The sequence below is a fragment of the Cellulomonas endometrii genome (assembly GCF_949769265.1).
GTDB classification, from domain to species: domain Bacteria; phylum Actinomycetota; class Actinomycetes; order Actinomycetales; family Cellulomonadaceae; genus Cellulomonas; species Cellulomonas endometrii.
The window spans coordinates 1-56,600 of record NZ_CATKPC010000023.1 but is presented as its reverse complement, the minus strand read 5'-3'; the positions used below and the strand labels follow the sequence as shown (position 1 = coordinate 56,600).

The following is a 56,600-nucleotide window of genomic DNA, read 5'->3' as shown; positions in this document are numbered from 1 at the left end:
TGGGCGGTCGCGGAGCGCGAGCGCGTCGCCGCGCTCGGCCACGCGGTCGTCGACATCCGCCTCACCGGGGCGGACGCCCGGACGGTGGCCGCGGCCCTCGACGGCGTCGACGTGCTCTACGTCGCGGCAGGGGAGCCCGCCCCCCCTGCCGCACCCCCGCGCGCTCGACGCGCACCGCGGCGACCTGATCCGAGAGCGAGCCCTGCCATGCGTCCCGTCACCGATGCCCAGATCCGCGCGTCCTTCGTCAACTGCTCCCGCCGCGAGGCGGCCCAGGCCACCCTCCCCGCCGGCCTCGCCGCGACGGACTGGGACCGCCTCGACTACCTGGGGTGGGCCGACCCCAAGAACCCCCGCCGCTCGTACGTCGTCACCTGGCTGGACGACCGCCTCGTCGGCATCGTGCTCCGCGCGGCGGACGGCGGCACCAAGCGCAACGCCGTGTGCGCGTGGTGCGAGGACGTCGTCGCGACCAACGAGGTCGCCCTCTTCGTCGCGAAGCGGGCCGGCGCCGCCGGCCGGAACGGCGACACCGCGGGCACGCTGATCTGCACGGACTTCGCGTGCTCCGCGAACGCCCGCCGCCGCCCGACCATCGCCGAGGCGGGGAACGACGCCGCCGGCGTGGTCGCCCGGCGCATCGCGGGGCTGCAGGAGCGCAGCACCCAGTTCGTCGCCCTGGTCGCGCGCCCCTCCTGACCCGGGTCCCCGCCCTGGTCCCGGCCGGGGTTCAGAGCACCCCGGCGAGCGCCTCCAGGGCTGCGAGCCGGTCCGGTCCGGCCGGGGCGAGCGCCACCGCGTCCGCCCCGGCCGCGCCGATCGCCGCGATCCGCGCCCGCGCCTGCTCGGGCGTGCCGACCACGGCCAGCTCGTCGATCCAGGCCTCGGGCAGCTCGGCGGCGAACGCGTCGGGGTCGGGGTGGCGCTCGCTCAGCGCGCGGAGCTCCGCGCCGAACGACAGCGGGTCGACGTGCGGGGCCCACGACGGCTGGCCCATCCAGCCGAGCAGGGGCCGGACGGCGGCGCGTGCCGCGGCGGGGTCGGCGGCGACGGCGGCGACCTCGTAGCCGACCACGCGGTGGCCCGGCGCGTCGCCGATGTGCCCGCGCGCCGCGCGGACGTACTCGGGCCCGACGGGCTCGGCGAGCACCGTGCCGTCCGCGCACCGGCCGGCGACGGCCAGCGACTTCGGCCCCCGCACCCCGGCCAGCACGGGCGGCACCACCGCCGGCGGGCTCTCCAGCCGGACGCGGTCCAGCTGCACGTACCGGCCGTCGACGGTGACCTCCTCGCCGCGCAGCAGCGCCCGCAGCGCCGTCACGTACTCCTCGAACGCGGTGAGCGGGCTCGCCGGCCACGCACCGACCTGCCGCATCCAGTCCGGCATCCCGTGCCCGATACCCAGGTGCAGCCGGCCGGGGAACAGCTCGGCGACGGTCGCGGCCTCCATCGCGGCGAACGCGACGTTCCGGGCGCCGACGGGCAGGATCCCCACCCCGACGCGGATCCGCTCCGTCACCGCGAGCGCCGCGGCGGCCTGCGCCATCCCGCCGCGGAACCCGAGGTCCTCCACGACCCAGAGCTCCGCGAAGCCGAGCTCGTCCGCGCGCCGCGCGTAGGGCAGCACCTGGTCCACGGGCAGGTCACGGGGCAGGATCACGCCGATGTCGGGCAGGCCGGGGGTCGCGTCGTCGAGGCTCACGCGACGACTCTAGGGCGCGCGCGTGGCCCCGCGTGGCCCGTTGTGCTGTGCTGTCCGCAGAGCCCCCGCGCCGTCGCGGGGACGCACCGGGGGGGTCGGCATGGCCACGCTCGTGTACTCCGCGATCACGTCCCTCGACAGCTTCGTCGCCGACCGGTCGGGCCGGTTCGACTGGAGCGTCCCGGACGAGGAGGTGCACCAGGCGGTCAACGACCTGCACCGCGGCGTCGGCACGTACCTCTACGGGCGGCGCCTGTACGACGTCATGGTCGCGTGGGAGACGATGCCGACGGCCGACCAGTCGCCGGCCGTGCAGGACTTCGCCCAGCTCTGGCGCGCGGCGCACAAGGTCGTGTACTCGACGACGCTCGCGGAGCCGCGCAGCACCCGCACCCAGGTCGAGCCGACGTTCGACCCGGAGGCGGTGCGGCGGCTGCTCGCGAGCTCCCCGCACGACGTGCTGGTCGGCGGGGCGCACCTGTCGGCGCACGCGTTCCGCGCCGGGCTGGTCGGCGAGGTGCACCTGTTCGTGTCCCCGGTGCTGGTCGGGGGCGGGACCCGGGCGCTGCCGCGCGGCGTGCGGCTCGACCTGGAGCTGCTCGGCGTCCGGCGGTTCGGGAACGGGGTCGCGCACCTGCACCACCGCGTGCGGCCGGGCGCGCCGGAGCCCGTCAGCGCGGAACCCGTCAGCGCAGGACCGGGAACGACAGGTGGGTGACGTGCCGGCCCCGCACGACCGACGTCGGGTCGCCGAGCACCGCGGGCCAGCCCGCGTCGCCGGTGAAGTAGCGGCGGCCCGACCCGAGCACCACCGGCACCAGGTCGACGTTCACGGCGTCGAGCAGGCCCGCGTGCAGCGCCTGCGTCGCGATGGTCCCCGCCGCCACGCCCACCACGGCGTCCCCCGCGATCTCCTGCGCCGCGGCGACCGCCTCGCCGATCCCCTCGTGCATCACGACGAGGTCCGGTGAGCCGAGCGCCGCGGACGCCGCGACGGGCCGGTGCGTCAGGACCACGAACGGCACCCCGAGCGGGTGCGCGCCGCCCCAGCCGTCCGTGAGGTCGAACAGCTCTCGGCCGACGACCAGCGCCCCGAGGGACGCCCGCCAGGCCAGCCAGTACTCCGCGCTCGCCGGGGTCAGACGGAACGGGGGAAGGTCGCCGTGGTTCTCGACCACCACGTCGCCGTTCTCGTACCAGGCGAACAGCTCGTCGATGCCGTGGTCCTGCCGGGCGATGAAGCCGTCCAGCGACATCGTCGCCGACGCGATGACCTGTCCCATGGCCCGACGCTAGCCCCGCGGCGGGGCGGGGAGAAGGGGCCAGGACAAGGGGCCCGCTCAGACCTTCGCGTGCCGGGCCCGGCCGAACGCGTACACCCCGTACGCCGCGAACCCGAGCGCCACGAGGGTCAGGAGCACCGCGCCGAACGGCAGGTCCGCGAGCGCGTGCAGGGCCCCGTCGAGCCCCTGCGCCTTCTCCGGGTCGCTCTGCACCGCGGCGACCACCAGCAGCACCCCGACGACCGCGAGCGCCGCGCCCTTGCCGATGTAGCCGACCCGGCCGGCGGTGCGGACCCACGGCGCGGGGCTGCTCTCGAGGTCCCCCAGGAACTTCTCCGTCCAGCCCTTCACCACGTGGTAGCCGCCGACCACGACGACACCCACGCCGACGAGCCCGACCAGCACCCGGCCGGCCCCCGAGGACATGAGCCCGGCGGTCTGGCCCCCGGACCCGCCGGAGCCGCCGCCCGAGCCGCTGGTCAGCACCGACACGGTCGTCCAGGCCAGCACCGCGTACACCACCGCCTTGCCGGCGGCCTTCGCGCGGTCGGAGGCCTCGCCCCACGCGACGGCCTCCGTGACCTGCCAGAGCGTCAGCAGCACGAACCCCACGACCAGCACCCACAGCAGCGCCTTGCCGAGCCCGTTCCCGGCGAGCTGCGCGAGCGCGCCCTGCTGGTCGGCCTGCTCCCCGCCCGACGTCCACGCGAGCTGGACGGTCACCCAGGCGAGCAGCAGGTGCAGGACACCGCTCGCCGCGTAGCCGAGCCGGGCCCCCTTCTCGAGGAGCGGGTGGTCCCCGGCGCGGGACGCGGCGTTCTGCATGTGTCCGGTCATGGGGCGAGCGTGGCACCGGACCGGCTCACGCGCGCGGGATGGCGCCCGGGTGGAGCCCCAGGTCAGATCAGCGCGCGGCGGTCGACCTGCTCGGCCGCGGCGTCCGCGTCGCGCGCCCCGGCCCACGGCACCGCGCGCCCGGCGGCCAGCGACCGCGGCACGTCGAGCACCCGCTGGTTCCGGCTGCCGCGGAACGCCAGTGTCAGGTCCCGCTCGGCGAGCTCGAACCGGCCGTCGACCAGCACGTCGAGCTCGGCGAGCAGCTCCCGCTTGTCCTCCTGCCCGGCGTCGGCCTCGGCCAGCAGCTCCTCGAACGTGTAGCCCGTCCAGCACCACACGTCCTTGCCGCGGCCGTGCTCCGCGCGCAGCCGGCGCACCACCCGCAGGCACACGCCTGTGGTGAGGAACGGCTCGCCGCCCAGCAGCGACAGGCCCTGGACGGCCTCGTGCGCGAGGTCCGCGGCGATCCGGTCGCCGAGGTCGTCGTCGAACGGCCGGCCGTACCGGAACGACCACGCCGCCTCGTTGAAGCAGCCGGCGCAGGCGAACGGGCAGCCGCTGACGTACAGGCTGCACCGGACGCCCTCGCCGTCGACCATGACGAACGGCTTGTAGTCGGCGACGTGGTCCTGGCTCAGGGCGGCGGCGCGCCACTGGCCCGGCCGCGGGTCCCGCGCCACGGCGTCAGCCGGCGGCGGGCGCGTCGCCTGCGGGCGCCTCACCGCCGGGCATCGCGCCGGTGCTGCCCGCGAGGTGCTTCACGCGGGACGAGATCTCGACGTGCCGCCCGTGCACCATCGGCCGCTGCTGCGGGTTGCCCAGGTAGCCGCACGTGCGCTTCACGACGTCGCAGGTGCGCGGGTCGGTGTTGCCGCAGCCCGGGCACGCGAACCCGCGCTCCGTCGGCGTGAAGTCACCGGAGAACCCGCACTCCAGGCAGCGGTCGATCGGGGTGTTGGTCCCCAGGTAGCCGACCCGGTCGTAGGCGTAGTCCCACACCGCCTCCAGCGCCTTGGGGTTCTGCTGCAGCACGGGGTACTCGCAGTAGTGGATGAACCCGCCGGACGTCAGGGGCGCGTAGTCCTGCTCGAAGTCGAGCTTCTCGAACGGGGTCGGCGCCTTGCGCACGTCGTAGTGGAAGCTGTTCGTGTAGTAGTCCTTGTCGGTGATGTCGGGCACCGAGCCGAACTTCTTCTTGTCGAGCCGGCAGAACCGGTCCGTGAGCGACTCGCTCGGCGTGGAGTAGACGCTGAACTGGTACCCGTGCCGGGCGGTCCACTCGCGGGCCCGCGTGGACAGGGTGCGCAGGACGCGGAGCGTGAACTCCTTGGCCTCCGGGTCCGACTCCCACGCGCCGCCGTAGAACGCAGCCGCGGCCTCGTACAGGCCGATGTACCCGAGCGACACCGTGGCGCGGCCGTCCCGGAACAGGGCGTCGACGTCGTCCCCGGGGGCGAGCCGGCGGCCGAACGCCCCGTGCACGTAGAGGATCGGGGCGTTGGCCGGCACGGCCTCCTTGCACCGCTCGACGCGGTACAGCATCGCGTCGTGCACGGTCTCGAGCCGCTCGTCCAGCAGCGCCCAGAACGCGTCGAGGTCCCCGCGGGTCTCCAGCGCGATGCGGGGCACGTTGAGCGTGACGACGCCCAGGTTCATCCGGCCCTCGACCACGTCCCGGCCGTCCTCGTCCGCCCACCCCTGCAGGAACGAGCGGCACCCCATCGGCACCTTGAACGAGCCCGTGATCTCGACGATCTTGTCGTAGCTCAGGACGTCCGGGTACATGCGCTTCGTCGCGCACTCGACGGCCAGCTGCTTGATGTCGTAGTTCGGGTCGTCCGCCGCGAGGTTCAGCCCGCGCTTCAGCGTGAAGATGAGCTTCGGGAAGATCGCGGTCCGCCGCTCCTTGCCGAGCCCGCCGATGCGGATCTGCAGGATCGCGCGCTGGATCTCCCGCTCGAACCAGCCCTCCCCCAGCCCGAAGCCCACCGACGTGAACGGCGTCTGCCCGTTGGACGTGAACAGGGTGTTGATCTCGTACTCGAGCGACTGCATCGCGTCGTAGATGTCCTTGCGGGTCTTCTCCTCCGCGTACGCGCGCCGGCGGTCGGCCTCGCTGATCCAGCGCTCGGCGTCCGCGAGGTGCTTCGCGAAGTTCCGCTCGGCGTACGGGGCGAGCAGCTCGTCGATCCGGTTGACCGAGCAGCCGCCGTACTGGCTGGACGACACGTTCGCGATGATCTGCGAGATCTGCGCGGTCGCGGTCTGGATCGACCGCGGCGGGTCCACCTGCGCGTTGCCGATCCGGAAGCCCTCGCTCAGCATCGTCCGGAAGTCGATGAGGCAGCAGTTCGTCATCGGCGCGTAGGGGTGGTAGTCGAGGTCGTGGTAGTGGATGTCGCCCTTGGCGTGCGCGTTCGCGACGTGGGCGGGCAGCATCCGCAGCCCGATCGACTTGCTCACCGCGCCGGCCGTCAGGTCGCGCTGGGTGTTGAAGACGTCGCTGTCCTTGTTGGCGTTCTCGTTGACGACCGCCTGCTCCTTGCCGATGAGCTGGCCGATCGAGTGGTTGATGTCGAGGGCCTTGCTCCGGGTCAGGTCCCGCTGCACGCGGTAGTCGATGTACGCGCGGGCCACCTCGTACTCGTGGGACTCCAGCAGCGTGTGCTCGACGACGTTCTGGATCTCGTAGATCTTCACCTCGCCGGTGAACCGCGCGGCGAGCTCGCCCGTGATGCGGGCCTCGAGGTCGGTCAGCGACAGCTCGTGCAGCGGGGTGACCTCGCCGTGCACCTCGACGAACGCCTTCGCGAGGGCCGCGCGGATGCGGGAGGAGTCGAACGGGAGCGTCCGGCCGTCGCGCTTGCGCACCAGCAGGCCCGTGGGGCTCTCCCGCAGCTCCGGGGCCGTGTCCGCCTGCTCCGTGCCGTCCAGCTCGATCGTCGTCACTGCCACCGCTCCCCGTTGATCCGTGCACTACATGTAGTGCGAACTACACCGGTGCAACACTAGATCTGGTGCTCGGCGCGACCTGGGCCGAAAGGCCTACCAGGGGCAGGCCCGAGGTGTTCACCCACCGTTCCGTTCGCAGTACGGCGGTCTCGTAATTCCCGGCCACCTGACCGGGTTGAAGTACCGGTGTTCTCGGAAACGTCCCCCCGAACCCCGGAAAGGTCACCCCGATGCGCCGCTACTCGCTCCCCGCGACGGGCATGCTCGGCATCACCGCGCTCGCGCTCGCCGCGTGCTCGTCCCCCTCCGCCTCCGCCTCCGCCGACGAGGCACCCGCCTCCGACGCGCCCATCACGATCGCGACGCTCCCCGTCTCCGACGACCCCACCCAGGTCAACCCCGTCGAGGCCCTGGTCGAGCTGCTCGAGCAGGAGACCGGTCGCGAGGTCGAGGTCACCGACGTGCCCGACTACCTCAGCGTCGTCGAGGCCATCCGCGCGGACCACGTCGACATCGGCATCATGAGCGGGTTCCCGTCGGCCCTGGCCGTCAACACCGGTGAGGTCGACGCGCTCCTCGCCTGGGAGGGCAGCGACGACCCGGTGTCCACGTGCGTGGTCCTCGACGACTCGCCCGTGCAGACCGTCGCGGACCTGCAGGGGAAGACGGTGGCGTTCGCCGACCAGGCGTCGAGCTCCGGCTACTTCATGCCGGTCTACATGCTCCACGAGGCCGGTCTCGAGCAGGGCGAGGACTACGAGGCGATCTTCGCCGGCGGCCACGAGGGCGGCTTCGCCGCCCTGCAGCAGGGCCAGGTCGACGCGGCCTGCACCGCGGTCGTCCTCACGCAGATGGGCGCCCCGATGTTCCCGTTCGCCGACGGCGAGTGGCGCGCGGTCGGCGAGAGCCCCGCCATGGACATCATGGGCACGGTCCTGGCCCGGCAGTCGCTCGACGACGAGACGCGCACTCTGCTGGAGGAGGCGCTGCCGCGGGTGTTCTCCGAGGAGAACGCGGAGGCCCTGGGCGCGTACAGCTCGTTCACCGGCCTGGACGTCGTCATCGCCCCGGAGCCCAGTGCCTTCGCGTCGTTCGCCGAGATCGCCGCGGTCGCCGGCGTCGAGCTCGAGGACCTGGAGTGACCATCGCGACGGCCGGCACGGCGGTGCCCGTCACGGAGGTCCAGCCGGTGCTGCCCCTCGTCACGGTGCGGGACCTGCGGGTCGCCTACGACGAGCACGTCGTGCTGGACGGGGTCGACCTGGAGCTGTTCCCCGGGGAGATGGTCGCGCTGCTCGGCTCGTCCGGCTCCGGCAAGTCGACCCTGATGAAGAGCCTCACCGGGTTCGCGCCGGTCACCCGCGGGTCGGTGCGCGTCGCCGGCCACGACGTCACGAACCTGCCGCGCGGGGGCCTGCGCACGCTGCGCTCCGACGTCGGCCAGGTCTTCCAGCAGTTCCACCTGATCCCGCGCCTCAGCGTGCTCACCAACGTCCTGACCGGTGCCCTGCACGGCGCGGGGCCGGTCAACCTGGTCGGCGGCTTCTCCAGCGCCGACCGCGTGCGGGCGATGGAGCTGCTCGACCGCGTCGGCATCGCGCACAAGGCGAAACAGCCCGCCCGGTCCCTGTCGGGAGGTCAGCAGCAGCGCGTCGCGATCGCCCGGGCGCTGATGCAGCAGCCGACGATCATCCTCGCGGACGAGCCGGTGGCGTCCCTGGACCCGAAGCTGGCCGGCTCGGTGCTGCGGCTGCTGCGGCAGATCGCGACCGAGGACGGCATCCCCGTGCTGGTCAGCCTGCACGTGCTGCACCTGGCGCTGGAGCACGGCGACCGGGTCGTCGGCCTGCGGGACGGCCGGGTGCTCGTCTCCGCGCCGGCCGCGCAGCTGGACGCCGACGCCCTCGCCGGGCTGTACGACGAGGAGGAGGACGACCGTGACCACGACCTCTGAGGCCCCGGCCCGCCGGACGACACCACCCCCGCTGCCCCCGGCGGAGCGCGCCCGGCTGGAGCGGGCGTTCTCCGTCCCGCGGACGCGCTTCCTCGTCGGCATCCCGGTCGCCGCGATCGTGCTGATCTGGTCGATGGGCGGTGCGGAGTTCAACGTCGTCCAGCTCGGCGAGGGCGGCGTCAACATGGCGGAGTTCCTCTCCCGCCTGTTCCCGCCGAGCTTCGCGAAGCTCGGGGTCATCGTCGAGCTGCTGGTCGAGACCCTGCAGATGGCGGTCGTCGGCACCGTGCTCGGCGCCGTCCTGTCCCTGCTCGTGGCCTTCGCGGCGGCGTCGAACATCGCCCCGCGGTGGCTGTACTACCCGGCCCGCTGGGTCATGAACATCATCCGCTCGGTGCCCGACCTCGTGTTCGCGCTGATGTTCGTCTCCGCCGTGGGGCTCGGGCCGTTCGCCGGCATCCTCGCGATGACCCTCGGGTCCCTCGGCTCGATCGGCAAGATCTTCGCCGAGGCCATGGAGTCGGTGGACCGGGGGCCGATCGTCGCGATGGATGCCGTCGGGGCGTCCCAGCGGCAGGTCATCCAGTACGGCGTGCTCCCGCAGGCGGCCCCGCTGCTCGTCTCGTACACGCTGCTGCTCTTCGAGGGCAACGTGCGCGGGGCGACCATCCTCGGCCTCGTCGGGGCCGGCGGCATCGGCCTGGAGCTGACCACCGCCATGCGCATGTACGACTACGGGCACCTCAGCGCCATCATCATCTGCATCATCGTGCTGGTCACGGTGATCGACCAGGGCAGCGCCCTGATCCGAAGGAGGATCACGTGACCACCACCAGCATCGACCTGGCCCTCAGCGCCCCGGTGAACCTGCGGGACCTGGGCGGCATCCCGGTCGCGGGCGGCGTCGTGCGCCGGGGCTTCGCGATCCGGGCCGACGACCTGTCGACCATCACCCCGCAGGACGCGGCCGACCTGGTCCGCGACGGCCTGACCGCCGTCATCGACCTGCGGTCCCCCGCGGAGGTCGGGGTCACCGGCCGCGGGCCGCTCGCTGACCACCCCGTCGCCTACCACCACCTGCCGCTGATCGCGCACGTCGGGGACTCCGTCGGGGGCGACCCGCTCGTGCTCACCCACGAGGGCATGGGGGAGATGTACGTGCGGATGGTCCACGACGCCGCGCCGCAGCTCGTGACCGCTCTCAACGTCATCGCCCACACCCCGGGCGCCACGGCCTTCCACTGCGCCGCCGGCCGCGACCGCACCGGCGTGCTCGCCGCGTCGCTGCTGCTGGCGCTCGGGGCCGCCGACGACGACGTCGTCACCGACTACGCCCGCACCGGGCCGAACATGGCCGCCGTCATGGAGCGCTCCCGCCCCCTGATGGCCGCGATGTTCGCCGCGTTGGACCTGCCGGCGGGCATCGCGAGCTCGTCCGCACTGCTCGACGGGTCCATGGACGTCTCGATGCGGATCCTGCTGACCCGGCTCCGCGACCGGCACGGCGACCCGCTGGCCCCGCTCCGTGCCGCGGGCCTCGGTGACCAGACGATCGCCCGGCTGAGGGCGCGGGCGCTCGCCGCATGACGACGGACACCCAGGCCGGGAGCGTGCCGCGGCGCGCTCCCGGCCGGCCCCGCGACGAGGACCTCGACAGTCAGATCATCGAGGCGACGCTCGGCCTCATCGACGCGGAGCAGGAGGTGACGGTCGCCCGGATCGTCGCCCGCAGCGGCGTCAGCCGGGCCGCGCTGTACCGCCGCTGGCCCTCCCTCACCGCCCTGATCGCCGCCGCGCTCGACGTCGGACGCACCGTCCCGCCGGACCTGCCGACCGAGGGCGACCTGAAGGCGGCGGTCATGGCCGCGACCCTCGGTGACCCGACGTCGGCCGCCGGCTCCGTCGCCGTCGGGTACCCCGAGGCGCGGTTCCGCCAGCGGATCCGGCTGGTCATGTCCGACCGCGCGCTGCAGAAGGCGTACTGGACGTCGCACGTCTCGCGGCGGCGCGTGCCGCTGGAGGCCGCCCTCCGGTCCGGGATCGACCGGGGCGTCCTGCGCCCCGACCTCGACGTCGCCGCCTGCTTCGACGCGATCGCCGGGGCCGTCTACTACCAGATCGTCGTCCGCGGCGACCGGTTCGACGACCCTGCCGCGCAGGCCCGGCTGCGGGCGGCGTTCGAGGTCGTGTGGCGGGGGATGCTGGCCTGACACCGTCGGCTACGGTGCCCGCGGGTCTGACCGCCGTGCGGGACGGGGTATTACGTCGGTGGTGACGGTGTTCGCGGAGGGGCAGGTGGGGTGAGCCGCCTCGCGCGCCGTCACGGCTGGAGCTGCGCCTGCAGCGCGTTGTAGTCCGCCACGAGCGCGTCGACCCGGGCGCGCTCCGCGGCGTTGGCCGCCTCGGCCGCCTCGACGGCAGCGAGCCGGGCCGGCAGGTCCCGGTCGTCCCGCGCGAGCAGGTCGGCTGCGGCGTCGAGCGTCTCGGCCGCGGGTGCCATGGGCAGGTCGGTGCCGTCCCACCACGTCCACGACAGCAGCAGTCCTGATCGCTGCTGCTCCGGGAGGGCCGCGACCTCAGCGACCTTCTCCTCGTACGCCTGCCGGTAGGACGCCACGGCGCGTGCGTCCGCCTCGTACTGGGCTCGGTCGTGCGCGGTCGTCGTCTCGGTGGCGAGGACGGCCTGGTACCCCGCGTCGATCGCCGCGGTCAGCTGGGCCATCGACGCGCCGAACGCCTCGTGCACCGCGACCAAGGCCGCGCGGTCCGTCACGAAGCGCGCGTAGACCGCCTCCAGCGGCTCACCGAGGCCGCCATCGCGCCACACCTGCGTCCCGACGTAGGCGAACAGCTCTGTCGGCCGGTTCTCCCGGTGCTCACCGACGGAGCCGGTGATCTGCTCGTGGATCGCGTCGTCCGCGGGCACTCCGGTGATGGCGGTCTCGAGCAGACCAGCGAGCTCCTCCTGCTCCCGCGCGCTCAGGGTCGTCCACGCCGCGTGCAGCGCCTCGTGCGCCGTGGTCTCGACGACGAAGCCGCGCAGGCGCGGGTCGGGCGGCGCGTAGACGACGATCGAGCCGTCCGGCCGATAGCACCCCACCCTGCCGTCGGCCTCGACCGCGGCGTGACCGTCCTCGCACTGCCCCGCGAACGCGGCCGCGTCGAGGAACGCCGGCCGGGCGGCGAACAGCAGCCGGCGGCCCTCCTCGGACAGGTGGGCCTCGTCGGCGATCGCCAGGAGCTCCGCGGACGGCGGCGGCACCGAGGCCGCGGGTGCCGCACCGATGCCGGTGTCGACCACCGCGCGGAGCCGGTCCGCGCCACCGGTCGCCCACCACGCGAGCACGACGGCCGCCAGCACGAGGAGCGCGAGCACCGGTCTGGGCCTGCGCCGACGTCGCCGTCCCGCGCGTCCGCCCTCGACCGGGGTGGCCGGGGGTCGCCAGACCGTGTCGACGCCCGCCGCCCCGGTGGCCTCGTCGACGACCCACTGCGGCACCCTGCCCGTGGGTGAGCGCGGCAGGTCATCGGGAGACGGCATGCCCAGATCATCGGCGGGACCCCCGCCGAACTTCAGCCGAGCGGCCGCCCGGGCCCGGTGCTACTGGTCGAGGTCGTCCGGGTTCGGCCCGGGGTTCGTCGGCGTCACCGTCGGAGTGGCGGTCGCCGCGCCGTGGGTGCGGGTGTCGTCCGGGTCGCGGTCGTCGTCGAGGTCGTCCGGGTTGGGCCCCGGGCTCGTCGGGTGTCCGGACGAGGCGGGCAGTGGCGCGCCGGACGACTGCTCGTCGGGCGTGGGGCCGGTGCTGGGGACCGAGGTGCTCATGAGGGTCACTCCCTTGTGACGGCGACCATGCCCGGGTTCGGGTACGAGCAAGGGTCTCCTGCTGATCATCGCTCGCCTACGGCCGCGCCGCTCGACGGGAACGCGAGAACTGCGCACCGACCCGCGCGGTCAGGCGCGCGGAAGCACACCCAGCAACGCCGACGTGAACGCCAACCGGAGCCCCTCGCGCAGATCCACGTGCAGCGCCGCGAGCTCGGGCTCGTCCGCGTAGGCGGCGACGAGGCTGGCCGGCGGCGGGACGTAGGACGACAGGGCGCCCGCCGAGACGAGGCTCATCAGGCAGAACACCTGCGCGCCCTCACCGAGCTCGGGCACGTGGTGGCGCACGAGCTCCGTCATCGTGGCGAGCCTGGTCAGGGACGAGCGCTTGTGCCGCTTGACCACGTCGACCGAGACGTTGTGCTCCAGGACGCCACCCTGCGCCCCGAACAGGTCGCACAGCACGACCCGGCCCGCCAACGAGCGGCTGAGCGTCTCGGCGAGCTGGCCAGCTCGGACCTCCGGCGCCGCGCTGGCCTCGACACCCGCTGCCAGCTCGCTCTCCAGCTCGTCGAGCCAGCTCCCCAGGAAGTCGTCCAGCAGCTCGAGCAGGACCGCCTCGCGCGACTCGAAGTACCGCAGGACGTTCGACTTGGCCAGGCCCACCCGCCGGCTGAGCTCGTTCAGGGTCACCTCGGCCACGGGCATCTCGTCGAGCATCGCCGCCGCCGTGTCGAGGATCGCCCGACGGCGGATCTCCTTCTGCTCCTCGCTGCGCGCTCGTTGGAAGGTCACCCACCCACGATATCGGACCGCCGGTTCCTTGACAGCAGACCGTCGGTCCCTTACGTTCACAATATCAAACCGGCGGTCTTTTAGGAGCGAATCGTGAGCCACGACTGGACCCAGCAACACATCCCCGACCAGCAGGGCCGGGTGGCCGTCGTAACCGGCGCCAACACCGGGCTCGGCTTCGAGACGGCCCGGATGCTGGCCGAGCGAGGAGCGACGGTGGTCCTCGCGGTCCGTGACGTCGAGAAGGGCAAGCAGGCGGCCGCACGCATCACCGGTGACGTCAGCGTCCAGGCGCTCGACCTGACGTCCCTGGAGTCGATCCGGTCCGCCGCAGCAGATCTCCGCGCGGCCCACCCGCGCATCGACCTCCTGATCAACAACGCCGGCGTGATGTACACCCCCCGGCGCACCACCGCCGACGGCTTCGAGCTGCAGCTCGGCACCAACCACCTCGGCCACTTCGCCTTGACCGGTCTGCTGCTCGACCGGCTGCTGCCGGTCCCCGGCTCCCGCGTCGTCACGGTGAGCAGCACCGGGCACCGCATCCGAGCCGGCATCCACTTCGACGACCTGAACTGGGAGCGCTCGTACGACCGCGTCGCCGCCTACGGCCAGGCCAAGCTGGCCAACCTGATGTTCACGTACGAGCTGCAGCGTCGGCTCGCCCGGCACAGCACGACGATCGCGGTAGCCGCCCATCCCGGTGTGTCCAACACCGAGCTCACGCGCAACACCCCCGCCGCACTCCGGCTGCCGGTGACCTGGCTCGCGCCGCTGCTCACCCAGACGGCCGCGATGGGCGCCCTGCCCACCCTGCGCGCTGCCACCGATCCGGCTGTCCTCGGCGGGCAGTACTACGGCCCCGGCAACCGCGGCGAGGTGCGGGGGTACCCGAGGGTGGTCACCTCCAGTCCCGCCTCGTACGACCAGGCCGCCCAGCAGCGCCTGTGGGCCGTGTCCGAAGAGCTCACCGGTGTCACGTTCCCCCAGGCGTAGTTCTCCGCGAGCCGCGGTCGCGCTCGTCGATGCGCCGCGCGAGAGCGAGAAGGGCGAGCTCGACGACGATGAGCGCGACGATCTCGGCTCGGGCGACGTGCGACCAGAACTCCGCGGGTGTGATGACACCGGGCTGGCCCTGGTTGAGCCCGAACCGGTCGTACCAGGGGTTCTGCGCGGCGACGACGATCATGGGCACCAGCGCCGTGGCCGCCCGGAGCGCCTGCGGCAGCGGGCTGCGCTGGAACGGGCCACGCACCCCGACGAGGGCGGCGGTGAGGACGCACGGCAGCATCAGCAGGACTGCCGGCCACGTCACCCCGACCGCGACGGCGCCCAGCCATGCTGCGCACAGCAGCAGCGGCCACCACAGGTAGCGGCGTGCCGGACTGGGTGCCGTCGAGGCGCGTCGGGGTGAGGTCACGGCAGCGCGGTCAGGGCCCACGTGGCGCTGGGCTGGGTGTGCGCGTGGTCGCCGGCGGAGGCGACGACCAGGACGGCGCGCATGACGGCGAGCAGCGTGAAGGTCAGCACCGGCCGACGAACGTCTGCCGCGGTCATCGCCCACTCCCGGTCGCCAGGTCCGCGCCAGCTCGCCTCCTGGCAGCACCAGAACTCCAGCGTGCTGGCGGACTCGGATCAACCCCGAGGACGAAGAAACCCCCGGTCGGATGATCTCCGACCGGGGGTTCTCGTCTGTGTGCGCGAGGGGGGATTTGAACCCCCACGCCCTTTCGGACACTGGCACCTGAAGCCAGCGCGTCTGCCGTTCCGCCACTCGCGCGCCGCAGAAGATTAGCACGACTCGGAGGTCGGTCCTGACCACCGCCTGACCACCCCGGTCGCGCCGGACCACCCGACCAGACCCGCCCGACCCTCCCGGACCCCCGCCACCACACCCCGCGCGCGACTGCTTCACCAGGTCCGCGCCGCCTCGCCGTCCCCAGGTCGGGGCGGCGGACCTACCGCGTGGCTACCATCTACGCAGGATGTCGGGTGCAGCGAACGTGCCCGACGGTTTGCGCGTGCGGTGAGGAGGTGGTGGGCGTGGGCATCCTGGACCGTTTCGAGCACGGTGTGGAGCGCGTGGTGAACACCGCGTTCGCCAAGGCCTTCCGCAGCGAGGTGAAGCCCGTCGAGCTGGCGAGCGCGCTGCGCCGTGAGGTCGACGACCGTGCGGCCGTCGTGGGCCGCGACCGGACGGTGGTCCCGAACGAGTTCACGCTGGAGCTGTCCCCGGGCGACTACGACCAGGTCGAGGCGTGGGGCGCGGAGGCGCTGGCGGACGAGCTGGCGGCGAACGTCACGGAGCACGCGACGGGTCAGCGGTACGCGTTCGTCGGCCCGGTGACGGTGGCGTTCCACGAGTACGAGGACCTGGAGACCGGCCGGTTCCGGGTGAAGTCGGCGACGGTGCGCGGTGCGGCCGCCCCCGCGACGACGTCGGCCCCGAGCCCGCGGCACCCGCTGATCGACATCGACGGTCAGCGCTACCTGCTGACGGGCCCGGTCACGGTCATCGGCCGCGGGTCCGAGGCGGACATCGTGGTCGACGACCCGGGCGTCTCCCGCCGCCACCTGGAGATCCGGGTGTCGCCGCAGGGCGTCGTCGCGTCGGACCTGGGCTCGACGAACGGCCTGTTCGTGGAGGGCCACCAGGTGCCGGCGGCGACACTCCTGGACGGGAACACGCTCACGATCGGCCGGACCCGCATCATGTTCTGGACGGGCGAGGGCGACGGACAGGAACCGGGCGAGTGAGCGACGCGACGAACGGCACGCATGAGTGAGCTGACGGTCACCCTGCTGCGGCTGGGGTACCTCGTGCTCCTGTGGGCCTTCGTGCTGTCCGCGATCGGTGTGCTGCGCCGGGACCTGTACGGGACCCGCATCGTGAACCGCCGCCGGACGGCGACCCCGGCACCCGCGCCCGCCGGAGGGGTCCCGACGCCCGCGCAGGAGAAGGGCCGTGGCCGTCGCGCCGGTCCGACCCGGCTGGTCGTGACCGAGGGCCCGCTGCGCGGCACGACGCTGCCGCTGGGGGCGTCGGCCGTCCTGATCGGCCGCGCGCCGTCGTGCACGCTGGTCCTGGACGACGACTACTCCTCCTCGCGGCACGCCCGCGTGTTCCAGGAGGGCGGCCAGTGGCTGGTCGAGGACATGGGCTCCACGAACGGCACCTTCCTGGACGACCAGAAGGTGACCGGCCCGGTGGCGGTGCGCCCCGGCGCGCAGATCCGCATCGGCCAGAGCGTCCTCGAGCTGCAGGGGTAGCGGGGGGATCGTGAGCATCGCGCTGCGCTACGCCGCACGGTCCGACGTCGGGCTGGTGAGGTCGAACAACCAGGACTCCGCCTACGCCGGACCGCATCTGCTCGTCGTCGCGGACGGCATGGGCGGCCACGCCGGCGGCGACGTCGCGTCGTCCGTGGCGATCGCGGCGCTGGCCCCGCTCGACGGCGAGTCGCACGGGCCGGACGACGCGCTCGACGAGCTGGAGCGCGCGCTGGAGGAGGCGCGCGAGGAGATCATCACGCGCTCCGAGACCAACCCCGAGCTCGCGGGCATGGGGACGACGGTCACGGCGATCCTGCGGGCGGGCAACAAGCTCGCGATGGTGCACCTCGGCGACTCCCGCGGCTACCTGCTGCGCGACGGCGTGCTCACGCAGGTCACCACGGACCACACCTTCGTCCAGCACCTGGTCAACACCGGCAAGATCACGCCGGAGGAGGCCGAGCACCACCCGCAGCGCTCGGTCGTCATGCGGGTGCTCGGCGACTTCGACGTGGACATCGCCCCGGACCTGTCGGTGCGCGAGGCGCGGCCCGGCGACCGGTGGCTGCTGTGCTCCGACGGCCTGTCGGGCTTCGTGAGCGGCGAGACGATCGCCCGCACGCTGCACGAGCTCCCGGACGTCGACACGTGCGCGGAGCGGCTGGTGCAGCTCGCCCTGCGCGCCGGCGGCGGCGACAACGTGACGGTCGTGGTCGCGGACGTCCTGGAGCTCGACCAGGTGCGCGACGGCGCCGGGCCGACGACGAACGCCGTGGTGGTGGGGTCGGCCGCGATCTCCCGCAACCGGCCGACGAGCGCCCACGACGGTCCCGCCGCGCGCGCCGCCGAGCTGTCCCGGCAGGCGGCCGCCAGCACCCCGGGCGGCGGCGTGCCCGCCGTCGACGAGGACGAGGACGACGCGGCCGAGCGCCGCGACCGGCGCCGCCGCCGCACCCGCGCGCTCGTGCTGACCGTCCTGGCCGTCCTGGTGCTCGGCGCCGGGGCCTTCGGCTTCTACCGCTGGACGCAGACCCAGTACTACGTCGGCGTCGACGGGGAGGTGGTCGCCATCTACCGCGGCATCCCCCAGACGATCGGCCCGATCGGCCTCTCCGACGTCGTCGAGACCACGGACGTGGCCGTCGACGACCTCCCGGTCTTCGTCCGCGAGCGCGTCGAGCAGACCATCCACACCGCGTCGCTGGCCGACGCCCGCGAGCGCGTCGACGCCCTCGCCGAGGACGCCGAGCAGGAGACGGCGCCCACCCCCACCCCTCCGCCCGTGACCGCCCCTGCGACGACCCCGCCGGTGGCGCCCTGATGGCCACCGTCGAGGCGCACCGGGCGCGCGCCGGCCGCGGGACGGAGCTGGGGCTGATCGTCCTGGCGCTGGCCATCGCCATCGCCGCGTACGCGCTGGTCGGGCTGGGGGCGACCGACGAGCTCCCCGCCGACGTGCTCGGCTACGGCGCGGGGATGGCCGGGCTGGCCCTCGTCGTGCACCTGGTGCTGCGCTGGCGGGCGCCGTACGCGGACCCGGTGATCCTGCCGGTGGTGATCGCGCTGAACGGCATCGGCCTCGCGATGATCTACCGCATCGACCTCGCCCGGGAGGCGCGCGGGGGCACGGAGATGTTCGCGGGGCGCCAGCTCGCCTGGTCCGCGATCTCGGTCGTGCTGGCCTGCGTCGTGCTGATCGTGCTGCGCGACCACCGCACGCTGCGCCGGTACACGTACACCGCGATGGTGGCCGGCCTCGCGCTGATCGTGCTGCCGCTGGTCCCGGGCCTGGGCGTCGAGATCAACGGCGCCCGGATCTGGGTGCACGCGCTCGGGTTCTCCCTGCAGCCCGCCGAGCTCGGGAAGATCGCGCTGGCGGTGTTCTTCGCCGGCTACCTCGTCACGCACCGGGACACGCTGGCCCTCGCCGGGCCGAACGTGCTGGGCCTGCAGCTGCCGCGACTGCGGGACCTCGGCCCGATCATCGTGGCGTGGGCCGCGTCGATCGCCGTGCTGGTCCTCGAGCGGGACCTCGGCACCTCCCTGCTGTTCTTCGGGCTGTTCGTCGCGATGCTCTACGTCGCCACCGAGCGGCTGTCCTGGATCGTCATCGGCCTCGTGATGTTCGCGGGCGGCGTGGCCCTGGCCGCGACGTCGTTCGGGCACGTGGCCGCGCGGTTCGACGTGTGGCTGCACGCGCTGGACCCCGAGATCTTCGACCGGTCGCCCGGCGGATCCGGCCAGCTGGTCCGCGGCCTGTTCGGGCTCGCCAGCGGCGGGCTCTTCGGCACCGGCTGGGGCCAGGGCCGGCCCGACCTGGTGCCGTTCGCCGAGTCGGACTTCATCATCGCGTCGCTGGGCGAGGAGCTCGGGCTGACGGGCCTGATGGCGATCCTCGTGATGTACCTGGTGCTGTGCCAGCGCGGCCTGCGCACCGCGATCGGCGTCCGCGACGGGTTCGGCAAGCTGCTCGCGGCCGGCCTCGCGTTCGTCATCGCCTTCCAGTGCTTCGTGGTCGTGGGCGGCATCACGCGGATCATCCCGCTGACCGGCCTGACCACGCCGTTCCTCGCGTACGGCGGCTCCTCCCTGCTCGCGAACTGGATCATCGCCGCGCTGCTCCTGCGCATCTCCGACGACGCACGCCGCCCCGCGCCCGAGCCCGGGGGCGAGCTCCTGTCCACGCCCGCCGGCGGCATCCCGCTCGACGACGACGCCCGCAACCCCGTGGCCGTCGCGGGTCCGGCCGTCGACGACGCGCCCCGCCGCCCCGCCGCGGGCGACGACCAGCCGACCGAGCAGCTGCGCCGCACCTCGGGGGGTGGTCGGCCGTGAACACCGCGCTGCGTCGCCTCGCGACCGTCGTCGTCGTCATGTTCCTCGCGCTGCTCGCCGGGACCACCTGGGTGCAGTTCGGGCAGGCGTCGGCGCTCAACAACGACTCCCGCAACGTCCGCACCCTGTACCGCGAGTACGGCAAGCCGCGCGGCCCGATCATCGTCGCCGGTCAGCCCGTCGCGCAGTCCACCGAGGTGGACGACCCCTTCGGGTACCAGCGCTCGTACTCCCAGCCGGAGCTGTACTCGACCGTCACCGGCTTCTACTCCGTGGTCAACGGCGGCACCCAGCTCGAGCGGTCGATGAACGACGTGCTCACCGGGTCGGCCGACTCGCTGTTCTGGAGCCGCGTGCAGGACCTCGTCACGGGAGCGCAGCCGCAGGGCTCGTCGATCGAGCTGACCCTCGACCCCGCCGCGCAGCAGGCGGCGCTCGACGCCCTCGGCGGCCAGCAGGGCGCCGTCGTCGCCATCGAGCCGTCGACCGGCAAGATCCTCGCGATGGTCTCGACGCCCGGCTTCGACCCGAACGCCCTGGCCACGCACGACACGACCGCCGCGAACGCCGCCTACCAGCAGCTGCTCGCGGCCGACGGGGACCCGCTCATCAACAAGACGACCAGCGAGAACTACCCCCCGGGGTCCACGTTCAAGCTCGTGACCGCCGCCGCCGCGCTCGAGTCCGGGTCGTACACGCCGGACTCGGTGCTCGCCGCCCCGCGGGAGCTGACGCTGCCCGGCACCTCGACCACCCTGCCGAACTTCGGCGGGGCCTCCTGCGGGACGAACGACCAGACCACCCTGACCGACGCCCTGCGGGTCTCGTGCAACACGGCGTTCGCGCAGCTCGGCGTCGACCTGGGCGACGACGCCCTCCGCGAGCAGGCCGAGAAGTTCGGCTTCGGCTCCGCGGACCTGACGGTGCCGATGCGGGTGGCCGAGTCGACCTACCCGGAGGACCCGAACGCCGCGCAGACCGCCCTGTCGGCGATCGGCCAGGAGTCGGTGCGCGCGACCCCGATCCAGATGGCCATGGTCGCCGCCGGCATCGCGAACGACGGCACCGTCATGACGCCCTACCTGGTGCAGACGGTGCGGACCGCCGACCTCGACGTGGTCAGCGAGGCCGAGCCGCAGGAGCTGTCCGAGGCCGTCTCGACGACGACCGCCCAGCAGCTCACGGACATGATGGTCGGCGTGGTGGAGTCCGGGTCCGGGACGTCCGCGCAGATCTCCGGCGTGCGGGTCGCGGGCAAGACCGGCACCGCCCAGACGGGCCGCGACGGCGAGTCCCCGCACGCGTGGTTCACCGGGTTCGCCCCGGCGGACGACCCGCAGGTCGCGGTCGCGGTCATCGTCGAGCACGGCGGGTCCGTCGGGTCCGAGGCCACCGGCGGCCGGGTCGCCGCACCCGTCGCCCGCGCGGTCATGCAGGCGGTGATCGGGCAGTGAGGCCGGCTCCGGGCGTCGTCCTCGGCGGGCGCTACCGGCTGACGCGGCAGATCGCCGTCGGCGGCATGGGCGAGGTGTGGGCCGCGCACGACGAGTCCCTCGCGCGCGACATCGCGATCAAGGTGCTGCGCGAGGAGTTCGCGGGCGACACCGGGTTCCTCGAGCGGTTCCGCACCGAGGCCCGCAACGCCGGCAGCCTGTCGCACGACGGCATCGCCGCGCTCTTCGACTACGGCGAGCAGGACGGGTCCGCGTTCCTCGCGATGGAGCTGATCCACGGCGAGCCGATGAGCGACCTGCTGGAGCGCGAGCCCGTGCTGCCCCCGCGGCGGCTGCTGCCGATCCTCGCCCAGACGGCCCGCGCGCTGCACGCCGCCCACCAGGCCGGCGTCGTGCACCGCGACGTGAAGCCCGGGAACATCCTCGTGACGCCCACGGGCAAGGTGAAGATCACCGACTTCGGGGTCTCGCTGTCGAGCAACCAGGTCCCGATGACCGCCACCGGCATGGTCATGGGCACCGCCCAGTACCTCTCGCCGGAGCAGGCCGTCGGCGGGCCCGCGACCGCCGCGTCCGACCTGTACGCGCTGGGCATCGTGGCGTACGAGGCGCTGGTCGGGCACCGGCCGTTCACCGGCCCCACCGCGGTGGACATCGCGGTCGCGCACGTCAACACCCCCGTGCCGCCGCTCCCCGCGTCCGTGGACCGGCAGCTGGCGGCGCTGGTGATGCGGCTCCTCGCCAAGGACCCCTCCCAGCGGCCGTCGAGCGCCGAGGAGCTCGCGCGGATGTTCGACGCGCTCGTCCCGCACACGCCCGCCGGAGGCAGCCCGCCCGTGTCGATCGTGCCCGGGCGGTCCCGCTCCGCGGTCGCGGTGGGTGCGCCGCCGGCGTCGGCCCCCGCGGACGGCGAGCCCGCGGCCACCCGGCGCGCACGGCAGGGCGGGTCACGGCCCACCGACGCCGGAGCGACCCGGGTGCGCGGCTCCGCCGGCGCCACCGCAGCCCCCTCCCCGCACACCGGCCCGGACGCGGCACCCCCGTCGTTCGACCCCCGGACGGGACGGCCCGTCTCCGCGGCCGGTGCGCAGGCGCCGACCTACCGGGCGACCGGCGGGCGCGGCGGGGCGCACAGCCACCCGACGACCCGCGCGCACGCCCGGGTGCAGGCCGGGGCCGGCAGCGGCCGGTCCCACGTCCGGTGGCCGCTCCTCGTGCTGGCCGTGCTGGTGGTCGCGCTGCTCGGCGCGGCCCTCGCGGACCGGCTCACGGGCGACACCGGCACGCTCGGCCCGATCGGCACCGCGGGATACACCCAGGCCGACGGTGCAGGTGGGATGATCTGGCGAGCACAGCCCGGTGCAACCGCGCCGGACGCGCGAACGACGACAGCGAAGGACGCCTAGTGGTGGACGACGGATCCCGGATCCTCGCCGGACGGTACGAGGTCGGTGAGCTCATCGGCCGCGGCGGTATGGCCGAGGTGCACATCGGGCACGACACGCGCCTCGGGCGCACCGTCGCGATCAAGATCCTGCGCTCCGACCTCGCGCGCGACCCGTCGTTCCAGGCGCGGTTCCGTCGCGAGGCGCAGGCCGCGGCCGGGCTCAACCACCCGTCGATCGTCGCCGTGTACGACACCGGCGAGGACGTGTACACCGAGCCCAGCGGTGCCGTCGCGCACGTGCCGTTCATCGTCATGGAGTACGTCGAGGGCCACACGGTCCGCGACATCCTCCGCGACGGCCAGGCCGTGCCGATCGAGGAGGCCATCGAGATCACGGCCGGCGTGCTGTCGGCGCTCGAGTACTCCCACCACGCCGGCATCGTGCACCGCGACATCAAGCCCGCGAACGTCATGCTGACGCCCACCGGCGCCGTCAAGGTGATGGACTTCGGCATCGCCCGGGCCGTCGCCGACTCCGCCGCGACCATGACGCAGACGCAGGCCGTGATCGGCACCGCGCAGTACCTGTCGCCCGAGCAGGCGCGCGGCGAGACCGTCGACACCCGCTCCGACCTGTACTCCACCGGCTGCCTGCTGTTCGAGCTGCTGACCGGGCGTCCCCCGTTCATCGGCGACTCCCCCGTCGCCGTGGCGTACCAGCACGTCCGCGAGATCGCCCCCGCGCCGTCCTCCGTCGCGTCCGACGTGCCGGAGGTCCTCGACCGGATCACGGCGAAGGCGCTGGCGAAGGAGCGGGACGCCCGCTACTCCACCGCCGCCGAGTTCCGCGCCGACCTCGAGGCCGCCGCGCGCGGCGGGGCCGTGTCCGCTCCCGCCGTGGCCGCCGCCGCGCTCGGTGCCGGTGCCGCGACCCAGGTGCTGGGCCCCGACGCCGCCTCGACGCAGCTCATGCCCGGCGACGCCCCCGCGTGGGCGCCCACGACCCCGGGGACCTCCGTGCTGCCCGCGCAGACCGACCCCGACCCGGAGCCCGAGGAGAAGTCGAAGCGCTGGCTCTGGATCACCCTGTCCGTCATCGCCGCGCTGGCGGTCGGCGGGCTGATCTGGCTGCTCCTGCAGGACCGCCAGCCCGACGTGAAGACGGTCACCGTGCCGAACGTGGCCGGCCAGACCGAGGCGCAGGCCGTCGCGGCCCTGACCGAGGCGGGGTTCGAGTACACCCGCCAGGAGGAGCCGAGCGCCGACGTCGACGAGGGCACCGTCACCCGCAGCGACCCCGCGGGCGGCGAGCAGGCCGAGGAGGGCGAGACCGTCACGTTCTGGGTGTCGAGCGGCCCGAACGCCGTCAGCGTGCCCGACGTGGTCGGCCTGACGCAGGAGGCCGCCCGCGCGCAGATCGAGGAGGTCGGCCTGACGGTCGGCAGCGTCGAGCAGCAGGACGACCCGAGCCAGCCTCAGGGCCGGGCCCTGGGCACCGACCCGGCCGCGAACCAGCAGATCTCCCCGGACCAGCCCGTGACGCTGTTCATCTCGTCCGGCAACGTGAACCTGCCGGACCTGCGGGGCCAGGCGCAGGCCGACGCGGTGAACACGCTGAACGGCCTCAACCTCGTGTCGAACATCGTGCAGGAGGAGACGGCCGACGCGGCCCCGGGCACGGTCATCGCCCAGGACCGCGCCGCCGGCATCGTCCAGCAGCGGTCCACGGTGGTGCTCACGGTCGCCGCGGCGCCCACCACGGTGACCATCCCGCAGGACATCCTGAACAAGACCGAGGCGGACGCGACCGTGCAGCTCCAGGGCCTCGGCCTGACGGTCGAGTCCATCGCGTCCGACGGCCCGTCGAACCAGCCGGTCGGCACCGTGATCTCCTCCGACCCGGCCCCCGGGCGGACCGTCGACATCGGCAGCACCGTGACGCTGATCCTGTCCGCCGGCCCCGGCAACGCGAACCCCGGCGCCGGCGGCGGCGACACCGGGAACAACGGCGACTGACGCCCCTCGGCCCAGCACGACGCAGGCCCCGGACCCCTCACGGGTCCGGGGCCTGCGTCGTCCGGTGCGGGTGCGCGGGCCCTCAGGGACGCACGAGCGGGTGCAGGTCCGCGGACCGGGCGACCGCGTCGGTCTCCCCCGTCAGCACCAGCCAGTTCGCGAGCAGCCGGTGGCCGCCCTCGGTCAGCACGGACTCGGGGTGGAACTGCACGCCGTGCAGCGGCAGGTCGCGGTGCTGCAGGCCCATGATGATGCCGTTCGCGCGGGCGGTGACGACCAGGTCCTGCGAGGCGGTCCCGTCGACGACGGCCAGCGAGTGGTAGCGGGTGGCCGTGAAGGGCGTCGGCAGCCCGTCGAAGACGCCCTCCCCGTCGTGCGACACGAGGCTGGTCTTGCCGTGCATGAGCTCCGGCGCGTGCGTGACGGTGCCGCCGAACACCTCGCCGAGCGCCTGGTGGCCCAGGCAGACGCCGAGCATGGGCGTCCCCGACGCGGCGCAGTCGCGGATCACCTGCATGGACGCGCCCGCCTCGGACGGGGTCCCCGGTCCCGGGGAGATGAGCACGCCGTCGAACTCGGCGCGCTCGTCCGCGGGCGGCACGGCGTCGTTCCGGACGACGACCGTCTCGGCACCGAGCTGGTCGAGGTAGCCGACGATCGTGTAGACGAAGGAGTCGTAGTTGTCGACGACGAGGATGCGGCTCACGGGTTCTCCCCCACGGTGGTCTCGTTGAAGGGCATGAAGGGGGCCAGCCAGGGGAACACCCACTGGAAGCAGACCGCCAGCACGGCGGCCGCGAGGACGAGCAGCAGGAGCACCCGGACGACGGCAGGCCCGGGCAGGTGCCGCCACAGCCAGCCGTACATCAGGACGCCTCCACGAGCTCGGCGGGCACGCCCTCGGACACGGGCGCCCAGTAGTCCAGCACACCGTGCACGATGTACCGCTCGCGGGCGGAGAACATCGGATGGCACGTGGTCAGGGTGATGAACCGCTCGGTGGGGGCGACGCCCGGCTGGTCGGGCACGGGCGCGATCACCTGGCTGTCCTGCGGCCGCACGACCTGCGACGAGGTGACGCGGTAGACGTACCAGGTGTCGGCGGTCCACACGACGATCGGGTCGCCCTCCTGGAGCTCCTCGATGCGGTTGAACGGCTTGCCGTACGTGGTGCGGTGCGCGGCGAGCGAGAAGTTGCCCACGCCCCCCGGCATCGCGGTCCCCTCGTAGTGGCCGACGCCGAGCGGGTTCAGCACGTTCGGCCGGTCGGTGCCCTGCGTGATGGTGCGCGTCGGCTCGCCGTCCCACGTCGGGACGCGCATGGACGCGAACGTCGTGAGGTACGGCGGCTCCTCGATGACCGGCGGCTCGTCGTAGCGGGGCGTGACGACGACGGGGCCCTGGTGGAGCGACTCGAGGGGGGCGTCCCAGCCCTGCTCCCGCACGATCTCCGCCTGGGCGTCGTTCGCGACGACGTCGGTCCACCAGAGCTGCCACGCGAGGAACGCCAGCAGCAGCACGCCGGCGGTGATGAGCAGCTCACCCAGCACCCCGACCGCGCCGAGCACGACCCCGCCGCCGCGCTGCGTCCGGCGTGCCGAGCGGCGCTCCCGGCGCCGGGCCGGTGCCGCGGCCGGGACGCGCCCCTCCGAGCCGCCGGGGCCGTCGAGCGTCGGCCAGGACACGTCGGTCCCGCTCACTCGGAGTCCTCCCGGCTCGGCTTGCCGCTCGTCGCGGTGCTGCCCTCGGCGACGAGCCCGGGCAGGACCTCGGTGCCGGGCGGCACGCTGGCGTACCGCATGTCCACCGACCCATCGTAGGCGGGCACCTGCAGGTCCTCGGTGGGGCGCGTGATCTCCCACCCGAGCCCCACGGCGTCCACCCACGACCGGTAGGCGCGCACGGCGGGGTCGGCGTTGAGCGCGGCGACCAGCTCCTGCGGGTCCCCGACGGCGGTGACGACGTACGGCGGCGAGTACCGGCGCCCCTGCAGCGACAGCACGTTCCCGATGCACTGGAACGCGCTGGTCGAGATCACGCGCTGGTCCATGAGCGCCATGGCCTCCGCTCCCCCGGCCCACAGCGCGTTGATGACGGCCTGCAGGTCCTGCTGGTGCACGACGAGGTCGTCCGGGACCGTGCCGGCCGGCCGCGGCCCGTCCGCGGGGGCGTCGTCCAGGCTGACGGTGATGCCCCGGCCGCTGACCGCCACCTTCCCGGACGCGATGTCGAACGCGGGGCCGGCGGACTGCCACTCGAGCCCCACGGTGTCGGTCTGCTCCTGCGCGAGGGTGTCGACGCGGGCGCGCAGGTCGGCGACCTGGTCCGCGAGCCGCTCCCGCCGGGCGTCCTCGTTGGCCTGCAGCCCGGCCAGGTCCTGCGGCTGGCGGGTGTTGGTCCCGCGCGCGAGCCGGGCGTTGGCCGTGAACAGCGCGCCGGCGAGCGCCATGACCAGGGCGACGGAGACCGTCCCGCGCAGGGCGCGGCCGCGGCGGTGCCGGGTCAGGCGGTGGTGGGCCTGCTGCCGGGCGGCGTGCAGGCGCGCCGAGGGCTCGGCGGGCTCGGGCGGCTCCGCCGCGTGGGCGCCGTGCGTCCGGCGCTCGGGGTGCTGCTCGGGCACGCTCATCCCCCTCGGTCTCCCCACTACGCTAGGCCACGTCACGCCCGCGCGTGCGCGCGTCCACAGGGGGAGCGCGCGGTGGCCGGGTCAGGTCCAGCGGAGTCAGACGTACGAGGTCAGGAGCATCCCGTGCCCAAGTCGAGGACGCGGCAGAAGTCGCACTACACCGCGCCGCCCGAGCGCTCGGCCGGACCGGCGGTCAACCCGACGTGGTTCGTGCCCGTGCTCGTCGGCCTGCTCGTGGTCGGCCTCGTCTGGATCGTGGTCACGTACCTCACCAACTTCGACTACCCGATCCCGGGCATCGGCTCCTGGAACCTCGCGATCGGCTTCGCGTTCGCGCTGGTCGGGCTCGGGATGGCCACGCGCTGGAAGTGACGCCCCCGGCGTCAGGGACGGTCCACCACAGGGCCGTCCCCAGGCGCCGGGCGCTCCTCCACAGGCACGGACCGCTGTTTCCCCAGGGGTGCACAACCCTGTGGATAACTACACCGGTGTAATTCCACAGCTGTGAGCAGTGCTGGGGACGGGGGTCAGACGCCCGCGTACGTCACCAGGGCGGCACCCACGAGCAGCACGGCCATGCCGGCGCAGGTGCCGATCGCCACGGGGAGCCGCCGCTCGCGGGGCGCGTACGCGAAGGCCGCCCCCACCGCGGCGCCGACGACCAGGCCGCCGAGGTGCGCCTGCCACGCGACGCCGGGCAGCAGGAACCCGAGCACCCCGTTGATGACGAGGATGCCGACGATCCCGCGGGCGCTGCGTCCCACGCGCCGCAGGACCACGAGCACCGCCCCGAACAGGCCGAACACCGCCCCCGACGCCCCGACGAGGACCGTGAACCACGACGCGGTGTAGGGCGTCGCCAGCAGCAGGAACATCACCGAGCCGCCGACCGCGCTCAGCAGGTACAGCGCCAGGAACCGCCAGCGGCCGAGCGACGCCTCGAGGAACGGGCCGACGGACCACAGGGCGATCATGTTGAACGCGATGTGCAGCACCTGGTTGGGCGCGTGCAGGAACGCGGAGGTGAGGAACCGCCACGGCTCCACCTCCCCCAGCACCGGCACGAAGGCCAGCGCCCGGGTCCAGCCGGGGTTCGCCAGCTGCAGCACGAAGCTCACCGCGCACAGCGCGATGAGCGTGAGGGTGACGACGGGTCGGCCGGTGGTGGCCCGGCCCCCGAACGCCGTGCGCGCGACGGGCTGCGACCGGGCCGCCTCCCGCACGCAGTCCACGCACTGGATGCCCACCGCAGCCGGGCGCTGGCACTCCGGGCACGCCGGCCGCCCGCACCGCTGGCACCGCACGTACGCGATGCGGTCGGGGTGCCGGGGGCAGACGGGCGGCGGCGCGGCGGGCGCGGGGCCCGGCTGCGGCTGGGTCATCGAGGCGTCAGGACTCGAACGACACCGACTCGATCACCACGTCCTCGACCGGCCGGTCGCCCGGGCGGGTGCGCGTCGTGGCGATCGCGTCGACGACGGCACGGCTCTCGTCGTCGGCCACCTTGCCGAAGATCGTGTGCTTGCCGTTGAGGTGCGGCGTCTCGGTGACGGTGATGAAGAACTGCGAGCCGTTCGTGCCGCCGACCTGGCCGGTGATCGGGTCGCGTCGCAGGCCGGCGTTCGCCATCGCGAGGAGGTACGGCTCCGAGAACCGCAGCTCGGGGTGGATCTCGTCGTCGAACGTGTAGCCGGGGCCACCGGTGCCGCGGCCGAGCGGGTCGCCGCCCTGGATCATGAAGCCGTCGATCACACGGTGGAAGACGACGCCGTCGTAGAGGGGCGTGGTGCGCTTCTCCCCGGTCGCGGGGTCGGTCCACTCCTTCTCGCCGGTCGCGAGGCCGCGGAAGTTCTCCACGGTCTTCGGGGCGTGGTTGGGGTAGAGCTCCAGGCGGATGTCGCCACGGTTCGTGTGCAGGGTCGCGTGCATGCCCGCCATCCTGTCACGGACCCCTGTGCGGCGGCCCGGTGGGGATCGTGTGTTCACGCGCGACGAACACACGGCTGCCACCTGCGCGAAAGGGCCGACGGTGGCAGAGTGGGACGACACCGGACCAGCTGAGCAGGAGAGTGTGGACATGGCGTTCCTTCACCGACGGAACAAGATCGAGATCGTCTCCGACCCCGCGACCTCCGAGCGCCTCAAGGGGCAGGCGGCCGACGTGGGGGCCGTGCTGGCCGACGCCGGGGTGAAGGCCGCCGACGGCGCGGGCAAGCTCGCCGTCGCCGCCAAGCTGCAGGCCGCCGAGGCCGCCGTGCTGGCCAAGGGTGCCGCCGGCCACGCGGTCGAGTGGGGCCAGCCCCGCGTGGACGCCGCCGTCGAGTGGCTCGTCCCCCGCATCGACCACCTGTACAAGGAGAGCGTGAAGGCCGCCGCCCCGCGGGTCGAGAAGGCCGCGGTCGCCGCGACGCCGGTCATCGACACGGCGCACGACAAGCTGGTCGACGAGCTGCTGCCCAAGGTGGTCCAGGCGGTCAACGAGGCCGCGGAGCGCGCCGGCGCGGTCGTCGAGAAGGTCGCCGACAAGGAGTCCGCGAAGACGAAGTCGCTCCTGGCGGCCGCGGCCGCCGGTGCCGCCGCCGCCGCGGGCAAGCCCGAGAAGAAGAAGCACAAGGGCGCCAAGCGGTTCTTCCTCGTCGCCCTGCTGGTCGGCGCCGGTGCGGGCGTCTTCGCCTGGACCCGGTCCCGCACCACCACCGACCCGTGGGCCGAGCCGTGGGAGCCCGAGGCCCCCGCCGGCGACCAGATCCGCGCCCGCGCCGGCGACGCGGCGGAGGCCGTGGGCCAGGCCGCCGGCGAGGCCGTCGCCCGCAGCCGCGAGGCCACCCAGAAGGCCGCCGAGCGCGTCGCCGAGGTCCGCGAGGACGTCGAGGAGCGCGTCGCCGACGCCACCGAGAAGGTGACCGAGGCGACCAAGAAGGCCACCCAGCGCCGGGCCGCCCCGAAGAAGCCCGACACCGGTGCGACCACTGCCGAGGGCACCACGGGCACCACCACCCCGGCCGAGGGCACCACGGAGGGCGGGCCCCAGGCCTGACGCCCCACCGCACGACGCACGAAGGCCCGGCACCTGCGAGGTGCCGGGCCTTCGTCGCGCTGCGGTGGTGGAGCCAGCCGCCGGTGGTGGAGCCAAGGGGACTCGAACCCCTAACCCCCTGCTTGCAAAGCAGGTGCGCTACCAATTGCGCCATGGCCCCGGAGCGCCCCGGCGGGCCGGGACGTGGGTGGTGGAGCGAGCCCTACTCGACGGGGTCGGTGACCTCGGCCCACAGGTCGCGGTCGTCGCGCTCGGCGGCGTACCGCGTCCAGGCGACGTAGCCGGCGGCGGCGACGACCACCAGGAGCAGGAGCTTCTTCATGGGTTCCCCCAGGGGCTCGGGAGTGGGCCTAAGAGGACTTGAACCTCTGACCTCTTCCTTATCAGGGAAGCGCTCTAACCGTCTGAGCTATAGGCCCGTGGCACGCTGGCGTGCCGGTCGAGACTACCCCAGCAGGGGCTGCCCGCCCAAACCGGGGGTCACTCGTCCGTCATCGTGACGTGCACGCCGCCCACCAGGGCGGCCGTGATGTTGTACAGGAACGCCCCGATCGTGGCCAGAGCCGTGATGAGGAACACGTCCACGACGGCCACCAGGGTCGCGACGGAGATGACGCGGTCGAACTCCACGTACCGCATCAGGTCGATGCTGGAGTCGGCCAGGATCTCGGTGACGAGGTCGTTCAGCGACGCGAAGACGTGCAGGCCGTCCAGCGTCAGCCACACCACCGCGGTCGCGACGACGATCATGATGCCGATCGCCACGGAGATGAGGAACGACAGCTTCATCACCGACCACGGGTCGACCCGGGAGACCGCGAGGCGCACGCGCCGCGGGCCGGAGCCGCTGGTGAGCGAGCCCGACGCGGGACGGGAGCCGGCGGAGGGCGACGCCTTCCGGTCCGTGTCCTCGCGCGAGGAGCCCGCCGGGGTGCTCGTGCGCGGCGCGGCGGTGGCCGGGCGCACGGGCTCCTGCGTGGTGGTCGCGGCGGCCGCCGCGGGGGTCGCCTTGGTGCTCGGCGACGCCGTGGACGTGGCGCGCGGGGCGCCGGACCCCTTCGACGCGGTGCCCGTCGAGCTCGCGCCCGTCGGTGCGGTGGCCGTCGGTGCCTTGCCGGAGGTGGTCGTGGTGGTGCCCGTCCGCGCGCCGGTGTCGGTGGCCGTGCGGCCGCCTGCCGGCTTCTCGGCCGTGTCGCTGCCCGACTGCTTGCGGGGCGGGATGGACGGCGGCGTGTCGCTGCTCATGCATCCTCCTCGGAGGTCTCGTCAGCCACCGGGGCGTCCGGAGCTGTGGTGGCGCTGGTGTCCTCGAGGGCCGCGGATGTCACGTCCTGCTCGCCCGACTCACCCACGGTACCCGCCTCGTCGCCGAGGTGGCGCTCGATGTTGCGTGCGACCGCGATGATCCGGTCGCCGTTGTCGGGCTTCGCGAAGATCACGCCCTGCGTGGTGCGGCCCGTGGCGTTCACCTCGGAGGTCGCGGAGCGCACGATCTTGCCGCGCTCCATGATGACCAGCACCTCGTCGTCCGCGTCCGTGACCAGCGCGCCGACCAGGTCGCCGTTGGCCTCGGGGAGGTTCGCGACCTTGATGCCGAGACCGCCGCGACCCTGGACGCGGTAGTTCTCCACCGTCAGGGCGGTCCGCTTGGCGATGCCGCCCTGCGTGACGGTGAACAGGAACGCCTCCTCGCGGACGACGTCCATCGCGAGCAGCTCGTCGTCCGCCCGGAACTTCATGCCCGTGACGCCGGAGGTCGCGCGGCCCATCGGACGCAGCGCCTCGTCGGTCGCGGTGAACCGCAGGGACTGGCCCTTGCGGGACACCAGGATGAGGTCGTTCACGGAGTCGACGATCCGCGCCGAGACGAGCTCGTCCGGCAGGCCGTTCTCGTCCTCGCGCAGGTTGATCGCGATGACGCCGCCGGACCGGTTGGAGTCGTACTCCGACAGGCGGGTCTTCTTCACGAGGCCGCGCTTGGTCGCGAGGACCAGGTACTCCGCCTGCTCGTAGTCCCGCAGGTCGAGCACCTGGGCGATCTTCTCCCCCGGCTGGAAGGCCAGCAGGTTGGCGACGTGCTGGCCCTTGGCGTCGCGGCCGCCCTCGGGCAGCTCGTACGCCTTGGCGCGGTACACGCGGCCGAGGTTCGTGAAGAACAGCAGCCAGTGGTGCGTGGTCGTCACGAAGAAGTGGTCGACGATGTCGTCCTCGCGCAGCTGCGCGCCGCGCACGCCCTTGCCGCCCCGGCGCTGGGCCCGGTAGTTGTCCGACCGGGTGCGCTTCGCGTAGCCGCCGCGGGTGATGGTGACGACCATCTCCTCCTCGGCGATGAGGTCCTCGACGGACACCTCGCCGTCGAACGGCAGGATCGTCGTGCGGCGCTCGTCGCCGTACTTCGCGACGATCTCGTCGAGCTCCTCGCGCACGATGCCGCGCTGCCGCTCCGGGGACTCGAGGATCGCGCGGTAGCCGCGGATCTCGGCCTCGAGCTTCGCGTAGTCGTCGAGGATCCGCTGCCGCTCCAGCGCCGCCAGGCGCCGCAGCTGCAGGGTGAGGATCGCGTTGGCCTGGACCTCGTCGATGTCCAGGAGCGCCATCAGCCCGGTGCGGGCCTCGTCGGCGTCGGGGGAGCGGCGGATGAGCGCGATGACCTCGTCCAGCGCGTCGAGCGCCTTGAGGTAGCCGCGGTAGATGTGGATCTGCTCCTCGGCCTTGCGCAGCCGGAAGTTCGTCCGCCGCACGACGACGTCGAGCTGGTGGCTCGTCCAGTGCCGGATGAACGCGTCGAGGCTGAGCGTGCGCGGCACGCCGTCGACGAGCGCCAGCATGTTTGCGCCGAACGTGTCCTGCAGCTGCGTGTGCTTGTACAGGTTGTTCAGGACGACCTTGGCGACCGCGTCGCGCTTGAGCACGACGACCAGGCGCTGACCGGTGCGGCCCGAGGTCTCGTCGCGGATGTCGGCGATGCCCTGCACCCGGTTCTCGCGGACCAGGTCGGCGATCTTCTTGGCCAGGGTGTCGGGGTTCACCTGGTACGGCAGCTCGGTGACGACCAGGCAGATCCGGCCCTGGATCTCCTCGACCTCGACGACCGCCCGCATCGTGATGGAGCCGCGGCCGGTGCGGTACGCCTCCTCGATGCCCCGGTGGCCGAGGATCGTCGCGCCGGTGGGGAAGTCGGGGCCCTTGACGCGGCGCAGGAGCTCCTCGAGCAGCTCCTCCTTGCTGGCCTCCGGGTTGTCCAGGTGCCAGCGGACGCCCTCGGCGACCTCGCGGAGGTTGTGCGGCGGGATGTTCGTCGCCATGCCGACCGCGATGCCGGCGGAGCCGTTCACCAGCAGGTTCGGGAACCGCGACGGGAGGATCGACGGCTCCTGCGTGCGGCCGTCGTAGTTGTCCTGGAAGTCGACGGTGTCCTCGTCGATGTCCCGGACCATCTCCATGGCCAGGGGGGCCATCTTGCACTCGGTGTACCGCGGGGCGGCGGCCGGGTCGTCGCCGGGGGAGCCGAAGTTCCCCTGGCCGGCGACCAGCGGGTACCGCAGCGACCAGTCCTGCACCAGGCGCACCAGGGCGTCGTAGATCGCCGTGTCGCCGTGCGGGTGGTACTTGCCCATGACGTCGCCGACGACGCGGCTGCACTTCGAGAACTGCCGGTCCGGGCGGTAGCCGCCGTCGTACATGGCGTACAGGACGCGGCGGTGCACCGGCTTCAGGCCGTCGCGGACGTCCGGGAGCGCGCGGCCCACGATGACGGCCATCGCGTAGTCCAGGTAGGACCGCTGCATCTCGAGCTGCAGGTCCACCTGGTCGATGCGGCCGTGCTCGATGTTGTCGCCGGTCAGCTCTGTCACGAATCAGGTCCTTCGGTGGGACTGGTCCCGGCGCAGGCGGCCGGGAGGTCGGGGAGGAGCGGGTGCGCCGCGGTCAGATGTCCAGGAACCGCACGTCGCGCGCGTTCCGCTGGATGAACGAGCGGCGGGACTCGACGTCCTCGCCCATCAGCACGGAGAAGATCTCGTCCGCCGCGGCCGCCTCGTCCAGCGTGACCTGCAGCAGCGTGCGGTGCTCGGGCGCCATCGTGGTCTCCCACAGCTCCGAGTAGTCCATCTCGCCCAGACCCTTGTACCGCTGGATCGCGTTGTCCTTGGGGATCCGCTTGCCGTTCGCCTGGCCGTCGGCCAGCACGGCGTCCCGCTCCCGGTCCGAGTACACGTAGTCGTGCGGGGCGTTCGACCACTTGATGCGGAACAGCGGCGGCTGCGCCATGTACACGTGGCCCTTGAGGATCAGCTCCGGCATGTACCGGTAGAGCAGCGTGAGCAGCAGCGTGCGGATGTGCTGGCCGTCGACGTCGGCATCGGCCATCAGCACGATCTTGTGGTACCGCAGCTTCGAGATGTCGAAGTCCTCGCCGATGCCGGTGCCGAACGCCGTGATGAGCGCCTGCACCTCGGCGTTGCCGAGCGCGCGGTCGAGGCGGGCCCGCTCGACGTTGAGGATCTTGCCGCGCAGCGGGAGGATCGCCTGCGTCTGCGGGTTCCGGCCACGGACGGCGGAGCCGCCGGCCGAGTCGCCCTCGACGATGAAGATCTCGCACTCGGCGGGGTTGTTCGACTGGCAGTCCTTGAGCTTGCCCGGCATCGAGTTCGACTCGAGCAGGCCCTTGCGGCGGGTCGCCTCGCGGGCCTTGCGGGCCGCCATGCGCGCCTGGGACGCCTGGATCGCCTTGCGGATGACGTCGCGCGCGTCGTTCGGGTGCGAGTCCAGCCAGTCGGCCAGCTGCTCGTTCACGACGCGCTGCACGAACGTCTTCGCCTCGGTGTTGCCGAGCTTGGTCTTCGTCTGGCCCTCGAACTGCGGCTCGCCGAGCTTCACCGACACGACCGCCGTGAGGCCCTCGCGGATGTCGTCGCCCGTGAGGTTGTCGTCCTTGTCCTTGAGGATGCCCTTGTCGCGCGCGTACCGGTTGACCAGCGAGGTCATCGCCGCGCGGAAGCCCTCCTCGTGCGCGCCGCCCTCGGTGGTCGAGATGGTGTTCGCGTAGGTGTGCACCGACTCCGAGTAGGCGCTGGTCCACTGCATCGCGATCTCCACGGAGATCTTGCGCTCGGTGTCCTCGGCCTCGAAGTCGATGACCTCGGGGTGCACGAGCTCGACCTTCTTGGCCGCGTTGAGGTGCGTGACGTAGTCGACCAGGCCGCCGTCGTACTTGTAGGTGACGCTGCGGAACGCGGGCGCGTCGCCCTTGGTGGCCTCGCCGCTCTCGCCGGCGACCTCGTCGTCGGTGTCCGAGTGCAGCGGGCGCTCGTCGGTCAGCGAGATCTGCAGGCCCTTGTTGAGGAACGCCATCTGCTGGAACCGCGACCGCAGGGTCTCGAAGTCGAACTCGACCGTCTCGAAGATGCTGGGGTCCGGCCAGAACGTCTGCTGGGTGCCCGTCTCCTGCGTCGGCTCCCCGCGGCGCAGCTCGCCGTTCGGCTTGCCGCCGTCCGCGAAGTCCTGCTCCCAGGTGTAGCCGTCGCGCTTGACGACGGTCTCGACCTTCGTGGACAGGGCGTTCACCACCGAGATGCCGACGCCGTGCAGGCCGCCCGAGACGGCGTAGCCGCCGCCGCCGAACTTGCCGCCCGCGTGCAGGATCGTCATGACGACCTCGACGGTCGGCCGGCCCTCGGTCGGGTGGATGGCGACGGGGATGCCACGGCCGTTGTCGACGACGCGGACACCGCCGTCGGCCAGCAGCGTCACCTCGATGTGGTCGCAGTAGCCGGCGAGGGCCTCGTCGACCGAGTTGTCGACCACCTCGTAGACCAGGTGGTGCAGGCCGCGCTCACCGGTGGAGCCGATGTACATGCCCGGACGCTTGCGGACCGCCTCGAGGCCCTCGAGCACCGTGATCTGCGAGGCGTCGTAGGCGGGAGTCCCGTTCACCGTCCCCCCGGGTGCGTCGCGCGGAGGGTTCGGTCCGGTGGAGGGGCTCTGGTCTGCCACGGGCGGTGGTGCTCCTCAGTTCTCACACGCGGCGGAGACGAGCGTCCTCCGGGCGGGAGGGCGGATCACTCCACGACGACGGAGATCGTGCGTCCTGGACCGGCGCAGACGCGCCAGACATGTCGATTCACAGTGTACCCGGACCCACGCCAGAACCCCCTCAGAACCGCGGTCCCTGTGGACCGCGTCCCCGGCGCGGCGCGGGCGTCAGCCCCAGGTGTCGCGCGGGCCCCGGCCGCGGACCGCCCGCCGGCCCTTGCCGAACCCCGGGCCGGCCGGTCCGAGCACGCGCACGTCCTTCACCACGCCCTCGCCGACGTCCTCCGCCATCCGCCGCACCAGCTGCGGCGCGAGCATCTTGAGCTGCTGCGCCCAGGCCGAGGAGTCGGTCCGGACGACCAGCACCCCGTCGGCGAACGTCTCCGGGGTGCAGTGGTCGGCGATCTGGTCGCCGACGACGTCGCGCCAGCGGCCGACGACCCCGCCGACCGAGACCTCCTGGACCCAGCCGCGGTCGCGGAACAGCGACGCCATCGTGCTGGACACGGTCAGCGGGTCGCGCGGGTGCACGCCCGGCCCGCCGCGCTCGGCGGGGGACAGCGGCGACCGGCTGCGTGCCGCCTGACCGGGCCGGTAGCCCTTCGACCGCGCCACCGAGCGGAACCGGGCGAGCGACCGCTTCGCCATCTGCGTCGCCGGGGTGACGTCGAGCTGCTCGCACACGGGCACGGCGGGGTCGACCTCCGGGGTGCTGCTCCCGTCGGGCGCGGCTCCGGCGTCGTCAGACGGCACGGGCGACCTCCGACGCCATGACGTCGTACCGCGCGCCGGACAGCTGCTCGGGGACGTCGCCCGGGACGGCGGCGGTCACGAACACCTGCCGGGCCCCGGCGACCATGTCCGCCAGCCGCGCCCTGCGCTTCGCGTCCAGCTCGGCGAAGACGTCGTCCAGCATGAGGACCGGCTCCCCGTCCGGACCGGAGTCCGCGACCCACAGCTGCGCGACGTCGTCGGCGGTCTCGGGCCGCGGGCCGTTCGTCAGGAGCTCGTAGGACGCCAGCCGCAGCGCCAGCGCCACCGACCACGACTCCCCGTGGCTGGCGTAGCCCTTCGCGGGCAGGTCGCCGAGCGTGAGCACGAGGTCGTCGCGGTGCGGACCCACCAGGCACACGCCCCGCTCCAGCTCCTTGGGTCGCAGCCGGGACAGCGCCTCGAGCATCTGCGCCTCGACCACCGCGACCGGCGAGGCGGGGGAGTCCGTGGGCGGCGCGTCGTCGCCCGGGTCGGCCAGCGCGGCGGCGAGGGAGGACCGGTAGCCGGCGCTGGCGGCGCCCTGCCCGTCGCTGACCCGCTCGTACGCCTCCGCGACGTAGGGGTCCAGCGCGGAGACCACGGCCTGCCGGGCTACGATCACCTGCGCCCCGAGCTCGGCGAGCTTGGCGTCCCACACGTCCAGCGTCCGGATGTCGAGGCTCCCGGCCCGCGCCCCGCGGAACCCCGCGGCGGACTTGAGCAGGGCGGTGCGCTGCCGCACGACGCGGTCGTACTCGCCGAAGACGCCGGACAGCCGCGGGGTGACCTGCACCGCCAGCTCGTCGACGAACCGGCGCCGGCCGTCGGGGTCGCCCTTGACGAGCGCGAGGTCCTCGGGCGCGAACAGCACCGAGCGCAGCGCGCCCACCACGTCCCGGGCGCGCGACGGGGCGCCGTTGAGCTTGACCCGGTTGGACCGCCCGGACCCGAGCTGCAGGTCGATGACGAGCGCCCGCTCCGACCCGTCGCCCTGCGCGCGGACCACGCGCGAGCGCACCACGGCCGCCGACGCCCCTGCCCTGACGAGCGGGGCGTCGGTCGGCACGCGGTGGCTCGAGAACGTCGAGACGTAGCCGATCGCCTCGACGAGGTTGGTCTTGCCCTGCCCGTTCGGCCCGACGAGCGCCGTGATCCCGGGCTCGAAGGTGAGGTCGACCTGGCGGTACGACCGGAAGTCCGTCAGGGACAGGTGCGAGACGTACATCGAGCGGCGTCAGCCCTCCGAGCGCACGCCGGACGGGGCGTCGCCGGAGATGGGAGCACCGGCGGCCCGGACGGCGTGGCCGCCGAACTGCTGGCGCAGCGCCGCGACCGCCTTCATCGCGGGGGACTGCTCCTGGCGCGACTGGAACCGGGCGAACAGCGCGGCGGTGATGACCGGCAGCGGCACGGCGGCGTCGATCGCCTCGTCCACGGTCCAGCGACCCTCGCCCGAGTCGGCGACCCAGTCGTCGATCCCCTCGAACTGCTGGTCGTCCTCGAGCGCCTTCACCAGGAGCTCGAGCAGCCAGGACCGCACGACGGTGCCGCGCTGCCAGGCCTTCATGGTGCCGGCGACGTCGGTCACGATGTCCTTCGCCGCGAGCAGCTCGTAGCCCTCGGCGTAGGCCTGCATGAGGCCGTACTCGATGCCGTTGTGCACCATCTTCGCGTAGTGCCCGGCGCCGACGGCGCCCGCGTGCACGAAGCCCTCCTCGCGGGGGCCCTCCGGGCGCAGGGCGTCGAACACCGGCATCACGCGCTCGACGTGGGCCGCGTCGCCGCCGACCATCAGGCCGTAGCCGTTGGCCAGGCCCCAGACGCCGCCGGAGACGCCGACGTCCAGGAAGTGCACGCCCTTCGCGCCGAGCTGCTCCGCGTGGCCCTTGTCGTCACCGAAGTAGGAGTTGCCGCCGTCGATGACCAGGTCACCCTCGGTCAGCAGGCCGCCGAGCTCCTCGATCACCGCGTGCGTCACCGCGCCGGCCGGCACCATGACCCACACGACCCGCTCGCCGGCGGGCAGCGCCTCGACCAGGTCGGCCAGCGACGCGACGTCGGTGACGTCCGGGTTCCGGTCGTAGCCGGTGACCTCGATCCCCGCGTTCCGCATCCGGTCGCGCATGTTCGCGCCCATCCTGCCCAGACCCACCAGGCCGATCTGCATCGCTCCACCTCTCCTCGCCCGACCGCCGCCGGGCCGGTGGGGCCCGGGGCGACTGTGTCGCCCGCCATTCTCCTGCCGAGGCGGGGTGCTGACGAACGATGCGCGCGTCTCGCCGGTCACACCGGCGGGACGTCCCGCCGGGTCCGGGAGGCGGACCCGCTGATCAGGACGCGAAGCGGATCGGCACCAGCAGGTACCGGTACTCCTTGAGGTCCTCGCCCTCGAGCGACTCCTGGCCGGTGAACTCGACCGGCTTGTTCGGGTGCGTGAACGACAGGCGCACGAACGACGTGGTCAGCGCGCCGAGCCCGTCGAGCAGGAACTGCGGGTTGAACGCCACGGCGATGTCGTCGCCGACCAGCGTGGCCTCCAGCGCCTCGGACGCCTGCGCGTCGTCGCCCTGCCCGGCGTCGAGGACGACCTGGCCCTCGGAGAACGTCAGGCGGATCGGGGTGTTGCGCTCCGCGACGAGGGCCACGCGCTTGGCCGCGTCGGCCAGCAGCTGCGTGTTCACCACGGCGTGGATCGGGGACTCGTCCGGGAACAGCCGGCGGACCGCGGGGTAGTCCCCGTCGACCAGGAGCGACGTGGTGTGCCGGCCGCCCGCCTCGAAGCCGATGAGGTCGACGCCCTGGCCCGTGGCGAGAGCGACGTTGACGGAGCCGGACGCGCCGAGCGACTTCGCGGCGTCGTTGAGGGTCCGGGCACGCACGAGCGCCACCTCGGAGACCTCCGGGCGGGCGGGCTTCCAGGTGAGCTCGCGCAGCGCCAGGCGGTAGCGGTCGGTCGCGAGGAGCGTGATCTTCTCGCCCTCGATCTCGACCCGGACGCCGGTCAGCAGCGGGAGCGTGTCGTCGCGGCTGGCGGCCACGGTGACCTGGCCGACGGCCTTGGTGAGCTCGTCGCCGTCGACGGTGCCGGTGAGCGCGGGCATCGCCGGGAGCTGCGGGTAGTCCTCGACCGGCATGGTCAGGAGCGTGAACCGGCTGGCGCCGCAGGTGACGGTGACCTTCGTGCCCTCGAGCGACACGTCGACCGGCTTCGCTGGCAGGGCGCGGGAGATCTCCGCGAGCAGCCGGCCGGAGACCAGGACGGTGCCCGGCTCGCTGACGTCGGCGGGGACCTCGGAGCGGGCGGAGACCTCGTAGTCGAAGCTCGCGAGCCGCAGCGTGCCGTCGGAGTCGGCCTCGATGCGCACACCGGCCAGCACGGGGACCGGGGGACGGGTGGGAAGGCTGCGAGCGATCCACGTGACGGCTTCTGCGAGGACGTCACGTTCGACGCGGAACTTCATGCCCCACCCTCTCGGTCGGGGGATCACCGTGATCCCTGCTGGTGCTGTGCGACCCCGGCCGCGAGGGCGGCAGAGGTCGTGCCGAACACTACGCGAGTGACCAGGGGTGCGGAACCGAACGCGCGGGCCTGTGGACGCCGGTCGGAGGGCTCCAGCGTTCGTCTGGACGCCACGAGAGCGGGGTGCTGCAGCCGGTGCGTCGCGGGCCCCGGCCGGGGGCCGCGCCAGGGGGCCGCTCCACGAACGTCACGGCCCTGCCGGGACGATCCACAGGGGTCTGGGCCTCCTGGTCGTGCGTCGTCGAGGCAGGGCCTGTGGTCCCGGGTGCCGGACCGCCCGGCAGAGCACTGACGGGTTGTGGATCTTCTTCCTAGGGATCAGTCGTCGTCATCGTCGGTTCTGTGAATTCTGGGGACGACGCCCGTTCGTGCTGGTGGGAGCCTTCTGCGGCGTGTGCACGACGACTGTGGACCGCCTGGGGACGACGCAGATGAACGTGGACGACGACGGGTCCGTCCTTCGTCGTCCACGGAGAGCGGAGGATCCGTCCACACGAATGGTGGGGGTCGTCCACCGGTTTCCACAGGATCGTCCACAGGTGTGAACATTCGTCCCACCGCTGTTTCAGGGCGTGGTCGAGGGTCGGCCGACGCGCCCCGCCGCCGAGACGGCAGAAGGCCCGCCACGAGGTGCGTGACGGGCCTTCTCCGGAACGGGGTCTCAGCCCCGGCTCTCCTGCTTGATGCGGTTCGTCAGCTCGGTCACCTGGTTGAAGATCGAGCGCCGCTCCGCCATCAGCTCGCGGATCTTCCGGTTCGCGTGCATGACGGTGGTGTGGTCCCGCCCGCCGAACGCCTGACCGATCTTCGGCAGCGACAGGTCGGTCAGCTCACGGCACAGGTACATCGCGATCTGCCGGGCGGTCACCAGCACGCGCGACCTCGACGACCCGCACAGGTCCTCGATGGTCAGACCGAAGTACGCCGCGGTCTGCCCGATCACGGCCGTCGCGGTGATGTCGGCCTGGTCGTCGTCGGTGATCAGGTCCTTGAGCACGATCTCCGCCAGCGACAGGTCGACCTGCTGCCGATTGAGGTTCGCGAACGCCGTCACGCGGATCAGCGCGCCCTCGAGCTCCCGGATGTTCGTGGAGATCTTCGAGGCGATGTACTCCAGGACGTCGTCCGGGGCCTGCAGCTTGTCGTTCGCGGACTTCTTCCGGAGGATCGCGATCCGCGTCTCGAGGTCCGGCGGCTGGACGTCGGTGATCAGGCCCCACTCGAACCGGGACCGCATCCGGTCCTCGAACCCGTTCAGCTGCTTGGGCGGCAGGTCGGAGGTGATCACGACCTGCTTGTTCGCGTTGTGCAGGGTGTTGAACGTGTGGAAGAACTCCTCCATCGTCTGTTCCTTGCCCTGCAGGAACTGGATGTCGTCGATGAGGAGCACGTCCACCTCGCGGTAGCGGCGCTGGAACGCACCGGCCTTGCCCTCACCGATGGAGTTGATGAAGTCGTTGGTGAACTCCTCGGAGTTCACGTACCGCACCCGCACCGACGGGTAGAGGTTCCGGGCGTAGTGCCCGATCGCGTGCAGCAGGTGCGTCTTCCCGAGACCCGAGTCGCCGTAGATGAACAGCGGGTTGTAGGCCTTGGCCGGGGCCTCGGCGACGGCGACCGCCGCCGCGTGCGCGAACCGGTTGGACGAGCCGATGACGAACGTCTCGAACAGGTACTTCGGGTTCAGCCGGGCCGGCTCGACGCTCGGCGTGGGTCCGGCGGGCTCGCGGCGGAACGGCTCGGAGCGGACCGGCGGGTCGACGTGCGCGGAGTCCCCGGTGCTCGGGTGGCCGGTGGCCGCGTGCGCGACCACGGGCGTCGGCTCGGAGTCGGTGCGCGCCGGCGGCGGGGTGGTCGCGAGCCCGGCGTCGGCCGAGTCCAGGGACGGGTCCACGGTGATCGCGAACCGCGCCTCGCGGCCGAGAGCGGCGGCGAGGGCGTCGGACACCTCCTGGCGCACCCGCGTCTCGAGGTAGTCCTTCGTCAGGTCGTTGCCGACCGCGAGGAGCATCGTGCCGTCGAGCAGGCCCAGCGGCTTCGCCAGCCGGACGAACGCGAGCTGCCTCGGCGTGATGTCGGGGCTCACCTCGAGCTGCGCCATCGCGGCCGACCAGACCTGGCCTGGCTGATCGTCCTGTCCTGACACCTGTACCTCGCTGCCGTCGTGAGTCGCGTGGTCGAGTGTCGCACGCACCTGTCCTGCGTCCACAGACTTGTCCACACCTGTGCGTGACGCCGGATCAGGGGCGATCACGGCCGTACGGGAGCACGCTGGCTCCGTCGGGTGCGGCGTTGTCCACAGGGCCGGCCGGGTCTGTCCACGGGCTGGGGAGACCGGACGCTGCGGGACGCATCGAGCGACGATGCTAGTGGCCGCGGAGGGCGGGCGGGAGAGGGTGCCTCAGGCGGTTTGACCGGACGGCGCGGCCGACGTAACGTTGACCAGCCTTCCTGATGGCTCCTGCTGGCGTGCCCCGACGCCTGGCCGCGTCTGGCGACGTGGGTACCGGAGCAGTCGAGCACGGCACACAGACCTGGCTGCACACGCGCGTGCGGCCGATGCACCGAAGTACTTGGAGACCATCGTGAGCAAGCGGACCTTCCAGCCGAACAACCGGCGTCGCGCCAAGACGCACGGTTTCCGTCTGCGCATGCGGACGCGTGCCGGCCGTGCGATCCTCGCCGCCCGTCGGCGCAAGGGTCGCTCCGAGCTGTCGGCCTGACACCACCTGACGCGGTGCTGCCCGCCGCGCACCGGATGCGCAGGTCCGCCGACTTCGAGCGGGCCGTGCGGTCGGGTGCCCGTGCCGGGCGGAACACGCTCGTGGTGCACCTCGTGACGCGAACCGACCCCGGACCTGGTCCGGCGGTCGGTTTCGTCGTGTCCAAGGGCGTGGGCAACGCCGTCGTGCGGAACCGGGTCAAGCGGCGCCTGCGCGCCCTGGCCTCCGACCGGCTCGCCGACCTGCCCACCGACGCGGACCTGGTCGTGCGCGCCCTGGCGCCGGCCGCGACGGTGGACTACGCGACGCTCGGCCACGACCTCGACGGCGCGCTGCGCACCGCGACCCGGCGCCGCGCCGAGCGGGCGTCGCCGGCCGCACCGACCGGGGACGCACGATGACCGGCGCCTCCCGGGCGCTGCACGCCGTGGTGCGCGTCCCGCGCCGGCTGCTCGTCCTCCTGATCCGGGGCTACCAGCGCTTCGTGTCCCCGCTCACCCCGCCGACCTGCCGGTTCTACCCGTCCTGCTCGCAGTACGCCGTGCTCGCACTCGAGCGGCACGGCGTCGTGCGAGGGACGCGGCTGGCGGTCTGGCGGCTCCTGCGCTGCAACCCGTGGAACCCGGGCGGCGTCGACGACGTTCCACCGGCGGGGTCGCACCGTCGACACTCGCACGGCGCGGTCGCCTCCGCGCACTGACCATCCCCTGGAGAGTTCCCCGATGAGCTGGTTCGACGGCCTGCTGTACCCGATCATGGTCGCTGTCGCGTGGATCATGGTCCAGTTCCACTCCCTGCTGGACTGGCTGGGCCTGGACCCCGCGGGCGGTGCGGCGTGGGGTCTGTCGATCGTCGGCCTCGTGATCGTGATGCGGATCATCCTGATCCCGCTGTTCTTCCGCCAGATCAAGGCGTCGCGCGGTATGCAGCTGCTCGCGCCCGAGATGAAGAAGATCCAGGCGAAGTACAAGGGGAAGACGGACCCCGCGTCCCGCGAGGCGATGAGCCGCGAGACGATGGAGCTCTACCGGAAGCACGGCACGAACCCGTTCGCGTCCTGCCTGCCGATCCTCGCCCAGTCGCCGATCTTCTTCGCGCTGTTCCGCGTCCTGAACTCGCTGCCGCAGCTGGCGGACGGCACGTACCCGCGGCCGAACCTCGGCCCGCTCACGCAGGAGCTCGCGGCCCAGGCGGAGAGCGCCACGATCTTCGGCGCCCCGCTGTCCGGGACCTTCATGACGGCGTCGTCGTTCGGCGACGGCTCGCAGGCGCTGCACATCCGCGTCGTGACGATCATCCTCGTCATCGCGATGTCGCTCACGACGTTCCTCACGCAGCGCCAGCTCACGATGAAGAACATGCCGCCGGCCGCGCTCGAGGGCCCGATGGCGCAGCAGCAGAAGCTGCTCATGTACGTCTTCCCGCTGATCTTCGCCTTCTCCGGCGTGAACTTCCCGATCGGTGTCCTCATCTACTGGACCACCACGAACCTGTGGTCGATGGGCCAGCAGTTCTACACGATCCGCCGGATGCCGGCCCCCGGCTCGCAGGCCGAGGCAGCGCTCAAGGCGCGCAAGGCGAAGAAGGCCGCCGCGAAGGGCATCACCATCGAGGAGGACGTGCCCACCATCGAGGAGCGTCCCGTGACCGGGCAGCGGCAGCAGCCCGTCGGCAAGGCCCGCGCCAAGAAGCGTGCGGCCGGCCCGGCGGCCGGGACGTCCTCGTCGGCGGCAGGCGCGGGCTCGACGCCCGCGACCCCCGCAGCGCCCGCGACCCCCGCGACGCCCGCAGCGTCGGGGACGGGAAGCACGGCCGCGGGTGGCGGCGCGAAGAGCGCGAACCCCGGATCCGGCGCGAAGAAGAAGCGCAGCGGCTCCGGCGGAGCGGGCGGTGCTTCCGGGAAGGGCGGCAGCGCCGCCAAGCCGTCCGGCAGCTCGACCGACGACTGAGACCTCGCGCCCCGGCGCGGCACCGTTCCCCCATCAAGGAGCACAGATGAGCACACCGATCGACGCGACCGGCGAGACCGGCGCCGCCTCCCGCCTCGAGGAAGAGGGCGAGATCGCCGCGGACTACCTCGAGGAGCTGCTCGACATCGCGGACCTCGACGGGGACATCGACATCGACGTCGACCACGGTCGCGCCGCCGTCGAGATCGTCGCGGAGCCCGGCACGGAGCGGGCGCTCCGCCGCCTCGTCGGGACCGACGGGGAGGTGCTGGACGCGCTGCAGGAGCTGACCCGGCTGGCGGTCCAGGCGAAGACCGGCGACCGCAGCCGGCTCATGCTGGACATCGCCGGTTACCGGGCGGGCCGCAAGGCGGAGCTCGTCAAGGTCGCGGAGCAGGCGATCGCGGAGGTGCGGTCGTCGGGTGCCGCGGTGTCCCTTGAGCCGATGAACCCGTTCGAGCGGAAGGTCGTGCACGACGCGGTCGCGGCCGCCGGGATGACGTCGGACTCCGAGGGCGTGGAGCCGGCGCGCTACGTGGTGGTCAAGCCCGCGAGCTGAGGCGCTGGTCGAGCCGTTCGCCAGGAGGCGCTGAGAGGCCGGTCCCGTGACGGGGCCGGCCTCTTGCCTGTGCGGGGGTCTCCGTACAGGGCGTCCTGGTGAGGTCGTTTGTGTGTGAACGGGTGGCGGGATCTGCTGTGATGGGAAGATGCTGCCATCGGACGCGTTGCGTCCAGTCGGGCACGTCGGTGGGTGCGAGTCGCGTGTGGGGCGGGCAGCCGGGCCGTCGCTTCCGGTGCCGCGCGTGCACGCGTGGCGTCGTGGCGTCGTGGCGTCGTGGGGGCGGGGCGCGTCGGCTCCGCGGCTGAACGCGCCTCGCCTCGGCGTCGGCGTCGTGGCTGCGCGCGCCTCGCCTGGGCGTCGGCGGCGTGGCGCGCCGGAGGTGAACCGGCCGGAGACATGCGCCGGGGCTGGCACGCGTCCGATGGCAACGGGCGGCCCGTGCGTCGTCCGACGCGACACCGGGGGAGTGGCGGGAGGCGTCGCCCGTTCCGGTGGCCGCCCTGCAGGGGCGCTGCGGGTTCCGGCGGTACGGCGGCACGGGTCCGGCGCCGGGAGGAGGAGTCGACGGCCCCGCTGGCGGCGAGAGCTGCCGGACACGCGTACGTTCCCCCCGCCCGAGCTGCCGCCGGCGTGCGGCGAGCGCGGGCGTCGCGGGCGGCGCAGCAGGGCGTTGTCCGTGGCGGACGGTGATGTCGAGGTGCCGGGCCAGTTCCACGTGAAACGAGTCGGCACGCACCTCGAGTCGACGCGGAGGGCATGCCAGCACCGCCTTCTCCCGGTGCCGTGCCGACTCGAGCCGGGTAGGCCGCAGCCCCGTGTTTCACGTGGAACGCGGCACGCGTTGCGCATCTGCGAACAGGGCGGGCAGTGCGCTGCTCTGTGCGCGCCGCCAGCCGTCGCAGCGGTGCGCGACTCGCCAGGGACGGCGACCGTCAGTTCCGTGGCGCGACCTGCGATGAGGGCTGCAGAGGTGGTGGCTATCACTACGACCACCGGGCGCACCACGCACCGCACCGAGAGGTCGACTCCCGGGAACTGCCCCCGTGCTGGTGGGTGGAGCGCCGAGGGGCGGCCCCTGGAGTCGAGCGCCAGGAACGGAGTCCTGGGGACGAATCGTCTTCGCGCGAGCGGCGGGCGAGCGGCCGAACGGCGTTGGTGTCCGCCGCGCAGAAGCCCGGGGATCGCGGTGCTGCGTCACCGCGCCCACGGGCAGAAGGCGCGCTGGAGCCGCGTCGGATCACGGGGGAAGCAGCGAGCCGGGTTCGCCCAGCCGTCGAGGGCTTGTGGTGTGGGCGCCACACTCCTCTCACGTGGGTCCGGGCGAGTGCGCGACTCGGCTCCTGCACCCAAGCGCGTTCCACGTGAAACGGGGCGATGTCGGTGTGCGCTGTGCGCCGGCGCGGCTGGTCCCGGCTGGTGCCTCAACAAGGCTCGTGGCGCGACCGGCGCGACGCCGGCGCACCCCGGACGGCGGGCCCGTCACCGGCAGGCACGGACCCGCCTCCACTGGGCCAGCACGCGTCGTTCCACGTGAAACGCGGTGCCGACCATCGACAAGCCGCGTCCAGGCGCGCACCGGACATCGCGGTGCGCCAGTGGCCGGCCGCCCCGCTCGGCGGGCCGCGCTCGTGCCGCCCACGACACCGGCGGCCCGCGCCGGGGCGGCCGGTCGCCCCGGTTGGCGGACCGCGCTCGTGCCGCCCATGACACCAGGTGCTTGCGCCGGGGTCTCGGCGCAACCGACGCGGGAGGCCGACGTGTCCGGGGGCCGGCGTGCGAACGGGGACAACGCCCGGCGCTCCGCGATGCGCGGGCTCCACGCGGTCCGACGTCGGCGCCATCGGCTCCCTGCGGGGACCCGCGTCCGGAGGAGATCGGGCGGTGGGCGGACGGGAACGGGGCGTGGCCCCGTCGCGGGACGTTCGAGCAGCGGGTGCGTGGCCGGAGGCGCGGTGCGGTGCACGTTCCACGTGAAACGGCGTGACGCACGCTCACGGGCTGGGACGCGGGGCTCGGCGCGGTACCGTAGAGCACCACGCGCGCGCCCGACGAGGGAAGCGAGCCGCGCCCGTGAACCACCCGATCCCGAGCCCAGGGGAGTGCTGTGCGGCCTGACCCGGCGACCGCGTCGAGCTCCGACACCGGCGACGTCCTGGCCGACCCTCTGGCGGGCGACGACCGGCTTCCCGCCCTCTTCGGACCCGCATGGCCGGCGGTCGAGCAGTTCCACACCCTGCTCCGGAACGAGGGCGTGCTCCGGGGGCTCGTCGGTCCGCGTGAGGTCTCCCGTCTGTGGGAGCGCCACCTGGTCAACTCCGCCGCCGTGGTGCCGTTCCTTCCCGCGCAGGGGTTGATCGTGGACGTCGGCAGCGGCGCCGGGCTCCCGGGCGTGGTCGTCGCGGCGATGCGGCCGGAGGCCGAGGTCGTGCTGCTGGAGCCGATGGAGCGCCGGACCGACTGGCTCCGCGAGGTGGTCGACGCCCTCGGGCTCGGGAACGCCCGCGTGCTGCGCGGGCGGGCCGAGGACCAAGTCGGCTCGCTCGCCGCCGATGCCGTCACCGCCCGGGCCGTCGCGGCCCTGGAGAAGCTCTACGGCTGGACGTTGCCCCTGCTCAGGGTGGGCGGGCAGCTCGTGGCACTGAAGGGCGGCCGTGCCGGCGAGGAGGCCGACGCGGCCCGCGCGGTGGGGGAGCGGCTCGGTGGCGGGCCGGCGGAGATCCTCGTCGCGCCGACGCTCGACGGACTCGACCCGACGAGCGTGGTCGTGGTGGAGAAGACCAACCCGGGCGTCGAGACACCCGCCCGTGTTTCACGTGGAACAGAGCGCGGGCCGCGACGCCCGCGACGCTCGACGAAGGGACACCGCCCGTGACGACGGACGCGAGCCGCTGGACCTCCGACGACGGCGACGAGCGCCGACGGGCAGCGCTGATCGAGAGCCTGCCGACGGCCGACGACGAGACGCCCCTGATGGCGGAGCTGCGCCGGGACGCACGACGACGGATCGAGCTGCGCGGCCGGATCTTCCCGAAGCCCGACCAGACGCGCGTCATCACGGTCGCCAACCAGAAGGGCGGCGTCGGCAAGACGACGACCACGGTGAACCTCGCCGCTGCCCTGGCGCAGTCCGGGCTGCACGTCCTCGTCATCGACAACGACCCGCAGGGCAACGCGTCGACCGCCCTCGGCATCGACCACCACGCCGGGGTGACGTCGGTGTACGACGTCCTGGTCGACGGAGCGCCTCTCGCCACCGCGGTGCACCCCAGCCCGGACGTCCCGAACCTGTGGTGCGTCCCGGCGACGATCGACCTGTCCGGCGCCGAGATCGAGCTGGTCTCGATGGTCGCCCGGGAGACCCGGCTGCGGAAGGCGCTCGGGGTCTACCTGGAGGAGCGGGTCGCCAACGGTGAGCCGCGCATCGACTACGTCCTGGTCGACTGCCCGCCGAGCCTCGGCCTGCTCACCGTCAATGCGTTCGTCGTGGCCGACGAGGTCCTCATCCCGATCCAGTGCGAGTACTACGCGCTCGAGGGACTGAGCCAGCTGCTGAAGTCGATCGAGCTGATCCAGGCACACCTGAACAAGGGCCTGCACGTCTCGACCATCCTGCTCACCATGTACGACGGCCGGACCAACCTCGCGCAGCAGGTCGCGCAAGAGGTCCGCGAGCACTTCCCGGAGCTGACGCTGCGCACCACCGTCCCGCGGTCGGTGCGCGTCTCCGAGGCGCCGTCCTACGGGCAGACCGTGCTGACGTACGATCCGGGCTCGAGCGGTGCGCTCGCCTACCTCGAGGCGGCACGCGAGCTCGCAGAGCGCGGGACCACGACGAACCGGCAGAAGGAGGACGCGTGAGCGAGAAGCGGCGGGGGCTCGGGCGCGGCCTGGGCGCCCTCATCCCCACGGGCCTGGAGACCCGCAGCGGTGAGGGCAGTCGTCCGGTCGACGTCTTCTTCCCCGAGCGGAACTCCGAGGCGTCGCAGGCGGCCGAAGCGGCGCGCGACGCGCACGACACCGCCCTGACCAGCACAAACGCTCGCGTTCAGCCGGATAACGCAGCCGGTGGCGGTGCGCCGGCGACCGCGACCCACGGGGGCGATGGCCTGTCGAACGGCACGGCGGTCTCGGACGGCGCGGCGGCGGACGGCGCGGCATCGGACGTCGGAACCCCGGCGCCGGACGTCGGGACCCCGGAGTCGAACGGCACGGCGGAGGCCAACGGCGCCGCGCTGTCGAACGCCACTTCGGACCGCAATGCCGCGGCAGTCACGCCCGACGCCGGGGGCCTGCTCCCGGTGCCCGGGGCGTCGTTCGCTGAGCTGCCGGTCGGCTCGATCCGGCCGAACCCGAAGCAGCCCCGCACGGTCTTCGACGAGGACGCGCTGGAGGAGCTCGTCGGCTCCATCCGCGAGATCGGCGTCCTGCAGCCGATCGTCGTGCGCCCGGTGGACGACGGCTACGAGCTCATCATGGGGGAGCGGCGGTGGCGCGCCACGCAGGCCGCCGGGCTCGCCACGGTGCCGGCGATCGTGCGACACACCGAGGACTCGGACCTGCTGCGCGACGCGCTCCTGGAGAACCTGCACCGCTCCCAGCTCAACCCGTTGGAGGAGGCGGCCGCGTACCAGCAGCTGCTGGACGACTTCGGGTGCACGCACGACGAGCTCGCGACGCGCATCCACCGGTCGCGCCCGCAGATCTCGAACACGCTCCGCCTGCTGCGCCTGCCCCCGCTGGTGCAGCGCCGGGTCGCCGCCGGCGTGCTGTCGGCCGGGCACGCGCGCGCCCTGCTCGGGCTGAGCGACGGCGCGGCGATCGAGCGGCTCGCGCAGCGGATCGTCGCCGAGGGGCTGTCGGTCCGGGCGGTCGAGGAGATCGTCGCCCTGGACGAGGGCAGCGTGCGGCGTCAGCAGCGCCGTCCGCGCGCGGGCGTGCGGAACGAGGCGCTCGACGACCTCGCCAGCCGCCTGTCGGACCGGTTCGAGACCCGCGTGAAGGTGGACCTCGGCAAGCAGCGGGGCAAGCTCACGGTGGAGTTCGCCTCGGTGCAGGACCTCAACCGCATCCTGGCCAGCCTCGCACCGGACGACCCGGGCATCTTCCGGGGCTGACGGCCGCAGAGGCGGCGTCAGCGCCGGCGGGTCGGACTCGGCGGCTCGGAGCCAGCGGCTCAGGCCCCGCGGAGACCCGCCTCGACGAGGCTGCGGTACAGGGTCGGCAGGTGGTGCCCGCCGGCCTCCGCCGCCTGCGGGAACAGGGACGTCTCCGTCATGCCCGGCGCGACGTTCACCTCGAGGAACCACGGGACGCCGTCGCCGTCGATGATGAGGTCGGTCCGGGACAGGTGCCGCAGGCCGAGCACCTGGTGCGCGCTGACCGCCACCTCGGCGGCGCGCTGCGCGAGCTCGTCGGGGAGCCGGGCCGGCGCGAAGTACTCGGTGCGCCCGGGGTTGTACCGCGCGTCGTAGTCGTACGGCCCGTCGGTGGCGACCTCGACGGCCGGCAGGGCGGTCGGTGCCCCGTCCAGGTCCACCACGCTCACGGCGACCTCGACACCCTCCACGGCCCGCTCGATCAGCGCGGTGTCGCCGTACGCGAAGCACGCCACCATCGCGCGCGGGAGGTCCTCGGCGGAACGCACGAGCGTGACACCCAGGGCGGAGCCGCCGCGCGACGGCTTCACCACGAGCGGCAGCCCGAGCTTCGCGACGACGGCGTCCATGACGCGACCGGCGCCGAGCTCGCGGAACAGGCTCTGCGGGAGCGTGACGAACTCGGGCGTCGCGATGCCGGCGCGCGTCACCGACGTCTTGGCGATCGGCTTGCTCCAGGCGACGCGGCTCGCGCGCGGCCCCGTGCCCAGGCTCCGGACGTCCAGGAGCTCGAGCACGTCGCGGACCGACCCGTCCTCCCCGCTGGCCCCGTGCAGCAGCGGCCACACGAGATCGGGCGCCACCTCGGACAGCGCCGGCACCAGGTCGGCGTCGACGTCGTGCACGGCCACCTCGACACCAGCGGAGCGGAGCGCCTCGGCCACGCGCCGACCGGAGCGCAGGGAGACGTCGCGCTCGTGGGACAGGCCGCCCGCGAGGACGACGACGCGCGGGCTGGCGGGGACGGTGTCGTGCGGCACGGGGGCTGGCCCCTCCCGGCGCCGCGGCGCCTGGCGGGTCGGCGGGTGGGCGGGTCGGCGGGTCAGGCGGGTCGGCAGGTCAGGCGGGTGCTGCGGCTGCGCCCGACGGTGCGAGGCACGCCGGCGCTGTCCGAGGTGGCGCCGCGCCCGCGGTCGACGGTACCGGCACCGGGACGGCGCCCGGGACACGCCGGTGCCGGTCAGGCCAGGTCGGGACCGGGTGACTGCACCGCGTCGCCGGAGCGCGCGCCGCCGGTGCCGAACAGCGAGACGAGCTCGCTCTCGCCGGCGACGACCCCGGCCAGGCGCCGCACGCCCTCCCGGATGCGCTCCGGGGTGGGGAAGCAGAACGAGAGCCGCATGTGGTCGGCGCCCTGCCCGTCGGCGTAGAACGCGGTGCCGGGCACGTACGCGACGCGCGCGGTGACGGCGCGGGGCAGCATGGCCTTCGCGTCCAGGCCGTCGGGGAGCCGCACCCACGTGTAGAACCCGCCGTCCGGGACGGTCCACGTGGCGTCGGGCAGGTGCTCGGCGAGCGCGCCGACCATGGCGTCGCGCCGCTCGCGGTACAGCTCGCGGAACGCCTTCACCTGCCCCTTCCAGTCGCACGTCGCCAGGTAGCCGCTGATGGCGAGCTGCGAGGCGTTCGACGGGCACAGGATGGCGGACTCCGACGCGAGGACCAGCTTCTCGCGGACGGCGTGCGGCGCGACCGCCCAGCCGACCCGGTAGCCCGGGGCGAAGGTCTTGGAGAACGAGCCGAGGTAGATGACGCCCTCGTCGTCGGCGGACCGCATCGCGGGCAGCGGGTCGCTGTCGAACCCGAGCAGGCCGTACGGGTTGTCCTCGATGACCAGGACGCCGTAGCGCTGCGCGATCTCCAGGATCCGGGGGCGGCGCTCGGCGGACAGGGTGACGCCCGCGGGGTTGTGGAAGTTCGGGATCGTGTAGAGGAACTTGACCCGCCGGCCGTCGCGCGCGAGGGCGGCGAGCGTCTCCTCCAGCGCCTCCGGCACCAGGCCGTCGGCGTCGAGCGGCACGTGCACCACGTCGGCCTGGTACGCCCGGAACACGCCGAGCGCGCCGACGTACGACGGCGCCTCCGCGACGACCACGTCGCCCGGGTCGATGAACAGCCGCGTCACCAGGTCGAGCGCCTGCTGCGACCCGGTGGTGACGACGACGTCGTCGGGGTGGGCGTCGATGCCCTCGAGGCGCATCACCTCGAGGATCTGCTCGCGCAGGCCCTCGTCGCCCTGCCCGGAGCCGTACTGCAGCGCGGTGGTGCCGCGGGTCGCGACGACACGCTGGGCGAGCTCGCCGATCACGTCGAGCGGCAGGCCCTCCAGGTACGGCATGCCGCCGGCCAGGGACACCACCTCGGGGCGGTTGGCCACGGCGAACAGGGCGCGGATCTCGGAGGCGCGCATGCCGTGCGTGCGCTCGGCGTAGGAGCCGAGCCAGCGGTCGAGCCGCGTGCCGGCGGCGGGGGTCGGGAGGGGGCCCGACGACTCGCCGGGCCGCGGAGTCGCGGTCATCTCCCGAGTGTCGCACGCCACCCGGGGCGTCCTGCGGCGCGTCCACGACGGGCGCGCCGCACGTTCACACGACGTCCCCGGGCCGCAGCGTCAGGACGTGGCGATCTCCGCGAGGGCGCCGTCGAGCTCAGCGGTGTAGGCCAGCTTCTCCCGGGCGCCCGGCAGGGAGCGGACGAGCTCGCCCTCGTGGAACACGTACAGCGTCGGGATCGACAGGATCCCGTACCGGCGGGCGAGCTCCGGGTGGGCGTCGGTGTCGACCGCGACGAACCGGAGCCGCCCCGCGTAGGCGTCGGCGAGCTCCTCCAGCACGGGCGTGACCATGCGGCACGGCACGCACCAGTCCGCCCAGAAGTCCACGACGACCGGCAGCGGCGACCGGAGGACCTCCTGCTCGAAGGTCTCCCCGGTCACCGCGAGGGCGGTGGCCACCCCGGGGTCAGTGCCCCGCAGCGGCCGCAGCCGCCGCGGTGTCCGCACCCTGCGCCGCGAGGGCGTCCGACGCGTCCACGTCGGCCTGCTCGACGGCCGTCGGGATGTCGGCCGGCGAGGCGGGGTCGACGTCGCCGAGCGCGGCGAGGTAGTGCTGGGCGTCGAGCGCGGCGGCGCAGCCAGAACCGGCCGCGGTGATCGCCTGGCGGTAGGTGTGGTCCACCGCGTCGCCCGCGGCGAACACCCCGGGCAGGTTCGTGCGGGTGGAACGGCCCTCGACGACGATGTAGCCGTTCTCGTCCAGGTCGACCTGCCCGGCGAGCAGCTCGGTGCGCGGGACGTGGCCGATCGCGACGAACACGCCGGTCGCGCCGTGCTCGCGGGTCTCGCCCGTGCGGGTGTCGCGCAGGGTCACGCCGGTGACCTTGTCCTCGCCGTGGATCGCGACGACCTCGCTGTGCCAGGCGAACTGGATCTTCGGGTCGTTCTTCGCGCGGTCCGCCATGATCTTCGAGGCCCGCAGCTCGCCGCGCCGGTGCACGATCGTGACGGACTTGCCGAACCGGGTCAGGAACGTGGCCTCCTCGACCGCGGAGTCACCGCCACCGACGACGATGATGTCCTGGTCCCGGAAGAAGAACCCGTCGCAGGTCGCGCACCAGGACACGCCACGGCCCGACAGCCGCTTCTCGTCGTCCAGGCCGAGCTCGCGGTACGCGGAGCCGGTCGACAGGATCACGGCGCGGGCACGGACGGTCTCGCCGCCGCCGGTGACGATCGTCTTGACCGGGCCGGCCAGGTCGACCTCGGTCGCGTCGTCCCACAGGACCTCGGCGCCGAACCGCTCGGCCTGCTTCTGCAGGTTGTCCATGAGGTCCGGGCCCAGGATCCCGTCGGGGAAGCCCGGGAAGTTCTCGACGTCGGTCGTGTTCATCAGGGCGCCGCCGGCGGTGACCGACCCGGCGATGACGTACGGGGACAGGCCCGCGCGCGCCGCGTAGATCGCGGCGGTGTACCCGGCGGGTCCGGAACCGACGATGACGATGTCGCGGACGGGGGTCTCGGTCACGGTGCTTCCTCAGATGTCAGGGGACGAGCTGATGCTGCGGAGAACAGATCGTAGGCGTGGTCTGTTCCGCCGCGGGGGGTGCCGGTCAGGAGACCGCCACGGTGCTGATCTCGATGCGGTTCTGGCCGTCGGGGGTCTGCGACAGCGACGTGAACCACAGCACGAGGCTCTGGGTCTCGGTCGGTTGCGCGAGGGTCAGCACGGTCTGCGGGGCGAGGGCACCGGCGGCGAGGACGTCCCCGGCCGTGGGGTTGGCGGCGTCGGTCGACCGGACCTCGACGTTCCCGCCGGAGCCGTTGACGTCCAGGGTGACCGAGGTGACGGTGGCCGGCGCCTGGAGCGTGATGACCAGGCCGACCGCGTCCTTGAACCCCGCGAAGTCCGGGCGGTTGTAGGTGTGGGTGTACCAGGTGGTCGCGGGGTCGCCGTCCACGAGCCGGCCGACGAGCTCCTCGTGCTCCCCGTCGCCGTCGGACGGGTCGATGGTGGTGACGCCGGCGATCACCGGCGGCACGGCGGCGGGCGCCTCACCGGCGGCCTCGTCCTCGCCCGCGGCGGGCTCCTCCGCCGGCGGTGCGGTCGCGACGGGCGCCTGGGTGGCGGCCGCGCCCGCGTCGTCGTCGCCGGAGCCGAACGGGGACAGCACGTTCGCGAGCGCGACCACGACGCCGACGACCACGGCGAGTGCGACCAGCCCGAGCACCCAGCGGGTGGGGTCGAACCGGCGCTCGGTCACGGACTCGGCGGGCCGCTCGGACGGGAAGGGCAGGTCCCAGTCGGGGCGGGAGGGCCCGTCGCCCCCGCCGCCCGCCGCCGGGGGCAGGGGTGCGTCGTCGGGCTGCTCCTCCGGCGCGAGGGGCTCGGGGAGGAAGGGCTGCTCGGGCCGGTGCGCCGTCGTCGCGGCCGACGCGGTGCCGGCCGCGGGCGTCGTCGCGGTGGACGCCGCAGCGGCGGGGCGGCCGAAGGCGGAGGACGTCCGGCGCACCGGTGTCGGGACGACCGCGGTCGGCGCCGGTGCGGTCGCGCCCCCGTCCGAGGGCGCCGCCCCGTCCGTGGGGGCGCCGGACGGCCCGTCGGCGCGCCCGTCCGACACGGCGGTGGTACCGGCCCCGGCGAGCTCGGCCGCGGCGGGGGCCTCGGCGGGCGAGGGCCCCTCGGCCGCGGAGGGCTGACGAGCGGTGGACGCCGGGGGATGGCCGGCGGGAGAGCGGTGCCCGAGTCGGCGGAGGCGGGTGCCGCGGAGGGCGCCGGCTCGGCCGGGGAGGCGGACCGCGCGGGCGGCACGGCGGCGGGGGCGGACGGGGTGGCCTCGGGCGCGGTGGCCTGCGACGGGGTGGCCTGCGGCCGTGCCGCGGCGGCGGGCTGCGCGGCGGCCGGCTGCGCGGCGGCGGGCTGCGCCGGGGTCGGCTGTGCCGCGGCGGCCGGCGTGCGGGCGCTCGTCCGCTGCGGGCCCGGCGGCGCGGCCGGGGGGAGCGGCGCGGGGGCCGGGGCGGCTGGCGGGGGGGTTCCCGGCCGGGGTGCGCGCGCGCCGGGCCGGGCAGCGAACGCGGACCGGACGGACTGGCGCGCAACCTTGCCGGAGGCCTCGGCCCCAGCAGCGGCTCCCGCAGCGGCGGCACCGGCCGCGGCACCACCGGCAGCGGCGTGCCCCGAGGCGGACGCTCCCGCCGCTCCCGCCGCAGCAGCGCCCGCCGCCGTCGCGCCCGCCGCAGCGGCACCGGCCGCCGTCGCGCCGGTGCTCCCCGTCGCGGGCGTGCTGTCGTCGGCGGGGGGCCCCCCCGGGGCCGCGGTGCCGCCGCGGTGGGCGGCGCGCCCCGGGCGGGGGGCCGGCGGGGGGGGGGGGGGCGGGGCGGGGGGTGGCCGGGCGGCGGCCCGGGGGGCGGGCGGCGGCCGCCCCGGGGGGCGCCGGCC

General features: G+C 73.5%; 55 protein-coding genes and 3 tRNA genes. 25 read left to right on the top strand and 33 right to left on the bottom strand.

All coding sequences use genetic code 11. From position 1 onward, the window contains the following. A partial coding sequence (locus tag QNH85_RS18125) for an FBP domain-containing protein (RefSeq protein ID WP_346016342.1) occupies window positions 1–699 on the top strand: 699 nt, incomplete at its 5' end. A 31-nt stretch (window positions 700–730) separates the two neighbouring features. On the opposite strand, the gene QNH85_RS18120 is transcribed toward QNH85_RS18125, so the two are convergent. Further along, window positions 731–1,702: an LLM class flavin-dependent oxidoreductase gene (locus tag QNH85_RS18120; RefSeq protein ID WP_282948662.1), complete on the bottom strand. Its 972-nt coding sequence runs from the start codon at window positions 1,700–1,702 to the stop codon at window positions 731–733. Between the two features lie 100 nt (window positions 1,703–1,802). On the opposite strand from QNH85_RS18120, the gene QNH85_RS18115 reads away from it, so the two are divergent. After that, entirely contained in the window at window positions 1,803–2,420 is a 618-nt protein-coding gene (locus QNH85_RS18115; RefSeq protein ID WP_282948660.1) for a dihydrofolate reductase family protein, read from the top strand. Here the strand turns inward: QNH85_RS18115 and QNH85_RS18110 are convergent. From QNH85_RS18110 to nrdD, 4 genes are all read right to left on the bottom strand, one after another. Further along, window positions 2,389–2,985 (bottom strand): dihydrofolate reductase family protein, encoded by a 597-nt coding sequence (locus tag QNH85_RS18110; RefSeq protein ID WP_282948658.1) that lies wholly within the window; start codon window positions 2,983–2,985, stop codon window positions 2,389–2,391. The genes QNH85_RS18115 and QNH85_RS18110 overlap by 32 nt on opposite strands. 57 nt (window positions 2,986–3,042) lie before the next feature. Beyond that, entirely contained in the window at window positions 3,043–3,822 is a 780-nt protein-coding gene (locus QNH85_RS18105) for a DUF1206 domain-containing protein (protein ID WP_282948656.1), read from the bottom strand. Between the two features lie 62 nt (window positions 3,823–3,884). Next, window positions 3,885–4,502, bottom strand: a complete 618-nt coding sequence (nrdG, locus tag QNH85_RS18100) for an anaerobic ribonucleoside-triphosphate reductase activating protein (RefSeq protein ID WP_282948654.1) — start codon at window positions 4,500–4,502, stop codon at window positions 3,885–3,887. Between the two features lie 4 nt (window positions 4,503–4,506). Next, window positions 4,507–6,771: an anaerobic ribonucleoside-triphosphate reductase gene (nrdD, locus tag QNH85_RS18095; RefSeq protein ID WP_282948652.1), complete on the bottom strand. Its 2,265-nt coding sequence runs from the start codon at window positions 6,769–6,771 to the stop codon at window positions 4,507–4,509. A 233-nt stretch (window positions 6,772–7,004) separates the two neighbouring features. Here nrdD and phnD point away from each other — a divergent pair, with 233 nt between their 5' ends. The 5 genes from phnD to QNH85_RS18070 are packed head-to-tail and all read left to right on the top strand — an operon-like array spanning window position 7,005 to window position 10,938. Next, window positions 7,005–7,916: a phosphate/phosphite/phosphonate ABC transporter substrate-binding protein gene (phnD, locus tag QNH85_RS18090; RefSeq protein WP_282948650.1), complete on the top strand. Its 912-nt coding sequence runs from the start codon at window positions 7,005–7,007 to the stop codon at window positions 7,914–7,916. Further along, window positions 7,913–8,728, top strand: coding sequence for a phosphonate ABC transporter ATP-binding protein (locus QNH85_RS18085; RefSeq protein ID WP_282948649.1), 816 nt, complete (start codon window positions 7,913–7,915; stop codon window positions 8,726–8,728). The genes phnD and QNH85_RS18085 overlap by 4 nt, the downstream gene beginning before the upstream one ends. Then, window positions 8,712–9,554 (top strand): phosphonate ABC transporter, permease protein PhnE, encoded by an 843-nt coding sequence (phnE, locus tag QNH85_RS18080; protein ID WP_282948647.1) that lies wholly within the window; start codon window positions 8,712–8,714, stop codon window positions 9,552–9,554. Before QNH85_RS18085 ends, phnE begins: the two co-directional genes overlap by 17 nt. Then, on the top strand, window positions 9,551–10,315 hold the full coding sequence (locus QNH85_RS18075) for a tyrosine-protein phosphatase (protein WP_282948645.1): 765 nt from the start codon (window positions 9,551–9,553) through the stop codon (window positions 10,313–10,315). Before phnE ends, QNH85_RS18075 begins: the two co-directional genes overlap by 4 nt. Further along, window positions 10,312–10,938 (top strand): TetR/AcrR family transcriptional regulator, encoded by a 627-nt coding sequence (locus QNH85_RS18070; protein WP_282948643.1) that lies wholly within the window; start codon window positions 10,312–10,314, stop codon window positions 10,936–10,938. Before QNH85_RS18075 ends, QNH85_RS18070 begins: the two co-directional genes overlap by 4 nt. Window positions 10,939–11,048: 110 nt before the next feature. Here the strand turns inward: QNH85_RS18070 and QNH85_RS18065 are convergent, their stop codons facing one another. The 3 genes from QNH85_RS18065 to QNH85_RS18055 form a co-directional block, all read right to left on the bottom strand. After that, the gene (locus QNH85_RS18065) at window positions 11,049–12,269 is read right to left on the bottom strand and encodes a hypothetical protein (protein WP_282948642.1); all 1,221 of its coding nucleotides are present in this window, start codon (window positions 12,267–12,269) and stop codon (window positions 11,049–11,051) included. A 60-nt stretch (window positions 12,270–12,329) separates the two neighbouring features. Further along, entirely contained in the window at window positions 12,330–12,551 is a 222-nt protein-coding gene (locus tag QNH85_RS18060; protein ID WP_282948640.1) for a hypothetical protein, read from the bottom strand. Window positions 12,552–12,680: 129 nt separating this feature from the next. Next, a complete protein-coding gene (locus QNH85_RS18055) occupies window positions 12,681–13,346 on the bottom strand; it encodes a TetR/AcrR family transcriptional regulator (RefSeq protein WP_282948638.1) in 666 nt (221 codons plus the stop codon). Window positions 13,347–13,439: 93 nt separating this feature from the next. Between QNH85_RS18055 and QNH85_RS18050 the strand changes: the two genes are divergently transcribed. After that, the gene (locus QNH85_RS18050; RefSeq protein WP_282948636.1) at window positions 13,440–14,342 is read left to right on the top strand and encodes an SDR family NAD(P)-dependent oxidoreductase; all 903 of its coding nucleotides are present in this window, start codon (window positions 13,440–13,442) and stop codon (window positions 14,340–14,342) included. Here the strand turns inward: QNH85_RS18050 and QNH85_RS18045 are convergent. The 3 genes from QNH85_RS18045 to QNH85_RS18035 all read right to left on the bottom strand — a co-directional run bounded on the left by QNH85_RS18045 (window position 14,323) and on the right by QNH85_RS18035 (window position 15,126). Continuing rightward, on the bottom strand, window positions 14,323–14,766 hold the full coding sequence (locus QNH85_RS18045) for a hypothetical protein (RefSeq protein WP_282948634.1): 444 nt from the start codon (window positions 14,764–14,766) through the stop codon (window positions 14,323–14,325). The two genes, QNH85_RS18050 and QNH85_RS18045, sit on opposite strands and share 20 nt — an antisense overlap. Beyond that, window positions 14,763–14,903, bottom strand: a complete 141-nt coding sequence (locus QNH85_RS18040; RefSeq protein ID WP_282948633.1) for a hypothetical protein — start codon at window positions 14,901–14,903, stop codon at window positions 14,763–14,765. Before QNH85_RS18040 ends, QNH85_RS18045 begins: the two co-directional genes overlap by 4 nt. 140 nt (window positions 14,904–15,043) lie before the next feature. Further along, window positions 15,044–15,126 (bottom strand) — tRNA-Leu (locus QNH85_RS18035). A 263-nt stretch (window positions 15,127–15,389) separates the two neighbouring features. On the opposite strand from QNH85_RS18035, the gene QNH85_RS18030 reads away from it, so the two are divergent. Genes QNH85_RS18030 through pknB form a run of 7 tightly spaced genes read left to right on the top strand, consistent with a single transcriptional unit; the run spans window position 15,390 to window position 24,311 of the window. Next, complete coding sequence (locus tag QNH85_RS18030) at window positions 15,390–16,103, top strand: FHA domain-containing protein (protein WP_213284385.1); 714 nt, start codon at window positions 15,390–15,392, stop codon at window positions 16,101–16,103. A gap of 21 nt (window positions 16,104–16,124) precedes the next feature. Next, window positions 16,125–16,616 carry an FHA domain-containing protein FhaB/FipA gene (locus QNH85_RS18025; RefSeq protein ID WP_213284384.1) on the top strand — a complete coding sequence of 164 codons (492 nt, stop codon included), beginning with the start codon at window positions 16,125–16,127 and terminating at the stop codon, window positions 16,614–16,616. A 10-nt stretch (window positions 16,617–16,626) separates the two neighbouring features. Continuing rightward, the gene (locus QNH85_RS18020) at window positions 16,627–17,940 is read left to right on the top strand and encodes a Stp1/IreP family PP2C-type Ser/Thr phosphatase (RefSeq protein WP_282948630.1); all 1,314 of its coding nucleotides are present in this window, start codon (window positions 16,627–16,629) and stop codon (window positions 17,938–17,940) included. After that, window positions 17,940–19,454 carry an FtsW/RodA/SpoVE family cell cycle protein gene (locus QNH85_RS18015; RefSeq protein WP_282948628.1) on the top strand — a complete coding sequence of 505 codons (1,515 nt, stop codon included), beginning with the start codon at window positions 17,940–17,942 and terminating at the stop codon, window positions 19,452–19,454. Before QNH85_RS18020 ends, QNH85_RS18015 begins: the two co-directional genes overlap by 1 nt. Beyond that, complete coding sequence (locus QNH85_RS18010) at window positions 19,451–20,908, top strand: peptidoglycan D,D-transpeptidase FtsI family protein (RefSeq protein ID WP_282948626.1); 1,458 nt, start codon at window positions 19,451–19,453, stop codon at window positions 20,906–20,908. Before QNH85_RS18015 ends, QNH85_RS18010 begins: the two co-directional genes overlap by 4 nt. Beyond that, on the top strand, window positions 20,905–22,314 hold the full coding sequence (locus QNH85_RS18005) for a serine/threonine-protein kinase (RefSeq protein ID WP_282948624.1): 1,410 nt from the start codon (window positions 20,905–20,907) through the stop codon (window positions 22,312–22,314). Before QNH85_RS18010 ends, QNH85_RS18005 begins: the two co-directional genes overlap by 4 nt. Beyond that, window positions 22,314–24,311, top strand: coding sequence for a Stk1 family PASTA domain-containing Ser/Thr kinase (pknB, locus tag QNH85_RS18000; RefSeq protein WP_282948622.1), 1,998 nt, complete (start codon window positions 22,314–22,316; stop codon window positions 24,309–24,311). The genes QNH85_RS18005 and pknB overlap by 1 nt, the downstream gene beginning before the upstream one ends. Window positions 24,312–24,393: 82 nt before the next feature. On the opposite strand, the gene QNH85_RS17995 is transcribed toward pknB, so the two are convergent. Genes QNH85_RS17995 through QNH85_RS17980 form a run of 4 tightly spaced genes read right to left on the bottom strand, consistent with a single transcriptional unit; the run spans window position 24,394 to window position 26,931 of the window. After that, a complete protein-coding gene (locus tag QNH85_RS17995; protein WP_213284378.1) occupies window positions 24,394–25,017 on the bottom strand; it encodes an aminodeoxychorismate/anthranilate synthase component II in 624 nt (207 codons plus the stop codon). Next, on the bottom strand, window positions 25,014–25,178 hold the full coding sequence (locus QNH85_RS17990) for a hypothetical protein (protein ID WP_213284377.1): 165 nt from the start codon (window positions 25,176–25,178) through the stop codon (window positions 25,014–25,016). The genes QNH85_RS17995 and QNH85_RS17990 overlap by 4 nt, the downstream gene beginning before the upstream one ends. Continuing rightward, window positions 25,178–26,011 carry a class E sortase gene (locus QNH85_RS17985; protein ID WP_282948620.1) on the bottom strand — a complete coding sequence of 278 codons (834 nt, stop codon included), beginning with the start codon at window positions 26,009–26,011 and terminating at the stop codon, window positions 25,178–25,180. Before QNH85_RS17985 ends, QNH85_RS17990 begins: the two co-directional genes overlap by 1 nt. Further along, window positions 26,008–26,931 (bottom strand): DUF881 domain-containing protein, encoded by a 924-nt coding sequence (locus QNH85_RS17980; RefSeq protein ID WP_282948618.1) that lies wholly within the window; start codon window positions 26,929–26,931, stop codon window positions 26,008–26,010. Before QNH85_RS17980 ends, QNH85_RS17985 begins: the two co-directional genes overlap by 4 nt. A gap of 129 nt (window positions 26,932–27,060) precedes the next feature. On the opposite strand from QNH85_RS17980, the gene QNH85_RS17975 reads away from it, so the two are divergent. Then, window positions 27,061–27,309 (top strand): cell division protein CrgA, encoded by a 249-nt coding sequence (locus QNH85_RS17975; protein ID WP_213284376.1) that lies wholly within the window; start codon window positions 27,061–27,063, stop codon window positions 27,307–27,309. 155 nt (window positions 27,310–27,464) lie between these two features. On the opposite strand, the gene QNH85_RS17970 is transcribed toward QNH85_RS17975, so the two are convergent. Both QNH85_RS17970 and QNH85_RS17965 read right to left on the bottom strand, forming a co-directional pair. After that, a complete protein-coding gene (locus tag QNH85_RS17970; protein WP_213284375.1) occupies window positions 27,465–28,319 on the bottom strand; it encodes a rhomboid family intramembrane serine protease in 855 nt (284 codons plus the stop codon). 7 nt (window positions 28,320–28,326) lie between these two features. Further along, window positions 28,327–28,866, bottom strand: coding sequence for a peptidylprolyl isomerase (locus tag QNH85_RS17965; RefSeq protein ID WP_282948614.1), 540 nt, complete (start codon window positions 28,864–28,866; stop codon window positions 28,327–28,329). 148 nt (window positions 28,867–29,014) lie between these two features. Between QNH85_RS17965 and QNH85_RS17960 the strand changes: the two genes are divergently transcribed. Continuing rightward, on the top strand, window positions 29,015–29,974 hold the full coding sequence (locus QNH85_RS17960) for a hypothetical protein (protein WP_282948612.1): 960 nt from the start codon (window positions 29,015–29,017) through the stop codon (window positions 29,972–29,974). Window positions 29,975–30,058: 84 nt separating this feature from the next. Here the strand turns inward: QNH85_RS17960 and QNH85_RS17955 are convergent. The 11 genes from QNH85_RS17955 to dnaA all read right to left on the bottom strand — a co-directional run bounded on the left by QNH85_RS17955 (window position 30,059) and on the right by dnaA (window position 42,381). Continuing rightward, window positions 30,059–30,134: transfer RNA gene (locus tag QNH85_RS17955), tRNA-Ala, on the bottom strand. Window positions 30,135–30,176: 42 nt separating this feature from the next. After that, complete coding sequence (locus QNH85_RS17950; protein ID WP_213284369.1) at window positions 30,177–30,296, bottom strand: DLW-39 family protein; 120 nt, start codon at window positions 30,294–30,296, stop codon at window positions 30,177–30,179. A gap of 23 nt (window positions 30,297–30,319) precedes the next feature. Next, window positions 30,320–30,393 (bottom strand) — tRNA-Ile (locus QNH85_RS17945). Window positions 30,394–30,454: 61 nt separating this feature from the next. Beyond that, window positions 30,455–31,219, bottom strand: coding sequence for a DUF3566 domain-containing protein (locus QNH85_RS17940; protein ID WP_282948610.1), 765 nt, complete (start codon window positions 31,217–31,219; stop codon window positions 30,455–30,457). Further along, window positions 31,216–33,828: a DNA gyrase subunit A gene (gene gyrA, locus QNH85_RS17935; RefSeq protein ID WP_213284367.1), complete on the bottom strand. Its 2,613-nt coding sequence runs from the start codon at window positions 33,826–33,828 to the stop codon at window positions 31,216–31,218. Before gyrA ends, QNH85_RS17940 begins: the two co-directional genes overlap by 4 nt. 73 nt (window positions 33,829–33,901) lie before the next feature. Then, window positions 33,902–35,908: a DNA topoisomerase (ATP-hydrolyzing) subunit B gene (gene gyrB / locus QNH85_RS17930; protein ID WP_282948607.1), complete on the bottom strand. Its 2,007-nt coding sequence runs from the start codon at window positions 35,906–35,908 to the stop codon at window positions 33,902–33,904. 267 nt (window positions 35,909–36,175) lie between these two features. Continuing rightward, on the bottom strand, window positions 36,176–36,760 hold the full coding sequence (locus tag QNH85_RS17925; protein WP_282948605.1) for a DciA family protein: 585 nt from the start codon (window positions 36,758–36,760) through the stop codon (window positions 36,176–36,178). Next, window positions 36,750–37,985, bottom strand: a complete 1,236-nt coding sequence (recF, locus tag QNH85_RS17920; RefSeq protein ID WP_282948603.1) for a DNA replication/repair protein RecF — start codon at window positions 37,983–37,985, stop codon at window positions 36,750–36,752. Before recF ends, QNH85_RS17925 begins: the two co-directional genes overlap by 11 nt. A gap of 9 nt (window positions 37,986–37,994) precedes the next feature. Beyond that, a complete protein-coding gene (gene gnd / locus QNH85_RS17915) occupies window positions 37,995–38,927 on the bottom strand; it encodes a phosphogluconate dehydrogenase (NAD(+)-dependent, decarboxylating) (protein ID WP_282948601.1) in 933 nt (310 codons plus the stop codon). A 163-nt stretch (window positions 38,928–39,090) separates the two neighbouring features. Continuing rightward, the gene (dnaN, locus tag QNH85_RS17910; RefSeq protein WP_213284363.1) at window positions 39,091–40,221 is read right to left on the bottom strand and encodes a DNA polymerase III subunit beta; all 1,131 of its coding nucleotides are present in this window, start codon (window positions 40,219–40,221) and stop codon (window positions 39,091–39,093) included. A 720-nt stretch (window positions 40,222–40,941) separates the two neighbouring features. Then, complete coding sequence (gene dnaA / locus QNH85_RS17905; RefSeq protein ID WP_282948598.1) at window positions 40,942–42,381, bottom strand: chromosomal replication initiator protein DnaA; 1,440 nt, start codon at window positions 42,379–42,381, stop codon at window positions 40,942–40,944. Window positions 42,382–42,865: 484 nt separating this feature from the next. Between dnaA and rpmH the strand changes: the two genes are divergently transcribed. The 8 genes from rpmH (at window position 42,866) to QNH85_RS17865 (ending at window position 50,628) form a co-directional block, all read left to right on the top strand. Further along, complete coding sequence (rpmH, locus tag QNH85_RS17900) at window positions 42,866–43,003, top strand: 50S ribosomal protein L34 (RefSeq protein ID WP_013885212.1); 138 nt, start codon at window positions 42,866–42,868, stop codon at window positions 43,001–43,003. Window positions 43,004–43,038: 35 nt separating this feature from the next. Then, window positions 43,039–43,404, top strand: coding sequence for a ribonuclease P protein component (gene rnpA / locus QNH85_RS17895; RefSeq protein WP_428830432.1), 366 nt, complete (start codon window positions 43,039–43,041; stop codon window positions 43,402–43,404). Next, a complete protein-coding gene (gene yidD / locus QNH85_RS17890) occupies window positions 43,401–43,703 on the top strand; it encodes a membrane protein insertion efficiency factor YidD (RefSeq protein WP_282948585.1) in 303 nt (100 codons plus the stop codon). Before rnpA ends, yidD begins: the two co-directional genes overlap by 4 nt. A gap of 22 nt (window positions 43,704–43,725) precedes the next feature. After that, on the top strand, window positions 43,726–44,952 hold the full coding sequence (yidC, locus tag QNH85_RS17885; RefSeq protein WP_282948584.1) for a membrane protein insertase YidC: 1,227 nt from the start codon (window positions 43,726–43,728) through the stop codon (window positions 44,950–44,952). Window positions 44,953–44,998: 46 nt separating this feature from the next. Beyond that, window positions 44,999–45,511 carry a Jag family protein gene (locus QNH85_RS17880; RefSeq protein ID WP_282948582.1) on the top strand — a complete coding sequence of 171 codons (513 nt, stop codon included), beginning with the start codon at window positions 44,999–45,001 and terminating at the stop codon, window positions 45,509–45,511. A 2,107-nt stretch (window positions 45,512–47,618) separates the two neighbouring features. Continuing rightward, on the top strand, window positions 47,619–48,386 hold the full coding sequence (gene rsmG / locus QNH85_RS17875) for a 16S rRNA (guanine(527)-N(7))-methyltransferase RsmG (RefSeq protein ID WP_282948580.1): 768 nt from the start codon (window positions 47,619–47,621) through the stop codon (window positions 48,384–48,386). Further along, window positions 48,383–49,372 (top strand): AAA family ATPase, encoded by a 990-nt coding sequence (locus QNH85_RS17870; protein WP_346016340.1) that lies wholly within the window; start codon window positions 48,383–48,385, stop codon window positions 49,370–49,372. Before rsmG ends, QNH85_RS17870 begins: the two co-directional genes overlap by 4 nt. After that, window positions 49,369–50,628: a ParB/RepB/Spo0J family partition protein gene (locus QNH85_RS17865; protein WP_282948578.1), complete on the top strand. Its 1,260-nt coding sequence runs from the start codon at window positions 49,369–49,371 to the stop codon at window positions 50,626–50,628. The genes QNH85_RS17870 and QNH85_RS17865 overlap by 4 nt, the downstream gene beginning before the upstream one ends. Before the next feature lie 59 nt (window positions 50,629–50,687). Here the strand turns inward: QNH85_RS17865 and QNH85_RS17860 are convergent, their stop codons facing one another. The 5 genes from QNH85_RS17860 to QNH85_RS17840 all read right to left on the bottom strand — a co-directional run bounded on the left by QNH85_RS17860 (window position 50,688) and on the right by QNH85_RS17840 (window position 55,782). After that, a complete protein-coding gene (locus QNH85_RS17860; protein WP_282948575.1) occupies window positions 50,688–51,650 on the bottom strand; it encodes a D-alanine--D-alanine ligase family protein in 963 nt (320 codons plus the stop codon). A 200-nt stretch (window positions 51,651–51,850) separates the two neighbouring features. After that, a complete protein-coding gene (locus QNH85_RS17855; protein ID WP_282948573.1) occupies window positions 51,851–53,188 on the bottom strand; it encodes an aminotransferase-like domain-containing protein in 1,338 nt (445 codons plus the stop codon). Between the two features lie 90 nt (window positions 53,189–53,278). Then, complete coding sequence (trxA, locus tag QNH85_RS17850) at window positions 53,279–53,620, bottom strand: thioredoxin (RefSeq protein ID WP_213284354.1); 342 nt, start codon at window positions 53,618–53,620, stop codon at window positions 53,279–53,281. A gap of 7 nt (window positions 53,621–53,627) precedes the next feature. Next, complete coding sequence (trxB, locus tag QNH85_RS17845; RefSeq protein ID WP_213284353.1) at window positions 53,628–54,689, bottom strand: thioredoxin-disulfide reductase; 1,062 nt, start codon at window positions 54,687–54,689, stop codon at window positions 53,628–53,630. Window positions 54,690–54,774: 85 nt separating this feature from the next. Then, window positions 54,775–55,782 (bottom strand): hypothetical protein, encoded by a 1,008-nt coding sequence (locus tag QNH85_RS17840; RefSeq protein WP_282948569.1) that lies wholly within the window; start codon window positions 55,780–55,782, stop codon window positions 54,775–54,777. Between the last annotated feature and the right edge of the window lie 818 nt (window positions 55,783–56,600).

Bases quoted from the DNA above. Each gene is read 5' to 3' on its own strand.
- QNH85_RS18115 (WP_282948660.1), top strand. From the start codon at position 1,803: ATGGCCACGCTCGTGTACTCCGCGATCACGTCCCTCGACAGCTTCGTC.
- QNH85_RS18110 (WP_282948658.1), bottom strand. From the start codon at position 2,985: ATGGGACAGGTCATCGCGTCGGCGACGATGTCGCTGGACGGCTTCATC.
- QNH85_RS18105 (WP_282948656.1), bottom strand. From the start codon at position 3,822: ATGACCGGACACATGCAGAACGCCGCGTCCCGCGCCGGGGACCACCCG.
- phnD (WP_282948650.1), top strand. From the start codon at position 7,005: ATGCGCCGCTACTCGCTCCCCGCGACGGGCATGCTCGGCATCACCGCG.
- QNH85_RS18070 (WP_282948643.1), top strand. From the start codon at position 10,312: ATGACGACGGACACCCAGGCCGGGAGCGTGCCGCGGCGCGCTCCCGGC.
- QNH85_RS18065 (WP_282948642.1), bottom strand. From the start codon at position 12,269: ATGCCGTCTCCCGATGACCTGCCGCGCTCACCCACGGGCAGGGTGCCG.
- QNH85_RS18060 (WP_282948640.1), bottom strand. From the start codon at position 12,551: ATGAGCACCTCGGTCCCCAGCACCGGCCCCACGCCCGACGAGCAGTCG.
- QNH85_RS18040 (WP_282948633.1), bottom strand. From the start codon at position 14,903: ATGACCGCGGCAGACGTTCGTCGGCCGGTGCTGACCTTCACGCTGCTC.
- QNH85_RS18025 (WP_213284384.1), top strand. From the start codon at position 16,125: ATGAGTGAGCTGACGGTCACCCTGCTGCGGCTGGGGTACCTCGTGCTC.
- QNH85_RS18015 (WP_282948628.1), top strand. From the start codon at position 17,940: ATGGCCACCGTCGAGGCGCACCGGGCGCGCGCCGGCCGCGGGACGGAG.
- QNH85_RS17990 (WP_213284377.1), bottom strand. From the start codon at position 25,178: ATGTACGGCTGGCTGTGGCGGCACCTGCCCGGGCCTGCCGTCGTCCGG.
- QNH85_RS17970 (WP_213284375.1), bottom strand. From the start codon at position 28,319: ATGACCCAGCCGCAGCCGGGCCCCGCGCCCGCCGCGCCGCCGCCCGTC.
- QNH85_RS17965 (WP_282948614.1), bottom strand. From the start codon at position 28,866: ATGCACGCGACCCTGCACACGAACCGTGGCGACATCCGCCTGGAGCTC.
- QNH85_RS17960 (WP_282948612.1), top strand. From the start codon at position 29,015: ATGGCGTTCCTTCACCGACGGAACAAGATCGAGATCGTCTCCGACCCC.
- QNH85_RS17950 (WP_213284369.1), bottom strand. From the start codon at position 30,296: ATGAAGAAGCTCCTGCTCCTGGTGGTCGTCGCCGCCGCCGGCTACGTC.
- QNH85_RS17940 (WP_282948610.1), bottom strand. From the start codon at position 31,219: ATGAGCAGCGACACGCCGCCGTCCATCCCGCCCCGCAAGCAGTCGGGC.
- recF (WP_282948603.1), bottom strand. From the start codon at position 37,985: ATGTACGTCTCGCACCTGTCCCTGACGGACTTCCGGTCGTACCGCCAG.
- gnd (WP_282948601.1), bottom strand. From the start codon at position 38,927: ATGCAGATCGGCCTGGTGGGTCTGGGCAGGATGGGCGCGAACATGCGC.
- dnaN (WP_213284363.1), bottom strand. From the start codon at position 40,221: ATGAAGTTCCGCGTCGAACGTGACGTCCTCGCAGAAGCCGTCACGTGG.
- dnaA (WP_282948598.1), bottom strand. From the start codon at position 42,381: ATGGCGCAGCTCGAGGTGAGCCCCGACATCACGCCGAGGCAGCTCGCG.
- rnpA (WP_428830432.1), top strand. From the start codon at position 43,039: ATGCGCAGGTCCGCCGACTTCGAGCGGGCCGTGCGGTCGGGTGCCCGT.
- yidD (WP_282948585.1), top strand. From the start codon at position 43,401: ATGACCGGCGCCTCCCGGGCGCTGCACGCCGTGGTGCGCGTCCCGCGC.
- yidC (WP_282948584.1), top strand. From the start codon at position 43,726: ATGAGCTGGTTCGACGGCCTGCTGTACCCGATCATGGTCGCTGTCGCG.
- QNH85_RS17880 (WP_282948582.1), top strand. From the start codon at position 44,999: ATGAGCACACCGATCGACGCGACCGGCGAGACCGGCGCCGCCTCCCGC.
- QNH85_RS17855 (WP_282948573.1), bottom strand. From the start codon at position 53,188: ATGACCGCGACTCCGCGGCCCGGCGAGTCGTCGGGCCCCCTCCCGACC.